Genomic DNA, 57,671 nt, shown 5'->3' with positions numbered 1-57,671 from the left:
CCATTGATAAGAGTAATCCCCTTCTAAAGTGAATAATTTCCCACTTTCGAAGGCTATAAATGGAGTGGGTAAGGTTTTTATCGATACCGCAGCAGCTTCTGTAGGAATTGGATCACAGATATTTGAGTCAATGATCGCCCTAACAAAGGCTGAAGACTCAAGATTTTCCACTGTAATTTTACTCAATTCTGCAGATCCCTCGATCAATGACCAAGAAGTACCTTCATCTATAGAAATCTCCCAACCAATGATGCTATCGAATCTTCCTCCAAGCAATTCAAAATCAACACTGTTGGATCCAGCGCAAACTTGAGTTTCTGAGGCAACAACTTGAGCTGACTCAAGGTCACATCTGAAAATAAACCTACTCTCTACCGGAAGGTGATCCGAAGTACTGTTGTCATAGTTGGGAATCAATCCGTAAGGAGCTACAATTCTTTCAGAATTGACCACCCAGTTCTCAATCAATTCTGTAGAAATAATTTGATGATCAATCACATTTTCAAAAGTAGGGAAGGTTCTCAAACCTGCATTACTCAAGCTGATTGTGATTGGGTTGTAATTTTCCGTGTCGTTGATATAGTTGATGAATGAAGTTTCTGTGGTGTTAACCGTAGCTGCAGTTTGATCCGCCACAGTTTCATCAAGGTCATCATTGAAGTCACCCAAAAGGATCAAATTGACATCATTGTAATAAGCATCCAAAGAATCTTTCAATACATTGACATCATACTTTCTCATCGAATATCTAGGGTTCGCACTGCTTTCACCACCACCATTTGATCTTGTGTGAACATTGACCAAAGTAACATTTTCCTGAACTCCGTTGATATTAGTCTTGATATCCATCAGATAAGGCAGTCTTCCAGAAGCCCAGAATCTATCTGGTGTGGATGGATAGCCTACTAAATCAGAAGGATTTACACCTGTTAATAGAACCTTTGTCTGAATTGTATCCACTGTGGCCAACTTAAATAGATACGTGAGTTTTTGAGCTTCTTCTGCAAATTCTCCACCAGCAGAAGTTGCAGGAGAAACTGCCATTCCATAGCCTGGAAGTGCATCTGCCAATTCCGTGAATTTAGCTAAGGAAGTGATTTCTTGGAAGGCATACACATCAGCGTCCAAATCTTCTATCACTCTTTTTACATTTTCAAGCTGCAAATCAACATTTGCTGGTCCCTGACCTGAATTGGTAGAACCAAACCATTCAATGTTCCAATTGACTACATCAAAAGTCTCCTCTTTATTGATTGTAGCACCAGTTAAGTATCCTCTTGAAATATTGATCGCTCCACTTTCAAAAGTAATTGGACCTGCAAAAGCACCTTCCGATGTAGGAGCAAACCTTATCGTTACAGTTTTCTGTCCTGTCAATTCTGACATTGAATAAATTAAAGTAGGACTAAATGTTTCACCATCTTTGGAGAATTCGAAACCTTCTCCTCCTGTAATTGTCAAATCAGCTACAGCATTGGATAATCCGAAATTGAATGTTCTTGTCTCTGTGGAAGTCTCCCCAACAGGGACTACACCAAAGTGGAAATAATCTACATTTCCAATATTGTTAGAGAAGAATGGCTCGGCAGGTACATCAGAACTAAACAAAGCAAAATCATCCAAAGTCCACCTTGCTGCACCTGTTTTAGGAGAAGAATTATAAACAAAGGCAATTCTCACAGTTTCATTCAAATAAGCACTCAGATCAACTTGTCCAGAGAATGTCCATACATCTGAGGTGGCAAACCTATCACTCAATTCTGTCCATGTAGCGTCATTAGGATTACCATCTACATAGTCAGTAGAAATCAAGAGTTGTAATCTAGGTCCTCCAAAAGCTACTCTGCTCCAGAAAGTCATCAAAGGAATATTGAACCCTGTCAAATCATAAGGTGCTGAGATCAGCCAATCTTCATTCAATACTGCACCTCCAGCAAAACCATTAATTTGAACACCAAAAGGTGTTGAGGCTGTAGGATTAGTTCCAGCTCTTCCAAACCTTGTACAAGCCCAAACTTGGTCGCCTGATACACTTACTGTTGACCAAGAGCTTCCTATTGGACCATTATCTGTCTGACAAATACTATTGAAGTCCTCTGAAATATTGAATGGATCAAATACAGAAGCTGAAACAGCCACAGATACAGGTGTAGCACCATCTGTTGTGTTTGAAATAGTCCCATTGAAGTTGCCCTCTGCACTATTATCCAGTTGCACAAATACGGTTTGTTCAGTTGCCATTTCATCTACTGTAAATTCAATAGAAGGAGAGAAGCTGTTTCCGTCTTTAGAAACTGAATAAGGAGCAGTTGCAGAAACCGTTACACCACTTTCTAGATTCACAGCCGAAAGTGTGTAAGAAAGTACTGGAGTATCATCATTTTTGCTTACAGAACCAAACTCTAAAGAAGTAGGATCAGTTGTCAAACCTGGGATGATTACACCACTAGCATTTTTAACAACTCCAGTGAAGGAAACAGGTAAAGGGCCAGGGAAGAAGTTGGTGATTCTATAAGTGCCACCAGATCCAATTGTTCCTCCGCTTGCTGATACATCACTTGTTGTAATAATTCTAAATTCAACAGCACCTGATAAATTTTGAAGATTTGAAAGATCAAAGTCTAAATTGATGAATGCATTTGCTGGCTGAGTCCAGGTAGCTAGATTTGAAGAAAAGTCATCTCCACTGTAAACTAGAGCCATTTCTGCAGGTCCAGTGCCCGAAGATCTAGCACCAAATTTCACTGAATTTAAGTCTATCAGTTTATCAGCTGCCACATTGAATCCGAATGTAAAATACCTATCATCGCCAGCATTCCAACCTGATGAACTTATGGAGTTTGAAGCGCTAGAAGAATTAATCCCCGAACCTCTGCCAAAATCTCTTGCTTCCACACCTGATACAAGTGCTGTTCCTACTGTAAATTCTTGGCTTCCAGTAGTACCAGTAAAGTCCCAGTTCACAAATTCTATAGGTTCGGGAGCTGGAATTTCAGAAACACTTCCTAAGAATCTAACAGGTGAAAATACTCCACCTCCTTCAGAAAAATTCGCAACTCTTAAAGTTCCACCAGATGCAATTGGAGAACCTCCATCTGCTCTGACATCTTCATTTGCATAAATTCTAAATTCTATTGTCCCTGTGAGATTATCAAGTGAAGTAAGCTCAAAATTTTGATTTGAGAATGTTGTACCTACATTGTCCCATACAGTGATGTTGGACGAAAAATTATCTAAACTAGAACGTAAAGCTAATTTTCCAGGTCCAGTATTAGAAGCTCTAGTAGCTAAGATTAATTGATTTAGAGTTACTTGAAATCCTTCTTCAACTTCAAGTCCAAACGAAAAATAATCATTTTCATCAGATATAGACCAACCGGATGAACTAATTGAATTAGCTGCGTTTGTAGGTGCAATTCCGGATCCTCTTGTAAAATTTATTGCATTTACATTTGTAGAACCAATTCCTGAATTGAATGCTTGATTACCAGGTTGTCCTGTGAAATCCCAAAGAGCCAATGTTGTCAACTCTTGATCAGGCTCTTCTTCTATGGCTATTCCTTGTAATAGAATATCATCTATTCTATTAGTTCCCGTAGAAGCTACTGTTCCTCCACCTATACTATTGTTCGAAGTGGCGATCCATCTAAAAAAAACCTCATTCTTATTAGATGCTTCAGCTGGTATTGCTAAACCATCAACCGTAGCGGAACCGAAGGTAGTTCCTACAGTAATTTCACTTCCTGGAATTGCTACCCAAGTCAATCCATCCAAGCTATAATCAATTTTAAAATCCCTTGGCCCTGTACTTGACCCTTGTTGTCTGCTAGATAGATTGAGGTTGTCAAAACCAAGAGTATTAACTTTTATTTGCCAATACTTTTCAGAAGTTGCAGCATCTTGCCATGCGTTTGTATTTTTTGAAAATGTACCAGAGCCTCCTGTCCCTTGAACATAGGTCGTAAAATTAATATTTACAGGACTGATAATTTGAGCATTATCTCCAGTATTCAAAGAGTTACCTAGATCAGCGATTATTCGATCCTCAACTATTGATGATTCAAAAGTCCAGCCTGCTATAACTTCTGTCTGTGCTTGAAGCGATATCATGCTCCAGCACATCAACATAGCAAACATTAATGTCTTGCGTAAATAGTGTTTCATTTAGTCTAGTTTTTATGTTTATATATCTGCACTTTATTATCAACAAATTGCTTCTAAAATTAAGAGTTCTTAAACGTTTAAACCAAATTTTCTTGTTATCAAATGATTAGAAAATAATATCTGTAAAATTATATTATGTGTTTTTTTGGATTTGTTAATATGAATATACGTAATTCTGCCAGTAGCCAAATTATATACTGACAGTTGGTGACAATCGATTGGTAATCAAGCTAAAGAGAGGTTACTTGGTCAAAACAAAGGTTCTGACCATGAATATTTTGAAGTTTGAAGAGCGCTTTCCAGATGAAGAATCCTGTATTAGCTTTTTCAAAGCTAAACGAGAGCAGGAAGGCGTGGTTTGCAAAAAGTGCGAGGAAAAGAGCACTATTGGCTCCACAGTAAAAGTATGTTTCAATGCAAAAGTTGTGGATTCCGTACCAGTTTGAAAAGTGGAACTGTGATGGAAAATAGCAATCTGTCACTTCGTAAGTGGTTGATGGCCATGACCTTCTTTAGTGCCACTAAGCAGGGGTTTACCGCTCTTGAACTCCAGCGACAAATGGGGTTTACTCGCTACCAAACCGTCTTTGATTTATGCCATAAGATTCGTGTCATAATGGGTAAGCGGGATGATGAATATAAACTGGAAGACATGGTAGAATATGATGAAGCTTACATCACCAAGTCAACCTCAGCCCAGAAAAAGAAGAATCTCAATCGGGGCCGAGGAACTCAGCAGAAGTCCACAGTGGCTGTGATGGCTGAATCAACCATTCTTGAGGATCCTAAGACAAAGAAGTTAACCAAAAGCTGCCGCTACTTCAAGATGAAGAAGATTGAGGACTTAAAGGCTAAAACGGCTGAGAAACTTATTAAAGACTTCATCAATAAAGATGCTGTTCTTCAAACCGATGACAGTACCACTTACGCTAAGTTTGAAGACTTCGTGGATGTTCATGTCACTGAATTATCCTCAACAAAAGAGGGTAGATTCAACCTTAAATGGGCTCATACAGCAATCAGTAACCTCAAAAGTGATCTTAGAAAGTACAAAATGATATCAGAAAGAAGGCTTCAGAACTACATCGACGAGTTTTGCTACAAACTAAACCGAAGATACTTTGGAGAAAGACTCTTTGACCGACTTATTATTGCTTCTATCCAACCCTACTGGCAAAGTAGCGGATAATCATATTTGTTAAAATTAAAATGATTCGTTGATTATCAATAATCAGGTGTTTGTTTCGGAAAAAAATCTGATAATCATCTATTTACTGCCAATTCAATCTCTTAGAATTCGATGCCTACTTTCTTATTTTGAGCCATTATAAATTTTGCTTTTCTAAACTAGCTCACTCTAGTTCAACAATCCTTAGTCGCAAAGATTATTTGTAATAAACTACATACTGATTTCATCGCTGATCATTAAATATTTCAATAATCCTTTTTTGAAAATTCATAATGACTTACTTTAGCAAACACAAACTTTAGGGGTGCCATTGGCTGAGATTATACCCTTTGAACTTGAACCGGATAATGCCGGCGAAAGAAAAAGTGCCGCTTTTCATTTGCCTCGTGAAAGCATTTTTCTTTGTCTATTATGGACTCCTAAAGTTTTTCATCTAATAAATATTTTCTTATGAAAGAGTTAATAAGTAATACGTTTCGACAATTTAAGTCTAATCCAACTTTGGTTCAAAACATCACAAACTATGTGGTCATGAACAATACAGCAAATGCTTTGCTCGCTGTTGGCGCTTCACCAATTATGTCGCATGCACATCCTGAGCAAGCTGATATGGTTCGCATTATCAGTTCTCTTGTAATCAATATAGGTACACTTGATGAATATTGGGCTGAAAGTATGCTTTTGGCAGCAGAACAAGCTAATTTACAAAGCAAGCCTTGGGTCTTGGATCCGGTCGGTGCTGGGGCTACACCTTACAGAAATGAAATCCTTTCACAACTTCTCTTAAAAAAGCCGACTGTCATTAGAGGCAATGCATCTGAAATTATGTCTTTGGCTAGTGTGAATGTTCAAAGCAAAGGAGTGGATAGCAGTAATTCTTCTGATGAAGCCTTGCAAGCTGGAATTCAACTTTCTAAAGAAACTGAGGCCGTTGTCTGCATCTCTGGAGCAAAAGATTATATTATCCATAATGACAAAATAGCCACAATCACCAATGGCAGCCCTCTGATGGCGAAAGTTACCGGAATGGGATGTACAGCCTCGGCAATAGTTGGAGCATTTGTTGGTCTTGGAAAAGATCCATTTTTAGAAACCCTCACCGCAATGGCAGTTATGGGAGTTGCGGGAGATTTAGCCGCTGATATGGCAATTGGTCCAGGTACGCTTCAATTATATTTTTACGATGCACTTTATAATTTGACAGAAGAAGAACTAGAGAAAAGGGTACAAGCCTCTGTGATATGAAGTATGATTTTCCTTACCGGTTGTATTTAGTGACGGATCAGCTTGCCTGCCTCGGAAGAGATTTCTTTTGGGTAGTGGAAGAAGCTTTAAAAGGCGGTGCGGAAATTGTACAGCTTAGAGAAAAAGAATTAAGTGAACCTGATTTTATTCGAAAAGCAGAGCGACTCAAAATAATTTGTGATCAATATCAAGTTCCCTTAATCATCAATGACAATGCTCAAGTGGCAAAACATGTTGGAGCCTATGGACTTCATGTTGGTCAATCGGATTTGGCTATTACAGATGCTAAGCAAGTTTTGGGAAAAGATTATCCAATTGGTTTGTCGATAGAACAATTGGAGGATATTCAATCTTCAGAATCTGAAATGGCATGGTATTATGGGGTCAGTCCAATTTACTCAACACCAACAAAAATAGATACGCGAAGAGAATGGGGATTGAATGGACTTCGAGAACTTCAAAAAATAAGTAGGAAGAAACTTGTAGCCATCGGGAATATCAAAATTCAGAATGCAGCGGATGTGATTGAGGCAGGGGCGGATTGTTTAGCAGTAGTATCAGGTATTTGTAGTGCAGATTATCCAGCGAAGGCTGCTGAGGCATTTAGAATAGAAATTGAAAAAGGACTTAAATTTAAATAAGAGATGAAAACTTACATTTCTGTATTGAGCATAGCAGGTTCTGACAGTAGTGGAGGAGCAGGAATACAAGCAGACTTGAAAACTTTCTCAGCTTTAGGCTGCTATGGAATGACGGTAATTACAGCCACTACTGCGCAGAATACACAGGGAGTAAAAGCTATTCACAGCATTCCTGTAAATCATATAGCAGATCAGTTAGATTCGGTTTTGCAGGATATTACACCCAAAGCAATCAAAATTGGGATGATCGATAGACCAGATGTGGTGGATTGTTTGGTTGATAAATTAGAAGGTTCAGATATTCCTATAGTTTATGATCCTGTAATGGTAGCTACCTCAGGTGACCGACTAATTCAAGAAGAAACAATTGATGTGATCAAAGAAAAGTTGTTTCCAATTACAACACTTTTAACTCCAAATTTAGATGAAACTGAAATTCTTTGTGGATTTAAAGTTTACAATCTAACGGATATGCGAAAAGCCGCATCTTATCTTCAACATTTTGTTCCAAATGCTGTCCTTATCAAGGGGGGGCATTTGCAAACTCCTGTCATTCAGGATTTGCTCGTTTTCGCTGATGGAAAGGAAAGGGTTTTTGAAAGTGAAAAAATCCAATCCTCAAATTTACATGGAACAGGTTGCTCACTTTCTTCTGCCATTGCAGCAGAATTAGCTAAAGGAAAAGAATTAGAAGAGGCTGTAAATATTGCAAGAAACTACATCTATGAAGCAATTTTGCATGGAAAATCAATCAAAACTGGAAAGGGATCTGGGCCATTGAATCACTTTTATCACCCTCAAAAACAAATTATCCATGAAATGGAGTGAACAAACATGGGAAAGAGTTAATCTCATTTATAATCAAATCTTAGAATTACCTTTCAATCAAGAGCTGAGTAATGGAACTTTAGACCAGGAAAAATTTAAATTTTATATGGCTCAAGATGCTTATTACTTGGGTGAATTTGGCAAAGCATTGAGCACGATTTCTGGAAGGTTAAAGGATTTAGATCAAGTTCTGGCCTTTTCTCAATTTGCTTCAGGAGCTATCGTTGTTGAGCGAGCCCTGCATGAAGGATATTTCAAAACTTTGGGGATTCCTGAAGAAGTTCAGCCATCTCCGACCTGTCTGCTATACACTAATTATTTACTTTCTCAAGCCGCATATTCCAATATAGAAGTTGCCGTAGCCGCAGTTTTACCCTGTTTTTGGATTTACAAAAAAGTAGGGGATTATATTTATTCTCAACAGGAAGCTGAAAATCTAAATCCATACAAAAATTGGATCGATACTTATGCCGGGGAAGATTTTGCCAATTCTGTAAATCAAGCAATCAACATTGCAGATGATTTGGCAGCGAAAGCAAGTGATTCATTGAAGTCTCAAATGCATGATGCTTTCGAGATGGCGACGAAGTTAGAATGGATGTTTTGGGATTCAGCTTACAAACAAGAGAAGTGGGCAATCTGATAACTTGATTACCCACTTCCTATATTTCACTGTACGCTCAATTCACTTCCTTGAATTCATAAATGGAGTACTTAGTAAATTCTTCTTCTATTTCTGTACTTGCATTTTCTTGAATCAGGATTTTGTTGTTCCCTAGTGAAAACAGCATGACTCCTTCGGGAACGCTTAATTCTGATGAAACTTGCTCACCATTTTTGATTACAAGAAGCTTGATTTTATCTGTTGCATCTGCATATCGAAATGGCTCTTCTTCTGAATCTCTAGCTTCAAATTCAGCATTTGTAACTCCCTTGGTGATATCTAATCAACCATAAATCATTGTTAATATTATCAATAAGGCATACAAGTTTTTCATAGCATAGATTTTTTTTGAAATTTCTTAATAAAATAGTTTTAAAAAAAGTTTAATCCTGTGTTTTTCCGTTAAGTTTTAAAAAGGGTATTTGATTATCCATTAATTTTAGACAGGGATAGGAAATAGATTTTTCATTTATTTTTTAAAATGTATATTTAACACTTAATGAATGAAATACTTGCTATTCTAATGCATTTCATTTGGAAATCTAACAAATCTCATTTAAACCAAAGTAACCTATGAATTCAAGAAGAAAATTTTTGCAAAACAGCCTCTTAGCAACAGCAGGAATTACAATGTCCAATGTGGTAACGGCCGAACAGTTTTTTAGAACCACACAAAAAATAGGAGCAAATGATCAGATAAATGTTGGAGTGATCGGTTGTAAAGGTATGGGCTGGTCAAATATGAATTCAATGTTAAAAATGCCTCAAGTCAACTGTATCGCACTTGCAGACATAGATCAAAACATTTTGAATCAGCGTGCGGCAGATGTTCTCAAGCAAAGAAATAGAAAACCTACTTTATACACTGATTATAGAAAAATGTTGGAAAATAAGGACATTGATGTAGTCATTATTGGCACTCCAGATCACTGGCATTGTTTGAACATGGTAGATAGTCTCTCTGCTGGAAAGCATGTCTATGTAGAAAAGCCATTGGCTAACTCAATAGAAGAATGTAAAGTGATGGTAGACGCAACAGCTCGCTATGGTAAATTAGTCCAAGTAGGACAATGGCAAAGAAGTGGTTCGCAGTATAGTGAGGCAATTGAATTTGTGAAATCTGGTCAATTAGGTAATATTCGTTTGGTGAAATGTTGGGCATATCAAGGTTGGATGAAGCCTGTGCCAGTGAAGCCTGACTCTTCTGTACCTCAAGGAGTGGATTATGACATGTGGCTAGGTCCAGCACCGAAGCGTTCTTTTAATGAAAATCGTTTCCATTTTAATTTCAGATGGTTCTGGGATTATGCAGGTGGATTGATGACGGATTGGGGAGTACATGAAATAGATATAGCACTTTTTGCAATGGGAGTGTCGGCGCCAAAATCAATCATGGCTTCTGGAGGGAAACTCGCTTACCCCGATGATGCCTCAGAAACACCAGATACCTTACAGACTGTTTATGAATATGAAGGATTCAATATGCTGTGGGAACATGCTACAGGAATAGATAGTGGAAATTATGGCTACACTGAAGGCATTGCATTCATAGGTAATAATGCGACGCTTGTTGTAAATAGAGGCGGTTGGGAAATAATTTCTGGAAAGGAGGGGGATAAGCCGAAATTAGAAGCCATGTCAAGAGTAAAACCGAAAGGAAATGCTTTGGATTTGCATACGATGAATTTTGTGGAATCAATTTCAAAAAATGATGCTTCGTTATTGAATTGTGGTGTGGAAACAGGCAGTGTTGCGGCAATCAATGCACACATGGGTAATATCGCCTATAAGACAGGTGAAAAAATTTACTGGGATCAGGATAAAGGAGTTTTTAATAAAGCTGAAGCCAATGACTTATTATATGCCACCTATCACAATGGATGGAAATTGCCAAAAGTTTAACTGATAATAAAAACAAAAATCCCAAACCGAAATAATCAGTTTGGGATTTTTAAAGTTGGCCGACCAGGGCTCGAACCTGGACTCTTCTGGACCAAAACCAGACGTGTTGCCAGTTACACCATCGGCCAATTTCGCTTTCAGTTGATTGCTCTTCTTTAAGGTGTCACAAATGTAGGAGGACTTTCTATTTTATGCAAGCCTATAGATAAAGATTTTATATACTTTTTCTTAATTACCTAGATTTCAAAGAGAAAAAAATCATGTAAAAATTTCAAATACTTCAGGCTTCTTGAATTAGAAACATAATTGCAATAAAATGCAAGATAGTTCCTCCCAATACAAACAAATGCCAAATGGTATGCGCAAATTTCATACTTGGTCTTGTATAGAAAATGGTTCCAAGGGTATAGCTTAAACCTCCTGCAGCAATAAGAAAAAGAATTGGATTGCTTAAATTATCTAAAAGAGGACGGATTATGAAAATTGCCAACCAGCCCATCGATAAGTATAAAATCAATGAAGCTCTTTTGAATCTATTGGTATAGAAAATTTTGAAGATTATTCCGAAAGCTGTCAGCCCCCAAATGATTCCAAAAAATATCCAGCCTATTAGCCCTTGAATGGAAAGTAGAAGAAAAGGTGTGTATGTTCCTGCAATCAATATGTAAATCCCGATATGATCCAAAGTTCTCAGCCAAGCTTTGACAGTAGTATCTTGCACGGCATGGTAAAGTGTAGAAAATGTATAAAGTAGTAGGATGGAGGCTCCGAAAATGCTGCAACTGACAATATGAATAGCTGTACCATTCAAGACAGAAAAAGTAACCAATAGAGCAATTGCAACCACACTAAATAAAACACCAATTCCATGACTGATACTATTTGCAAATTCTTCTTGAAGGGTTTGCTTTCTCTCCATTTTGATTTTTTTGATAAAGATAACTTACTTGTTTTGAAACTCAATCGTTCTTAGACTTTCTTCGAATGAGTTAAAACAAATGTGGATATTTGATTAGGCTAATCTTATTGATTAAAATATTCTCTATTAAATTATTGTTACTATATAGAAGTAAATTTTGCTATTTTAAAAAATAATATTCTATTTTGTTGTCAAAAATATTTCTTAACCCTATTAAATTTATGAAAATGGCAGTTAAAAATCTTGAAAAGACAGTGGTCAGTACTTTAGAAAAGCTGGAAAAATTAAAACTTGATGAAAAGCTATATGCTGAGTTGAGTTGGTGTTTAAAAAGTTATGAATATGATAACAACCCAATTGGTGTGATTGAAAAAAGTCAAAAAGCATTGGAGCTTTTTAAAGCTAAGCGTGAAGAAAATTCAAGAGCAATTTCTAAGAAGCTCATTGAAGATTTGGAGAAAATCACATTGAATTAAACATAAAAAAGCTTTCTCGAAGGAGAAAGCTTTTTTTATTTGTTATTGCTAGTTTTTATTCAGCTACTACTACGAATTTCACTGAACTTTTTACTTCTCTGTGAAGATCTACTTCAGCTTCAAATTCACCAGCAGATTGAACAGGTACGTTGATAGAGATTTTCTTTCTATCAATTTCTATTCCTTGGTTAGCCAAAGCATCAGAAATCTGAAGTGTAGTTACTTTACCGAAGATTTTTCCTGATTCACCTATTTTAGCTTTGATTTCCAAAGTTAGATTTCCAAGTTTAGCAGAGATTCCTTCAGCTTCAGTTTTGATTTTTTCAGCTTTGTGAGCTGCTTGCTTGATGTTTTCAGCAAGTATTTTTTTATTGGATTGGGTAGCCAATACAGCAAATCCCTGTGGGATAAGGTAGTTTCTGCCATATCCAGGCTTAACTGCTACAAGATCATTCTTGTAACCTAAACCTTTTATGTCTGTTTTTAAGATAACTTCCATTGTGATAAATTTTTAATTTGTAAATAATCGATCAGGCTTGGATTATTTCAATCCATCAGCTACGAATGGCAATAAAGCCAAGTGTCTTGCTTTTTTGATAGCGTTAGCCACTTTTCTTTGGAACTTCGCAGAGTTACCGGTCAATCTTCTTGGAAGGATTTTACCTTGCTCGTTCACAAACTTCAAAAGGAAGTTAGGATCTTTGTAGTCAATATACTTGATGCCATTCTTTTTGAATCGGCAATATTTCTTTCTATTCTCTACTCTATTGATTGGTTCGTTTCTTAATGTCATGAGGCTTGCTCCTCCTTAGCTTCAACTTTTTTGTTAAATTCACCTTTTCTTCTTTTCTCAGCATAAGCCAAAGAATGCTTGTCAAATACTGTAGTCAAGAATCTTAAAATTTTCTCGTCTCTTCTGATTTCAAGCTCAAACTTTTTGATCAAAGTTGGCTCTGCTTTGAATTCGATCAATACGTAGAAACCGGTGCTTTTCTTCTGAATAGCATAAGCCATTTTCTTAAGACCCCAATTTTCAACATTTACGATTTCTGCCCCCTGCTCTTTTAACAAGTTTACAAACTTGTCTACGGTATCCTTCATCTGAACATCAGACAAAACGGGAGTTAGTATGAATACCGTTTCATAATTTTTTTGGAACATTTTTTTAATTGTTTAATGTAATTTTATTTAAACAGACCGCAAAAGTAGTGTAATAATCTGTTTTATACAATTATTACCTCAAATTAAAATGTGTTACCTAAAAATTGGAAAAGCATTTTTCAATTCGAAAGGATATCTACTTTCTCACTATTTTTGATTATCTGAATGATTACGTCAGAAAATCTCAAATAATCATGTTGTTTCAAAAATCTGCACACATCATTTTACCTCAAAACTACCATTTCCAATTTGATAATTGTCAGCATAAATTCTTACTTGATAGGTTCCAGCCACATATTTACTTCCTTTTTCATAGAAATAAGTTAGAACCTGCTTTGTATTATCAAACATGATGTCTTGTTGGACGGTGTAAAATTCTTCTCTTCCATCAATGAGGAATGTTCCTGAACCTCTAGCAATATCAAAAATAGGCTGATTGTTTGGTGCAATGATTTGAACAAAAATATCTCTAGGGCCTTTTTCTGCAACTTTATTATCAGCGATATTAAATGTGATTTTTAACCTCTCCAATTGTCGGTTTCTAAAACCATCTTCTCTTTCTCTTCCTCTTGAATTTACCGCTGCTATCACGACATTTTCAGCTTTCAGCCTTGCCGCAATATTTACTTTTTCTTCAAGTTCTTCTTTTTTGAGGTTCAGCTGCACTACAGTTTCCTCTATCTCCGCTTGTGATGATTTCAAATCTTCATTTTCAGCATAAAGTTGCTGATTGATTTCTCTTAGCCTAACTATCTCTTGATCTTTTTCCTGTAATACAGCTGTGTAGGAATTGATTTTTGTGTTCAAGGATGCTATTTCTTCTGCTGATCTTTTTTTATCCAGGTTTCTTTCAATGATCAATTGGTCTCTAATTTCCTCCAAAGAACTTACATCACCACCTAATTTTTCGATTTCTTGAATTCTAAGATCTAGTTGATAAGTGATCGAATCTAACCTTTGATTGATTTCGTTGTTCTCTTCAGAAAGTAGTAGAATCTCTTCGGTTTTCTTATTTCTATCTACAGAATCAGAGTAGAGCTTGATACCACTTATGATGACAAGAATAATTAAAACAATAATTAAAATGTTTTTACCTTTCTCGGTGCTGGTAGGTTTTTCCTTTTCAAAATTGGTATTCATGGTGTATATCCTTGTATTTTTACCAAATTAATAAATAATAATGACTCTTTCACTGAACGAACAATACTGGACCTCGCGATACAAGCAAAATTTAATCGGTTGGGATGTAGGGCAAGTTACTTTCCCCATTAAGCAATTTTTAGACCAACTTGTAAACAAAGACTTGAGGGTTTTGATCCCAGGTGCAGGCAATGCTTATGAGGCAGCTTATGCTTATGCATCAGGATTCAAAAATTTGCATATTTTAGATATTTCCAAAGTTCCATTGGATAATTTTCTAGAGAAATATCCTGATTTCCCTAAAAGTCAGGTTCATCATGAAAACTTTTTTGACCATCAAGGTAAATATGACTTGATATTGGAACAGACTTTTTTCTGTGCGCTTCCTGTAGAGTTAAGAAAAGATTATGCAGATAAAATTCACGAACTCCTAGTTCAAGACGGTCAACTTGCTGGTGTACTTTTCAATAGGGAATTTGGAAATGATAACCCTCCATTTGGCGGAAGTGTAGAAGAGTATCGATCCTATTTCTCTAATTTATTTGAGATCAAAAAAATGGAGCCATGTTACAATTCTATTCCTCCACGTTTAGGCTCAGAGGTGTTTATAAAAATAATTAAGAAATAAAGCTTTTAGATTTTTAAAATATACTCTCCTGAAGTGATTTTTTCATCGAAAAACAAGACTCCACACTCATAGAAATCAAGACTTAATCGAACCTTAGGATGTTTTTTGATTTCATTCCATGCTAGATCCATTTCTTTGGACCAATGAATATCTGCAATTGCGACTATGCTTGATTGATGAAGGAAAGGTAGTATTTGATTGAAGTATGTCGTTGTTCCTGTATAATTATGTGTTGCATCAATCAGTATAAAATCAACTTTTTCAATCTTACTTAAAATAATGGGCAAGGAATTTCTAATATCTCCCAGAATATATTGAGTATTCTCTTCAATAGAGAATGCTTGCGCTTTTTGATATAAAGCTTCTGACCCTTCAAAAGTATAAAGTGTTCCCGCTGTTACTCTACTTAAATATCTAGTGTTAATTCCTACACATGTCCCAAGTTCCAAGACTTTTTCTGCTGGTGTAAGTGAACAGAAATATTGATAAAGTTGTGAGAACTTCCTGCCTGTAGTACTGTATTTTGTTACTTTAGCAGTTTTCCGAAATTGACTTTCTAGTTTTTTTGAACCCGCACCGTGATCAGAAATTTTTAAAATTTCTTTATCTCTCAAGAGAAATTTCCTGATTTCTTCCAAGTCAAGATCAGCTGCTTTTTTTTCTAAAAAATTGGAGATCAGGTCAGTATAAATGCGATAGATGAAAGGCGATTGCAGCGAATAGTGATCTTCCTGTAGAAACCAATATCGGAGGTAAGAAAAGAATGGATAAATACTTTTCTTCAAATTAATTATCGAAAATTTGAGAGATCATTTGAAATTCTGGAATGTTGACCTGAAAAATCTTACCATCTTTGATTTTTTCCATTATGTATGATCCACGCATTTTTCCTAAACCTGATTTAAGATTACAACCTGAGATGTACTGATGAGATTGTCCAGGCTCCAAAATTGGCTGCTGTCCGACTACGCCATCACCTTCTACAATTTTGAATTCATCCCCTGCGTCAAAAATTTCCCACTTTCTTCGCATCAATTGTATCGTATGCGCACTGTTATTTTCTATATTTACTTTGTAAGTAAAAACAAAATGTTGCTGATGTGGACTGGAAAATTCAGGTTGATAGGTAACTTCCACACTCACTTTGACGCCTTCTGTAATCGCACTGACCATATTTGAATTCAATTTGAATTTATACCAAACAAATCTAAAATATTCTAATCAAATCACAACGGAAAATTGACATAATGGATGTAAAAATAGAAGATAGCTGGAAATCAGTTTTAAAAGATGAATTTGATAAGCCTTATTTTGCTCAACTCACCCAGTTTATAAAAGATGAATATGCTACGCAGGAAATATTTCCCAAAGGCAAAGAGATTTTCAATGCTTTCGCTCACTGTCCTTTTGATAAGGGCAAAGTGGTGATTTTAGGGCAAGATCCCTATCATGGTCCAGGACAAGCACATGGTTTGTCTTTTTCTGTTAGGGAAGGTATCCCATTTCCTCCGAGTTTGCTCAATATTTTCAAAGAAATCAACAGAGATTTAGATCAATCCATGCCAGCAAATGGGAATCTTACCCGATGGGCAGATCAGGGTGTTTTGCTTTTAAATGCAACACTAACTGTACGCGCTTCACAAGCAGGATCGCATCAGAAAAAAGGCTGGGAGGAATTTACAGATGCTGTGATTCAAAATCTAGCTACTCAAAAATCCAACATTGTATTTATGCTCTGGGGAGCTTATGCTCAGAAAAAAGCTGCATTTATCGACGAATCCAAACATTTGAAACTTCATGCACCACATCCAAGTCCACTTTCTGCACATCGAGGGTTTATAGGTTGTGGGCATTTCACTCAAGCCAATGACTATTTAGAGAAACATGGACTCAGTAAAATTATTTGGTAGATTTTATTCCTTGCGTAAATAATGTCTTCTAATATTTAGTTTCCATTTGAGAAAAGTATATTTCAAATTATCGTAGATCAGGGCAAACGCTAAAAGTATAGCCATTAGATACAATGATTTAAAATGTAAAACAGGGAAAATGAAACCAGCAAAAATACCACCGAGGAAAAAGAAAACAATGATCGTTAGCCTTAACAAAATGGTGGATTTCAGTTTTGACCTATTTTCTAAACTTTTCACAAAAAACAACTGTGACAATTCAATACCTAAGTCGGTAAATAACCCGGTCAAGTGAGTCGTCCTTACAACTGCTTTTGAAATTTTGGTTACCAAAGAGTTTTGCATTCCCATAGCAAATAGTAAAATTATCGCAATCCATGTTTGGAACCCAAATTCAATATCGTGTCCGAAAAAAGCAACTATAGAAATAAGTAAGATTTCCAGTCCTAGCGGAACACTATAAATAAATCTTTCATTTTTGATGAACATCAACTCCACAAGGAGATTCGCACTGAATGCCCCGAGGAAAAAGCTAATTACATAAAAGCCATAAATTAAGCCTTCTGAGAAGTGACTTTCAACCACGTCATTTACCATAAATGCAAAATGTCCCGTGACATTGGTTGTCAACACACCAACGGAAATAAAGCCAGCTACATTAATAAAGCCAGCTACCAAAGAAAGCAGCATAGCAATTTGCATGTTATGTTTGTGGGTTCTGGTTTTATCTCTGTTTCGAAACATGATCTTATAATCTTTGGTATTTCAATTTTTCTCGGAAATATGGAAAGAAAAATTGAAGCTAACTTATCTATGTCAAACTCCTGGTATAGTCTTGAAAGCTAGAAACCTTTTTCGAAATAATAGTTTTTTGTATCCTCAATTAATGAATTGTGGCCACTTTCCAATTCCACAATTTTAATATGTGGAATTTTGGTAGTGAATTTCTTCAGATTTTCTGTTGTGACCATTTTGTCAAATTTACCAGTTACTAAGGTTATGGGAGTTTGATTTTCTCTGAGAGATTGGATGATTTTTCCCAAAGAGGGCTGTAGCGGTTTGAAAACTATCCAAGTAAAATAGACCTGTGCACGCATCGTGCGGGTTTTCATTTGAGATTTTACGAACTTGATCAAGCTTTTCTGTAAAATCCCCACCTTCTTAAGCATTTTCATTGTTTTGAAAAATCGTTCTGGATGAAATACCACATGCCTAAAAACCCGATTGAGTATTCCAGGAAAAGTCGCCATATTATACCAAAATCCTGTTTTGATTCCATCAGGAGCCATGAGGAGGAGAGATTGAACTTGCTTTGGAAAGAGTTCATAAGTGGCAAGAGAAAACTTCCCACCCATACTATAGCCAATTAGGTGAAACTTTTCAAATCCTTCCTCCAGCATCAGCTGAATTATGATTTCCTTCCAAATATCTTTGGTTAGTTTATAGTTGATGGACTTCCAACTGCTCTGTCCATGATAAAAAATATCAAATATTAAATAAGTTTGAGTTTCTTTCCTTAGAGTTAAAAAAGTATCAAATGCTTTCATGTTTTGACCAAACCCATGAAATAGGAGGTACACGTCGTTGCCCTTACCATGTTTTTGATAAGCTAATTTCCCGAAGCTGGTATTTAAAAAGTCCATTGTTTTATTTTTTGATGCGAAATGAGTTGAATGTCTTTTGCCTTTATAATTCTCAAAAGATAATTTTTATAAAGTGTATTAAAAACGAATAATATAAATTTTATAGATCTTATTTTACGCTTTACATGAATAAAGTTTTTGTAAAAAACCTGAGAAACTTTGAGCTTTCAAATAGTTTCCTGAGTTTTGTCACAAATTTAGAAGAATTTGGATACAAGAGAAAAAATTATCGTTACCGCAATTGATCAATTTATGCATTATGGCATAAGGTCAGTTACGATGGATGATATCGCTCGCTTGGCAGGAGTTTCAAAGAAAACCATCTATCAAGAATTCACAGATAAGAATCACTTGGTTTTGGATACTTTTCAATCAGCACTTCATGAAGATGAATTGATGATGAAGCGTTTACCTCAGCTCAATGATGGGATCATTGAGCATCTAATTGGCTTATCGAATTACATTCGGAAGCGTTTTAGCGAAATGAATCCTTTGGTTATGAATGAGATTCAGCGTTATTATCCCCAATGTTGGCAATTGTTTGAGGATTTCAAAAGCAAGTGTATATATCAAGATATCGTCACTTTATTGGAGAAGGGAATCCAAGAGGGCTATTTCAGACCAGAAATCGATCCTGAAATAATTGCCTTGATGCGAATGGAGCAAATGATAAGTTTATTTGATCCGATCAAATTTCCTGCGTCAAAGTACAATATGGGAGATTTACATTTAGAAATGTTCGAGCATTTCCTTTATGGGATTTTTACAGAAAAAGGAAAAGAAACTTATTTAAATAAGAAAAACAGCCAAAATTAATACAATGAAGAAATCAATAATGAAAATGGTTTTCTTGATGCTATTCAGCTTTCCACTGTACCAATATTCATTTGGGCAGGAGGTTGTTCAGCTGACTTTAGATGAAAGCATAAAGTATGCTTTAGAGAATAATGTGGATGCAAAAAATGCACAGCTTGAAATACTAATTTCAAAAGGTATTATTGGAGAAAATAGAGCTACTGGACTTCCTCAAATCAACAGTACAGTTGAAATGACTAAGAACTTACAGCTACCATTAATCATATTGCCAGCAGAAGCAGGAGGTGCCCTTGGAGGTGGAAACGGAGATGATGGTCCAGGTACAGGAGTTAATAGTCCTGATGATATTACTGTAATTCCTTTTGCAGTAAACTATCAATCATCTTTGTCAATTTCTGTTGAACAAATGATTTTCAATGGGTCTTACTTTGTTGGTTTGAAAGCAGCGAAGACTTTAAAGTCGCTTACTGAATTTGACAAAGAAAAAACAGAAAATGATATCATTGAGTCTATCAAAAAGGCATTTTTTACTGTTCTAATCAATAAGGAGAGAAAAGAACTAGTTTCGGCGAATCTTGACAGAATTAAGCAATTGTTGGAAGAGACAGAAGCTTTATATGCGGAGGGGTTTGTAGAAAAACTGGATGTCAGTAGAGTTAAAGTTCAGCTCAATAATCTTCAATCAGAATTTGATAAAGTGCAGGCAGCTGAGGAAATCAGTAAGCAACTTTTAAAAGTTCAGATGGGAATGCCTATCGAAATGGAGATTTCACTTAATCAGGAAATATCCGATATTAATTCTGTAGAAGAGCTAGAGTCACTTTTAAGCAATAATGGCTACAAAAGGGTAGAGGTTGACCAATTGGAAACCAATCTTGAATTGGCAAAATTGGATTTAAAAAACAATCAGGTTCAGTATATGCCCAACATTTCTGCTTTTGGGACTTTTCAGCGAGTTACCGGTGCCCAAAGGTTTGAAACAGTTTTAGATTCTGATAGATGGTTTTCATCTTCTTTTGCGGGCGTAAGACTAAATATCCCAATTTTTGATGGATTGAGAAAAAGTTATAAAGTTCAACAAAACAGGGTTCAGATTATGCAACTTGAAAACCAAAAATATTTCTTAGAAGAGAATATTGAATTGGAAAGATATCAAGCGAATATCACGCTTCGAAATGCCATCAGAACTCTAAATGTACAAGAAGAAAATAGAGAATTAGCTTTGGAAGTATTCGAAATGACCAAAATTAAATATCAAGAAGGAGTAGGCTCAAACCTAGAAGTAGTAGAAGCAGATTCTGCATTGAAAGAAGCAGAAACCAATTACTTCTCTGCTTTGTATGATGCTTTGATTGCTAAAGTTGATTTAGAAAAAGCACTTGGAATCTTATAATAATTCGAACTAGAAAATTGTATAAAAAATCTATATGAAATCATATTCAAAATTTTTGATCCTTCCTTTAGCAGCCTTGATGTTTTCTTGTGCTAAAGAAGATGAATTGTCAGTTAAAAAAGCTGAATTAGATGAACTAAAAACTCAAGCATCTGAGCTCAGAGTTTCTATTGAGACGCTTGAAAAGGAAATTTCAGCTCTTGACCCAGAATTTGGGAAATTGAACAGGAAGTCTGTTTTGATTTCCACTACAACACCTAAAAAAGAGGTTTTCCAACATTTTGTGGAAGTTACAGGTGCTGTTTTATCTAAGAAGAATGTCAATATCTCTGGGGAGGTTTCTGGCAGAATTCAAGAAATCACAGCAGTAGAAGGAATGCGAGTTTCAAAAGGCGATATCCTTGCTGTTATAGATGCAGAATCCATTCAAAGGAACATTGAGGAGCTAGAAAAGCAGTTGGAACTTGCCGTGATTGTTTTTGAAAAACAGGAGCGATTATGGAAACAGCAAATCGGAACAGAGATTCAATATCTAGAGACCAAAAATAGAAAAGAGTCTCTTGAAAAATCCATGGCAGGTTTGAAAACACAACTTAGCAGAACGAAAGTTAGAGCACCATTTAATGGTACTGTGGAAACAGTAAATGTTCGTTTGGGAGAGTTGGTTCAGCCAGGAACGCCCATGTTCCAATTTGTGGGAGAAAGTGATTTATTTATTGAATCTGATGTTTCTGAAAGGTATGTGGGAATTGTAAATAGAGGCGATTCTGTTGTAGTTTCTTTTCCTTCAATAAATAAAACTTTGAAAACAAAAGTTTCTGCTATTGGAGCGATTATCAACCCAAACAACAGGACATTTAAAGTTGAGGTTGTTCTTCCTAATCTCGAATATGTAAAGCCAAATATGATATCGGTGATGAAGATCAAAGATTATGAAAATAAGAATGCCATCACAGTTCCAAACTACCTTATCCTACAAGACAGTAAAGGGGATTATATTTTTGTTGTAGAAAATGGTCTTAGCAAGAAAAAATACATTACCAGAGGAAAAGTTTACCAAGAAATCACAGAAGTGCTGGAAGGTCTCGATGGTTCTGAAATATTGGTAGATAAAGGTTTCCGTGAGATAGGAGATAATTTTAGTGTAAACATTGCCCAATAATTTTCTTATGTCAAATCAAGAAGAAAAGAAAAAAGGAATCATCAGGCAGTTTGGGATCAGTTCCCTATCTGTCGATAATCAGACTTCGATAGTAATATTGGTATTTATCATTACAGCTTTGGGAATCTTGGCATATAAAACTATGCCTAAAGAAAGTTTTCCAGAGATTGTAATTCCTACAGTCTATGTAGGAACTGCCTATCCAGGGAATTCACCTGTGGATATGGAGAATTTGATTACTAGGCCAATCGAAAAAGAGCTAAAAGGAATTAATAATATCAAAGATATCAAATCTACTTCAGTGCAGGATTTTTCCTCCATTGTAGTAGAATTCAATCCAGGTATAGAAATTTCCAAAGCTATCCAAGATGTCAAGGATGCGGTAGATAAATCAAAAAGTGAATTGCCTAATGACCTTGATCAAGATCCAGATGTGATAGAAGTGAACACTTCTGATTTCCCTATCATGAATGTGAACATTTCTGGGAATTATACAGAAGAAGAATTAAAAAAGTATGGAGAGTATTTAGAAGATGAAATTGAAAAGCTTCCTGAAATTTCCAAAGCTGAATTAAGAGGGGTGATTGAAAGAGAAATTAGAGTTGATGCAGATATTTTCAAGATGGAAGCATTAGGAGTCTCTTTCTCCGATATTTCAGAAGCAATTGGTCAGGAAAATGTGACAATATCAGGCGGAAATGTTCTTGCAGGAGATTTTAGAAGAGCTCTAAGGGTTACGGGTGAATTTAAAAAAGCAGAAGAAATCCTAGACATCATCATCAAAACAGAAAATAATAGGATTGTTTACCTTCGAGACGTCGCTGATGTAAAAGATACTTACGAGGAACGAACAAGTTACGCAAGAAGTAACAAGCTTCCAGTAGTTACTGTCAATGTGATCAAACGAAGTGGTGAAAACTTGCTTGATGCATCTGATAAGATCAAAGTTTTGTTAGAAAATGCAAAAGCTAACCGATTTCCAGCAGATTTAGAAATCAGCATTACAAACGATCAGTCTAAACAAACAAGGTCTCAGGTAAATGATCTAGAAAATAGTATCATTTTTGGAGTTATTCTTGTGATTTTAGTCCTAATGTTTTTCTTAGGTTTTAGAAATGCACTTTTTGTGGGGATTGCCATTCCACTATCGATGTTTATTTCTTTTCTAATACTAAATGCATTTGGGATTACCTTGAACTTGATGGTTCTGTTTGCCTTGATTTTGGCTTTGGGTATGTTAGTTGACAATGGCATTGTGGTGGTAGAGAATATCTACCGTCTGATGCAAGAGGGTAAGTCACCAATAATCGCTGCGAAAGAAGGTGTAGGAGAAGTAGCTTGGCCTATTATCACTTCTACGGCGACTACGCTCGCAGCATTTCTTCCTTTAGCATTTTGGGACGATCTGATTGGGGAGTTTATGAAATACCTGCCAATCACGCTAATAATTGTGTTATCATCATCACTTTTTGTTGCATTGGTTGTGAATCCTGTATTGACTTCTTTGTATATGAAAGTTCAAGATGTTGATACAGTCAAATCTAGAAAAAAACCATTGTTAATCGCTCTTTTCCTAATGGTGATTGGAATTCTGTCTTATATGTTTGGATGGATAGCAATGGGGAATTTATCTATGATAGCAGCTATTTTGACTATTTTCAATGTTTTTGTTTTAAGAAAAGCTATCAGATGGTTTCAGAATGTGTTTCTTGTTAAACTAGAAAATGCCTATGAAGCAACACTATCGTATGCCTTGAAAGGCTGGAAACCCTATCTGTTTTTTGGAGGGATAAATTTAGTTTTAATCCTCTCTATTGGGTTGTTATTTGTGAGATCTCCAAAAATCTTGTTTTTTCCAGACAATGAACCAGCATTGGTCAATGTCTTCGTGGAGAATCCTATTGGAACAGATACAGAAGCGACCAACGATTTTGTAAAATCAATGGAAGATGATTTGATGAATGTATTGGAACCTTATTCTGATATCATAGAGTCAGTCATCACTCAAGTTGGTGAAGGCACAGGTGATGAGTCTGAAGGTCCAAGTATTGCAAATACGCCGCATAAAGCAAAAATCACCATCAGTTTTGTGGAAATTCAATATCGTAATGGAATCAATACCAATCAAGTCATGGAAGATATCAGAGACTTGGTGGAGAAATATCCTGGCGTGTTATTTACCGTAGATAAACAAAGAAATGGTCCTCCGGTGGGCAAAGCAGTGAATATCGAAGTCAGTGGAGAGAATTTTGAGGAGTTGATCGCTTATGTTGGTAAGTATAGGGAATATTTGATATCTGCTAATATTCCAGGTATCGAAGAATTGAAGACTGATTTGGAACTAGGAAGTCCTGAAGTTGTCTTGAATATTGACAGAGAAAAAGCAAGAAGATTTGGCCTTTCTACCTCTTCTATTGCCAATGAATTGAGAACAGCGCTCTTCGGTCTTGAAGTTTCTAAATTTAAAGATGGAGAAGAGGATTATCCGATTCAATTGAGATTGAAAGATGAATACCGTTACGATTTGTCTTCATTGATCAATAAGAAAATCAACTTTAGAGATAAATTCGGTAATCAAAAAGAAGTACCAATTTCTGCAGTGGCTACATTAGAATATGGATCGACTTATGGTTCTGTAAAGAGAAAAGATTTGAATAAAGTGATTTCAATTTTCTCCAATGTAACAGACGGATATAATCCTACAGAGATCAATGATAAACTCAAAGAATTGACAGCAAACTATGAAACGAGTGAAGGTATCACAGTGAAATTTACAGGAGAACAGGAAGAGCAAGCCAAATCGACGGCTTTCTTGATGCGCGCTTTGTTTATCGCAATATCTGTGATATTCTTGATCATAGTGGCACAGTTTAACTCCGTGACGACTCCTTTTATTATCATGGCATCCGTAGTCTTGAGTACTATTGGGGTATTCCTAGGGCTTGTGATTTTTAATATGGATTTTGTTGTGATTATGACTGGTATTGGGATTATTTCTTTGGCGGGTGTCGTAGTGAACAATGCCATTGTTTTGATAGATTATACCAATCTGGTTAGAGAAAGAAGAAGGGAAGAATTGAATTTGAAAGAGGACGAATTTTTGTCAATGGAGGAATTATTGGACAGTATAATTCAAGGAGGAAAAACAAGGTTAAGACCAGTGTTGCTTACAGCGATCACAACAGTTCTTGGATTGATACCATTGGCAATAGGAATGAATATCAATTTTGCGACCATGTTGACAGATTTTGATCCACAGTTTTACATTGGAGGAGACAATGCGACCTTTTGGGGACCAATGGCTTGGACAGTAATATTTGGGTTAACCTTTGCGACCTTCTTGACGTTAGTAATCGTGCCTGTCATGTATTTGTTGGCAGACAAATTAAACATGTTGATTCGTAGATTGAAATAGCATGATTAATGAAGGTTGATGGTTTTAAATGTTTAAACCCTTGGGATATTATCTCAAGGGTTTTTAATTTTACATTTTTGTATTAAATACGCATTATGGGAGAATTAAATTGGTTTGTACTCTACACCACATCACGAGCAGAAAAAAAAGTAGCTCAAAGATTAGAAGAAAAAGGATTAGAAGTTTTTCTTCCTATGGTAGAAGAATTGAGACAATGGAGTGACAGAAAAAAGAAAGTTCAAAAAGCCCTTTTTAATGGTTACCTTTTTGTAAAAACTACTAAATCAGAGCTTTGGAATACTCTACAAGTTCCAGGAGCAGTTAAGTTTGTTCATTTTGCTGGAGAACATGCAACTGTAAGACAGGAAGAAATCAATACTATAAAAAGAATTCTTGAAACAGGTGTAGCTGTCGAAACTGATAATTCTGAAATAGAACCCGGGGAACAAGTTAAGATCGTCGGTGGTGCATTGGAAGGTATGGTAGGTGAATGTGTCAATAAAGGAAACAAAGACTACTTTATCATAAGAGTTCCAGGTATCAATCAAAACTTAATGGTTAGTATTGAAAGGAAATTTTTGATGCTGCATTCTTCATAAAAAATTTGAGAAAGTGCTTTTGAAGATTATTTCTATTTGCTTTCATTGCCACTAGCCAAGGAAACATGATTGATTTATTTCATTTAAAGCACTGATAATAAATGGACTAATAATGATTGTCCGCATGCACACCAAGATCTATATTGATCACAAATGAGCCTGCGGATAGTCATTTAAAACTAATCTTCAAAAGCTTCTTTGATTTCAGCTTCAGTCATTCGAAGTTTATTTCTGCAAAAACTAACAAGTTTTGCAGCTTCCTTGACCATTTCTGATAATTGATCGATGCCTTCTTCGCCGGCTTCTAGTTTATTTACGATTTCTTCTATTCTTGCCAGAGCTTTATCGTAACTCAAATTTTCATTTTCCATATTCTGAAATTTCTTGAATTGTACTTTTGATTTTTCTATTCTTTGATATAGTGACCATTTCCATTCCTACATTTACTTTAGTCGAATGAATTGGTTTCCCATCTATTTCAGATCTTGAATATCCTTTTTCAAAAATTGATAGAGGGTCAAGGTTCTTGATGGCTTTTTCCAAAGAATCTAAATTTTGATTTTCCTTCTGAATTGTACTTTTGAGATCTTTTTGCAAGCTTTCAGAAAGCTTCTCTAATTGAAAATGCTCCAACTTCACCTTATTCAAAGCTAAATTTTGAATTTGTTTTTCTTTTGTAGCAAATGACTGCTTTTCCAAACTGATTTTTTGAGAACTAAAATTCTTTAGTTTGGAGGTGAAATCACTTAGTATTCTATCTTCCCATAGTATTTTTTGGGAAACTTGTTTTTCGATTTTTTTGATAGAAGTTAAGAGTCCTTCTTCAAAACTCAAAAATCCAGAAAGTATAAATTCAGCCGCTGCAGTTGGAGTTTTGACCTTGGTATGTGCTACCAAATCCGCAATAGTTTCATCTCTTTCATGACCTATTCCTGTGAGAATTGCAATAGGAAATTTTGCAATGGCTAATGATAAATCATAATCATCAAAACAGTCCAAGTCCATTTGTGCCCCACCACCACGGATGATGATGACCATATCATATCCTGTTTTTTGGGCATCATCTTCTATTTGCTCAAGAGCTTTTATCATTGTTTTAGCAGCTTCAGAGCCTTGCAATGTCGCTGGGAAAAGTTTGAAATGCACTTGATAACCATATCGGTTGGATTGTAATTGTTCGACAAAATCTCCATATCCAGCAGCAGTTTGACTGCTTATAACCGCAACACGCTGCGGGACTGAAGGCAACTCAAAGCGCTTGTTGAGATCCATCATTCCTTCTTGTCTGAGTCTATCGATAATTTCCTGACGAATCCTTGCTCTTTCTCCTAAAGTATAATTTGGATCAATGTCTTTGATAGTCAAGCTGATTCCATAAAGTTCATGAAATGTTACTGTTGCAAGTGCCAGCACCTTCATGCCGGCTCTCAATTCTTTTCCAGTAATTGCTTGAAATCTTCCTGCAATAGTTCTAAAAGAATATTGCCAAATGTTTGCTCTGATTTTTGCTTTTACTTGATTACCATTCTTTTCTACCAACTCCAAATATGCATGGCCAGCAGCAGCCAGCTTTAGTTCTCCAATTTCTGCTATTACCCAATAACTTGGTGATAAGTTATTCTCAAGAGAATCTCGAATGATTTGATTGAGTTCTAAAAGTGAAATTGCCTGCTGCATGATAGAAATTTACTTAAAAAGAGTTTTTCTGCAATTCTAGAAGAATCAAGATATTCTATCTCGAATTTCAGAAGATTTTAATCTAGCGAATTGATTAAATCATTGCTGCTTTTATTTTTTTACTGAGATTTTCTGAAGCCTTTACTAATGGAAGCCTTACGGCATCACCACAAATATTCATTTCCTTTAACAAATATTTCAAACCAACTGGATTGCTTTCTTCATACATCAAAGGATTGATATCGAGTAAGCTAAAGGTTGCATTTCGGGATTCTTCTAAGCTACCATGGCAAATCGTTTTGAAAACTGAAGGATAGGCATTAGCTAAAACAGAAATCACACCTGATCCACCTATAGCGCGCAAAGCAGTGGTCAACATATCATCTCCAGAGATCAAGAGGAAATCTTTTGTCATTTGAGCTGCTATAGTCATGCACTGCTCTAAATTCCCGCTCGCTTCCTTCATCGCAATGATATTTGGATGATCCGCTAAGGTCAAAGTTGTAGCAGCTGTCATATTGGTCACCGTTCTCCCAGGAACATTGTATAACACTACTGGAACAGGACTTGCATCAGCGATGGCATAGTAGTGCGCAATGATTCCAGCTTGGGAAGGTTTGTTGTAATAAGGACAAACAGAAAGGATTGCATCGACACCACTGAAATCTGTTTGCTTGATTTCTCCCAATACTGCAGTCGTGTTGTTTCCTCCAAGTCCATAGACGATTGGCAATCTATTGGAATTGATTTTGATCGCAGCAGCCAAGACTTGTTTTTTCTCTTCTTTGGTCATCGTGGCTGATTCTCCAGTGGTGCCTTGCACTACCAAATAATCAGCACCACCTTCAATCACATGATTGATCAACTTTTCTAAACCAATGAAATCAATGCTGAAATCTTCATTCATTGGGGTGATCAACGCTACTCCTGTACCAAATAAGTTTAACATGCTGCTTTTATTTTTATCAAGTAATCCAATAAATTTTGGATATTTTCTTTAAGACTATTTTCTTTTTGATCTAACATCAAATCTAGAAATTCTTTGTTTTCAAGTGACCAAAATCCAACTCTCAATCCAGTTTTTGAATGGAGCAACAAATAAAGTAAATAAGGATTAAGGTTTAAAGAAGGTGTCAAAATAAAATCTACTTTTTTTTCTAAAAACCTTTTAATTCTTTCTTTTGGTTGACCAAATAGGTTGAAATCCTTGGAGGATATTCCAAATTCTTCGTCTTTTTTTGAGAAGTAATAAATGGAGATTTCTACCGATTCACCGAAGTTCACTGCAAGGCTTTCCTCACAGCTTTTTAATTCTTCTTCAGTATTTGCAATGATGGCAATAGATGAAATCTCATTTGGTATGATGATTTTATCCTGTTTTGTTTTTGAAATCTTTTGAAGGTGATTTTTGATAAAGTAACTTTTTATTAACTCCATATTTAGATTTCTTTTCCTACCATAATCATAAACTCTTCTTCTGAAATCAACTTCACACCAAGTTTCACTGCTTTTTCCTTTTTACTTGGCCCCATATCTTCACCTTCAATGATAAAGTCGATATTTTTAGATACAGATTTGATGTATTGACCTCCATTGCTTTCAATAAAATCTATAATTTCATCTCGTTTGAAATGGTTCAATTTTCCAGAAGCTAGAATTTTCATCCCTTCAAGTTTATTGCTTTCCAAAACTCGCTCTACTTCTTCGATTTCAAAATTTAAACCATGTGCTTTTAGCCTATCTATGATTGTGAGATTCTCTTTGTCTGCAAAGAATTCATGAAGACTATTCACCAAGGTCTCTCCAATTCCATTGATCTCAAGTAATTTTTCACTATTTGCATTCTTCAGAGTTTCTATATTTTTGAAAGCTTTTGCTAAAATTTGAGCTGTATTTTCTCCAATATTTCGAATTCCCAAAGCAAATAAAACCTTTTCAAAAGGCTGAGATTTAGAAACTTTGATTCCTTCCAGCATATTGCTAATCACGCCTTCCTGGAAAGTGTTGGATTTGAGTTTTTTGATTTTATCTTCTTGATCTTGAGTTAAATCAATATTTAATTCAAGCATGATACCATGAAGGGTACTTTTCCGAGAAGCTACTTCTTTCAATTTACTCATTCCTACCTGCTTTCCAATTAGAAGTGAAAGTACAATTGGAACAGGTAAATAATCTTCTATTTTGGGAAAAGGGTAGGATAGAAGCAAGTTCTCTAGAAGCTGAATGGTGCCTATATTTTGTGCAACTTTCTTTTTGCTTTCTCTGACAAAATCCTTGAAGCTTTTAAGGATTTCTCCAAGAGCTTTAGATTTGTTTTCATCGAGAAATTTGACAATTGAAGAAAGAGGAATTCCTTCTGTTAATGAAAACAATGCTTTATGAAGTGCAATGTATAGCATGCCTTCATCTGTTTTTTGATACTGATCTTGATTCAGTTCCAATCCCAACAGTGCATCTTTCTTCAATTCTAGTTCATATATATCTGCAAAGTCAATGATATACCCCTGATCGATCAGCGCACGAATTCTCTCTGTACCCAAAGAGTCTATATCCATTGCTCTTTTATGGACAAAATGCTCGATCCTTCCAAGAAGTTGTGGAGGGCAGCTCTGTGAATTTGGACAATAATGCTTGGCTTCGCTTTCTTTTCTTTCTAATAATGATCCGCATTCAGGACATGTAGAAATATATTGTATAGCTTTTGCATTACTTTTTCGCTTTTCAATTGCAACAGCAGTAATCTTTGGAATAATTTCTCCACCCTTTTCTACAAATACCGTGTCTCCTTCATGTAATCCTAATCGCTCAATCTCGTTTGCATTGTGGAGAGAGGCTCTTTTTACTGTAGTGCCTGCAAGTTGGACAGGTGTTAAATTTGCAACCGGAGTTATGGCACCAGTTCGACCAACTTGATAGGTAATAGAAAGTAGCTGACTTTCTGCACTCTCCGCTTGGTATTTGTAAGCGATAGCCCAACGAGGAATTTTAGCTGTAAACCCCAATTCAATTCTTTGTTCATAGCTATTGACTTTCAAAACCACACCATCTGTATCTAGCGGTAATTGGTGTCTTTTTTCTCTCCATTTTTCGATGAAAACCAAAACATCTTGAATCGATTTACATTTTTCATAAGTAGGAGAGACATTGAAGCCCCAATTTTCTAAAATAGTCATTGCCTGATCATGATGCTGAATCCCCTCATCATCTGTGATCAATTGATAGAAATAGCAGTTCAATCTCCTTTTGGCTACAACAGCACTATCTTGCATTTTAACTGTCCCAGAAGCAGCATTTCTAGGGTTTGCAAGAAGTGCTTCTCCATTGGCTAACCTTTCGGTATTGATTTTTTCGAATTCTTTTCTTGGGAGAAAAATTTCACCACGAACTTCAAATCTCTCAGGAATATTACTACCTAAAACGGACAAAGGTATATTCCTTATTGTTCTAATATTTTCTGTAACCACATCACCTCTTGTGCCATCACCTCTTGTTACAGCTCTTGATAACTTTCCATTTTCATAAACAAGACTGATGGCAACACCGTCAAATTTCAATTCACAGAAATACTCAAAATTTCTATGCTCAAGACCTTTGGCGACACGTTCATCAAATGCCAAAAGTTCTTCCTCTGAGTAGGTGTTGCCCAAGGAAAGCATGCGAGTTTCATGAACTGCAGTTTCAAACTCCTTAGTAATCGTACCACCGACACGCTGACTAGGACTATCTTCCTTCAAAAATTGAGGAAATTCAGTTTCCAAATGAATCAATTCTTCTAACAATTTATCAAATTCAAAATCTGATATTTCTGATTTATCTTCTTGATAATAGAGGTAATTATAATGATTGATTTGCTGAGTCAGTTCAGCGATCCTTGCTTCGGCCTGCGTTGGGGTCATTGCTTTTTGTTTAAAGGAAATCTTTGATGAAGTAATTTTAGCAAAAATTATTTTTGTGTTATTTCAATTTAATTTTTTTTGTCAAAGGGTCGTATTCGTAATGCACAATATTTTCATTTAAAATCAATTGGATTGTTTCTTCGATTATGTCAAAAGGAACAACAAACCATTCTCTCGGATTTAGTCTTTGTCCTTTTTCATTAAATAAATCAATATCTAAACAAGCATTGGCAAAAAATCTATGTAAAAGGCTTTCTAATTTGTCGGCGTTTCTGTTATAAACTTTATATGTCGCTACTTTCTGAACGTCTGCAAACAAATAGGTAGCTTCGTGCTTAGCATTTTTTATTCTTTCATCTACGGAATTACTTGCAAAACCAACTTTGTATAAGTCTTGAATATTTACAATTTGTGAGTTAGTTGATTTTGATTTTAATACATAAATCCAACCTGATTGTATATCTTCTTCCTTTACAAGCCCAGTATTCACAAACAAATCTTGTTCGATTTTCTCATAAGTATTGGTAATTAATTTTCCGTTTTTTTGAATTTGTTTGCCTAAAGAGCGATAGAGCATATTACTGTAAGTGCCATTTTCGAAAATGGTTCTTGTTCTACCTTCAACTCTTACTCTATTTCCTGATTTTTGCTCCCATTCTTCTTTTTTCAAATTCGCTGATTCCAAATAAAGTAGTATGCCATCCATTATATAAAAGTCACCAACATGCAAGTTTTTTTCAATGTTCGTAAATGGCAAAATCTTTCTTTTCCCTTCTTTAATTTCTTTATGAACTTTTTGAAACATCAATTCATATTTCTCAAACTCTTTTTCTTTTAATGGTTTACGTTGGGCAACAAAATCAGCCTCGGCTCTTTCCTCTGGCCTTGGTGTGTGATTGAATTTGAATATATCTAAATCACTCGATTCGTTTAGCTCTTTAAAATCTTTATCATCAAAAATATCTTCAATAGATGGCTTAGTTATTTTTACGTGACCTAATAAATTATGCCTGTCATAAGGCTTAAGGATTTGTTTTTGTTCTTCATTTTCTCTGAAATTTTTCAATGTACCAACCAATTGATATTCAGACATACTCGAACGTGATGGTTCTCTGCCATTCTTATCGATAAAAATGTTGATTTCTTCAAATTTATCAATTAATCTTTCCTTATCAGTTTTAACTAATGAAGTCTTTTTATTGTATTCAATTGAATTGAATTCAGGATCGTTAAAAACGTCATTTATGTTAAATTTACTGCTCATTTAAACTTCTTTTTCTTTGTAACTCTTTCAAAAATAGTATCGCTTCAGCCATTCGTTTCTCTTTTTGATCAAACGAATTAATATTTGGGAAATCTCCTGTTCGCTGTTTCCATTCTTTAGCTTTAGACCATTGAATTACAGCTTCTTCTTCGGTCATTTCAATTTTGGTTGATTGAATATGTTCGTCAATTAGTTTTAATACTTGAGTTGTAACCGATTTTGATAAGATTTCAAATGCTTTTTGAAATGGATTTATTCTATCTATAAGGTCAATATGGATGTTATCAATATTTACAAAACTGCCTGCCATTCTTATAAACTTCATGTCACCTTGTTCTTCAATGGTACTGTTTTTTATTACAGAATCGACTACTACATGTTGTCTAACAGCTTCTACATCATCATCACTTAAATCGGGATATATTTCTCGGATGATTTTAGGAATTAAAACTGTATTTATGACTTCTGGCTCAACATTGCCTGGCATAGCTTTAAGCATTTGAGGGTCTTGCAACAATTTTGCTTTTAAATCATTCAAATCTGTTTCAATGATGTCTTTAGCTCTTTGAGAAGTAGGTAATTTAAAACCTCTAATTTTAATTGTATTATCATCTTCTTCGTCTTCATCCTCTTCGTCTTTTTTTAATTTGAATTTGAAGTTTGGAGCCAAAACTTGTTCCATTAGTAAAGAAGCGGTTATGGCTTTTAGCATATTATTTACAGAAAGTTTTACATCATCATCTTGTGCATCCGGTTGAGCAATTAGGTTTGTGAATTGTGCGTGAATTTTATTATTGCTGTCTCGTGTAGCCCTACCGATTATCTGAATAATTTCCGTTAGCGAACCTCTGTAGCCAATGGTTAAAGCGTGTTGACAATAAGGCCAATCAAAGCCTTCTTTCGCCATTCCTAATGCAATGATTATATCAATATCGTCTACTGATTTTACTTCACGTAAATATGCACTTATTTTATCTCTTGATCTTGGGTTGTCGTTTACTAAATCTGCTACTTTCAAAATCTTGCCTGTTTTGTGGCTTTTAATATGCAAAACGCCTGTTTTTTCATCTTGGAACTCTAGCTCCCCCAAAACATCAATGATATGATTGACTTCTTCGTATTTTTCTTTTGAAGATTCAGCTGAGTTGACACTGGGTATGTGAATGATCGTTTTTTGGTTTTCATCTATGATTTCTGCCAATGCAGATATTCCTGTTTCAGGATTCTTTTTAAAATACCTACCTGTATAAAAATGATAGCCAATGCCCAATGATTTTAAATACTCGTAGCCGTTTAATTGTTGGTAATAAGAATAAGTTACTTTTGTAAATTTTGCTTCATCTTCCGGCATCAAAACAGGCACGTTATCTCCTCTAAAATAAGAGCCCGTCATAGCTACAATATGCGCGGTTGAGTTCTTCATAATGCTTTTTAGCACTTGCCCTAATATATTGTCGCCTTCTGCTGATACGTGGTGAAATTCATCAATAGCTACCAAAGTATCGTCCAACTTTTTTACACCCAAACCATCAAAAGCAAAACGTAATGTAGCGTGTGTACAAACCAAAATTTGTTCGTCAGATTCCAAAAAGTTTAAAAATGCCGTTACTTTACTCTTCTCTTCGCCTGGTGTACAGAGATTATATTTTGGATTTGGATTCCAATCGGCAAAAAAGCCATATTCCTTAAGTTCCGTTGCCCCAAAAGATGCTCCAATAGATTTTTCAGGAACGGCAACTATTACTTTTTTAATGCCTTGGTTTTTTAACTTATCTAAAGCAATAAACATTAATGCCCTTGATTTACCAGATGCTGGAGGTGCTTTTAGCAATAAATATTGTGCAGACCTGCCTTCATATGCCTTTTCTTGCATTTCCCGCATTCCTAAGGCATTTGTGCTTTTGCTTTTTCCTGTTTGTTTGTATGTTACGTGTACTAAATTTGGCATCTTTTAGTCTTTTTTAGGCGGAAGTTGATTTTTGATGATTTTATCAAAATCACTTTCAAATAATCTATCTTGTATAATTCTATACTTTTCAAATTCACTTTCTGAGTGAGCTTTGGCAATTTCAGCAGTTACTTTGCCTGCATTTTGTAATATCTCTCTGTCGGTAGCTGCTATAAATTTGTTTAAACGATTTTCCCAATCTTCCATAGTCATTGGGATTTGACGAATGGCCATATCTTCTGCAATATCTAAATATGCAGATACTAAACGTTGAAGCTGTTGCATTTCATTTTCGGACAAATAGTTTTTAGCTACGCTCACATCAAATTTTTGAATTTTACCTTTCGGAGCATCTTGCCAAGAGGTTAAGCCCATGTTGTCTTTTTGGTGGTCAGCTCTATTTACAATTATTTCTGCCGCTGTTTGTCCGTGTATTGCCCAATGCAGTTTATTTTGTACGGTTGCAAAAAAACGTTTGGTTGCATTTGCCGTAACATCATAATCAATGGCTGTACTGTAAATATCAGTGATTTTTTGATAAAATTTTCGTTCACTTAAGCGAATTTCCCTAATTCGTTGAAGTTGCTCATCAAAGTATTTTTTACCGAGAATAGTGCCGTCATTTTTTAGACGCTCATCATCCATAGCAAACCCTTTTATGGTAAACTCCTGTACAATTTGTGTTGCCCATTTTCTGAATTGTACGGCTCGTTCAGAATTTACTTTGTAACCTACCGCAATAATAGCTGATAGATTATAATGCTGTGTGTTGTAGTTTTTCCCATCAGAGGCAGTTATCCGGAATTTCCGGATAACTGAATCTTCTTGTAATTCATTGTCGTTAAATATTTTTTTAAGATGTTCGTTAACAGTTCTTACATTCACGCTGTAGAGCGTTCCCATCATTTTTTGCGATAGCCAAATGTTTTCATCAGCATAAATGGCTTCTACACCGCCTTCTCCTGTTGCTGCAATAAAGGTTAAATACTCGGCTGTGGAAGATCGAATAATTGATACATTATCTTTATTAACTTTCTTTTTACTCATTTCTTCTTCGTTTTTTTAACTTTTGCAAACAGCGTGTCCTTCTGCAACATCTCTTCATATTGCTTAAACAAATACTCCAAGCGTTCGGTATCGTTTTTAAAAGGTTGCAAGCGGTAACATTGCTCTATGGCAGTATCTAACTCTTGATGGGCTTGTAGCAAACCTTTGGGCATTGTGGTTGGATTGTATAATTGTGCCATTGTTTTGCTGGGGTGTTTGGCTCGCTCATCTAAAATGGCAAAAACATAGAGGTTTAAATTTTCCTTTTGTTTGGTGTTGATGTCTGGAAAGGGGAAAGTGTTATAGCAGAGTTTTGCCGAATAGCGATAATCTGTTTTTAATTTACCACCCACATTTCTAACCCAAACCATATGCATACGAGAGGTTACTACTCCGAATAGCCAAGGTTGAGCGTGGTAGATTGCCATTGCAGAGTCCGCAATAATTGTTTCTGAATCAAAAAAACCAATTGGGATATAATCTCTTGTTTCGGAAGTGTGTCTTGGTATCAATAAAGAATCTGAATTTTGATGCCTTATTTCTCCAAAAAGATTAGGGTTTTCCGCTAATATTTGAGTTGCTTTTCGATTACTATTAAGTCTGTGAATTTCAACTTTATCAATTCTTTTTGCAATTTCAGGTATTTTGTATGCTTCTTTTAATTGATCATTTTTAATCCAAAGACAAAACCTTTTATTACCTCTTATATATTCTGAACTTCCAAAAAATGGTTTAATGAATTTTTCTGAAGTTTGATTTTGATTTATTAGCTCTTCTTTTTCTTCTTCACTTAATAAAAGATAACCTCCATCATTAGCCATATTTCCAAAACTTATTTCAGGAAATTTTGAAAGTGGTTTACTTCTTCCTGTTACTATAATATTGGTTGCGTCTGTTAAATAAGGATTAATGTTTTTTGCTAATTTTTTAAAATTATCAATAAACAGATATTTTGGTTCATCACTTACATTTCTCAAAGCAAGAATAATTACCGTCACACCTGCATTACCTTTGGCGTTGTTAGTCCATTTAAATGATTGATAAGCAAAATCAATTTCAATCTTATCAGAAAGAATAGTAGGCCACATTAAAGCCACTTGTTCGCCTTGGCAGATTGAGTTAGTGGTAACAAAAGCACATTTAGCATTAAATTCTTTTATATAGTCCTTTGCTTTGAAGAACCAACAAGAGATATAATCCATATTGTTGTATCCATTCTTTCCATTGAATACAATTTTCATATCTTTTTTCTGTTCAGCATCTTGCAAACGAGCTCCTAAATAAGGTGGATTACCAATTACATACACTTCGTCCTTTTCGGTAATGGGGCATACTTCATTCCAATTTCTTCTCGTGGCATTCCCTTGTGTTATTTGTCCCGCTTCTTTTAAAGGCAGTATGGGTTTTGATTTTCCGTAATCAAACAAGCGTTCTTCAAATACTTTGTTCATTTGGTGTTCTGCCAACCAAAGCGAGAGTATTGCCATTTCGTGGGCAAAATCATCTATCTCAATACCGTAAAATTGAGAGAGTTGTATAGAAGTCCATTTGATGGTTGGGGCATTGCCTTCTAAATCGGTGATTTTTTCTAAAATCTTAATTTCTAATAAACGAATTTCCTTGTAAGTGATAATTAAGAAATTGCCACTACCACAAGCAGGGTCAAAGAATTTGATTTTTGAAATTCTTTTGATAAGTGATCTTAATTGGCTTATTGTGTTAGCATTTTCATAGGCTTCATATAATTCATCCAAAAACAAAGGCTTTATCAGTTTTTTTATGTTTTCTACAGAAGTGTAGTGCATTCCTAAATCACTTCTGTATTCAGGAATTACTACCGCCTGTATCATTGACCCAAAAATATCCGGGTTGATGTCTTTCCAATTTAAATCGCCAAGTTCAAGTAATGTCTTTCTTGCTTTGAAATTAAATACAGGTGAATTTATTTTTTGACCGAACAAGCCACCATTTACATAAGGGAATTTGGCTAAAAAGTCAGGCACTTCGGCAAGCTCAGTGTCCGCCTTATTTAGTCGGTCAAATAATTCATCTAAAAAAGTATGCGTATCTTTTCCGTTTTCTGCTGTATGTTGGGCTAAAGTGTTTGTAAAAATACTGTCTTGCTCAAATATCTCAGTATCCTCAGCAAAGAAGCAAAATAACAAACGAGATAGGAAAATATTAAGATTGTGTATGCTGGACTTTGAATTGTAAATCGTTGGGTTTTCTTCAATCAATAAATCATACAAAGAAGCCATTTTGTACGAAGCATTTCTGTCGGCTTCATTGTTGTTGGAGGCATTGTAAACTTCGCTACCTGCCAGTGGCAAAAAGAAATCAAAATAGTTAGGTAACTCAGTTAGTTTTATGTCTAAAGGAAGTTTATTTACTTTTAAATCCTTAGCCACTAATTGCTTATAATCAGTAACAATAATAAATCTAGGCTGATGCTTTAAAATCCTCTCTTCATTAGAAATTTTTTCAATACTACTTAACAGTTTGTCAGACTTTTCAACTTTAAAGAAAATTTTCTTTTTATAAAGTAGCTCTCCATCAACCTTTGATAAATTGTAATCCCCTTTTTTAAGTCGTGTTACAGATGTTTTAGAAATGCCGTAGGCAACCAATAATTCAAAGACAAATTCTTCTTTCGAGAAGTTATCAATTAGGTGCTGTACATTATATTTTATTTCGGTTGATTTCATTGAGTTTTTTTGTATTAAATTAACAAACTATTCTTTAGTTATAATTTTTAAAGCAATTTAGTATAAGTCCTCAAAATAAATTTGTTCAAGTAAAATAAAAGAATTTTTAATATTAAGGTCAATCGATAAATTTTTAATCTTTAAAATTGATTACTTATTCCTAGATGTTTTACGAAGCCTAAACAAATTAAGCTTTGCTTATGAAAGCACAAAGCTTTTGTGATAGACTAAGTTTGGAATTTGGGAAGGTAAATAAATCGGAATGTATATCTTTGCTCCCTATTCAAGAAAAATGAGTAAAAAAACCGATATAGAGTCAAAAATTTTAGATGTTTCTTATAAGCTGTTTTTGAAGCAAGGCTATAAGAATACTACTATGGATGATATTTCTCAAGAATTGGCGATGAGCAAAAAAACGCTCTACAAATATTTTCCGGGAAAATTAGAACTTCTAGCTGCTTCTTTTGAATTGCTTAAAAACAAGCTCTCTATTAAAGTGGAGTCTCTTTTCAAAAATAGACATATCTCTTTTACTGCAAAATTAAAATCCTTTTTATCCATTGTTGCTGCTGACTTAGCTCCAATCAATCCAGAATTGTTGGAAGATTTAAGAGATCATGCACCAGAAATTTGGATTGGTTTACAAGATTATGTAAGGGATTCGGCCTATTTGAGATTTCAAAAATTGATTGAAGAGGGGATTGAAAAGGGACAGGTGGCACCTAATATCAATAAAACAATGATTGTACTTGTATATGCCTCTGCCATTCAAAGCTTAATTGACCCTAAATTTCTCGCTCAATTCCCTTTGGAAATGCGTGAAAGAATGAATTTAAACACCTCTGAAATATTTGATCAAACGATTCAAATAATCTATCAAGGGATCTTGACGGAAGAGGCTAGAGAAGAATTCCAAAGGTCCTGATTATAGTTTCTTTTCTCCCAAATACTTTCCATAATTTCTATCTTTACAAATATGAATAACAAAGAATTTAAAAGATATACAGTTACTTCTGCACTTCCTTACGCCAATGGGCCACTTCATATTGGACATTTGGCGGGTTGCTATATACCATCTGATATTTATGTGAGATACCTTCGTTCACTTGGAAAAGATGTGGCCTACGTTTGTGGCTCAGATGAGCATGGCGTAGCGATTACAATCAAAGCTAAAAAGGAAGGAATTACTCCTCAAGAAGTCGTGGATAGATATCACGAGATGATGAAAGAGAGCTTTAAATCTTTTGGGATTAATTTTGATCACTATTCTAGAACTTCGGCACCGATACATCATGAGACTGCCTCGGGATTTTTCAAAGACCTGTATGACAAAGGCGAGTTTTTGGAGCAATCTACAGAGCAGTATTTCGATGAAGAAGCAGGACAATTTTTGGCAGACAGATATATAGAAGGAACATGTCCAAAATGTGGTCATGATGGTGCATATGGCGATCAATGTGAAAAATGTGGAAGCTCACTAAGCCCTACAGAATTGATTAATCCAAAATCAAAATTGAGTGGAAATACACCTGTATTAAAAGAGACTAAACATTGGTTTTTGGATTTGGCTAGATACACAAAGTTTCTGCAAAAATGGATTTTAGAAGATCATAAAGAAGATTGGAAAAATAATGTTTTGGGTCAATGTCGCTCTTGGCTAGAAGCAGGAGATGGCTTGCAAGCGCGATCGATGACTAGGGATTTGGACTGGGGAATCCCTGTGCCTGTGGAAGGAGCCGACGGGAAAGTGCTTTATGTTTGGTTTGATGCACCAATTGGCTACATTTCCACGACTAAAGAATGGGCAAATGAGAAAGGCATAGATTGGCAACCTTATTGGAAAGATAAGGATACCAAATTGGTTCATTTTATTGGAAAAGATAACATTGTGTTTCATTGTATCATTTTTCCAGCTATTCTTAAAACTCACGGAGAATACATTTTACCAGATAATGTTCCTGCCAATGAATTCTTGAATTTGGAGGGTGATAAAATTTCCACCTCTAGAAATTGGGCAGTTTGGCTACACGAATATTTAGAGGAATTTCCTGGCAAGCAAGATGTTTTGCGTTACGTATTGACTGCTAATGCACCAGAAACTAAGGATAATGACTTTACTTGGAAGGATTTCCAAGGAAGAAATAATTCAGAGTTGGTTGCTGTTTATGGTAATTTTGTGAATAGAGCGGTGGTCTTGACACATAAGTTTTTTGATGGAGTTGTTCCAGCGAAAAGTACACTTTCTCCTTACGATCAGGAGGTCTTGGATGCACTGAAGGCTTTTCCTGACAAAATCGCAGCTTCGATTGAGCGCTATAGATTCAGAGAAGCACTTTCGTATGTGATGGATTTCGCTAGATTGGGAAATAAATACTTAGCTGATACAGAACCTTGGAAAACTATCAAGGAAAATAAAGAACGCACGGGAACGATTTTGAATATTGCTTTAAATATTGGTTCAAATCTAGCAATAGTTGCGGAGCCATTCTTGCCATTTACTTCTGAGAAAATATTCGATATGTTCAATTTAAAAGGCTTAACATGGCGAAATTCAGGAGAGTTTGATCTGCTAATAGCAGGTGATCAGATCAATCCAGCTTCTTTGCTATTTGAGAAAATTGAAGATGATGTAGTAGAAGCGCAAGTAAATAAACTTTTGGAAGCCAAGAAGAAAAATGAAATGGATAATGCGGCAGTTGTACCCATGAAAGATATCATATCCTATGATGATTTTGCAAAATTAGACATGCGTGTGGTTAAAGTATTGACTGCTGAACCAATGCCCAAATCAAAGAAGCTTTTGAAGTTGACAGTTGATACTGGTTTAGGGATTAGAACTGTTTTGAGTGGTGTTGCTGAATATTTTAAACCTGAGGATTTGCTAGGAAAACAAGTGACTATGCTAATCAATCTGGCTCCTAGAAAAATGATGGGGATTGATTCGGAAGGGATGATTTTGATGGCAGAAGATAAAGATGGTAGTCTAAGACTTCTTGAACCAGGCGCCAGCACTGCCAATGGTTCTACAATTAGTTAAATGCTAGATTCACCTGGAAACAAAAAAAGATTGCTGAGAGATCAGCAATCTTTTTTTTTGATAGTAAAATGACTTTAGAAATTATTAGTCAATTCCATTGAAGAATCGGTTCCAGCGGATTTTGCTAAACATAGATTTATGCTTATCCAAAGAGAGCCATAAGAACCAAGCTTTTCCTACAACATGATCTTCTGGAACAAAACCCCAATACCTTGAGTCCAAGGAATCATGTCTATTGTCTCCCATCATGAAATAATAATTTTGCTTGAAGGTGTAACTATTCACTTGCTGACCATCTATGAACAACTTATTGTCTCGTACTTCCATATTGTCTAAGCCTTCATACTTTTCAATAGTAAAGGCATATTTAGCCATAGTTTCTTCATTGATTTGAATGGTAGTTCCTTCTCCAGGTATTTCCATAGGGCCCCAATTATCTCTGTTCCAACCAAAGTAAGCGCCATCGGGAAATATTTTTGATTCCCCCATGTCTTCTCTTTCTAATCTTTTTGTTACATTTTTTATAGCAGGAGATTTTTTCAGGTTTTCAACCATTTCGTCTGTAGCTGATACCATGTACCCAACACCATTGCTAAATGGATAAAAGCTGTCCCTATCTATTCCGTAGTCTTCAAAAAATTCAATGGAAAGATTTTTATCAGTTAAAACATCATAGGTAAATTGCATTTTTTCAGGATTATCTCCCAATTCTCCATTGATGTACACTTGTCCTTTTTTGATTTCTAATATATCTCCTGGAACTGCAACAGCTCTTTTGATATAGTTAGTTTTTAGATCCACTGGATATTCGTATTCAGCGGGATAATTAAATACGACAACATCATTTCTTTTGATAGAAGTGAATCCTGGGAGTCTAAAATATGGAAGTTCAATTGCGTCTGAGTAAGATTTTAAATCTGTGCCCCAGATTTTTTGATGTGTCAGCGGCACTTGAAGAGGAGTTTTAGGAATTCTAGTTCCATAATGCATCTTGCTTACAAAAAGGAAATCACCTACGAGAAGTGATTTTTCCATAGAGCCAGTAGGAATCGTAAATGGCTCGAGTAATAGCCATCTAATCAAACTCGCTGCAATAACAGCAAACACTAAGGCATCTACCCATTCTCTTGTTGCTGATTTTTTCTTTTTTTCTTTAGTCATGTTGGTCAAAAATTTTAGAAAGATAGGAAATCGTCCATTGATAGCACACCTTTTTTGTCAATAATCCACTCAGATACTAAAACTGAGCCAAGGGCAAAACCCTTTCTGCTGTGCGCAGTATGACTTATTTCAATATCATCGATTTCTGAACGGTAGCGTACAATATGGGTACCTGGAGCAGGGTCAATTCTCTTTGCAGTGATAGGGAGTGCGTGTTCGTTTCCGTTCATATTTTCGGACAATTCCCACTTATTAAGCTTTGGAATATTTTTGATAATTCCTTCAGCTAAAGTTATTGCAGTACCACTAGGAGCATCTTTCTTCTCGGTATGATGCACTTCTTCCATACTAACTTGATAGTCTAATTGCTCTCCCATCAATTTGGCAAGAAATTCATTTACCTTGAAAAAGACATTAACTCCTATGCTATAGTTAGAAGCGTAGAAGAATGTACCGTTATTTTCAAGTGTTAGCTTTTCGATAGCTGGCTTTTGGTCAAGCCAACCTGTGGTACCTGACACAATGGGAATCCCTTTTGAAATGGCCCATTTAATGTTTTCCACTGCAGCTTCAGGTTGAGAAAACTCTATTGCAACATCAATATTCTTTGGATCTATATTATCCAATTCATTTCGATTATCAATATTGATTTTTCCTGCAATGCTATGGCCTCTGGATTCAGCTATTTCGCTGATGATTTTACCCATTTTCCCGTAGCCTAATATTAAGATATTCATGATTTAAAATTTTAATTTTAAAGAAACACCGACAAGTTGCCCACCTGCAGTCAATGTTTCATAGGAAGGTTCGTATATCAAACTGATATCATCACTGATATCGAATCCAGACAAATGTGCGTCTACCTGTGCATCTACAATATTTAAGGCATAAATAAGCCCAAATACAACGAAGTTTAAATCTCTATTTCTCCTCCAAAAGTCTACATTTCTTACCAAAGCTTCTCTATTAAGGTTAGGAAAGCTTAATGCAGGGTCATCATTATCAAATTTTCGCAATTCTTCTCTGAATAGCTGATATCTTCGATTATTGAATTCGATAAAATAGAGGTTGGTTGCAATTCCTCCATAAATAATTGGAAGTTTCCAGACCTTTTCATTGTACACTTGCCCAGCACCTGGAAATACGGCAGACAATATTGTTGCTATTCTAGGGTCTTTTGGTAGCTTTTCGTTGATTTCTACTGTAATCGTATCACCTTTAATCTGAGAATAAGCTTGGCTAAAAGAAATAGCTAATAAAACAAAAACAGTAAGGGCTCCTTTAAGAACCATTGCTAAGATTGATTTATTCAAGCGAAGATGAATTTGTTGTGGACTCACAATTATATGATCTCCAATATTTCTAGAATTCTATTCAAGTCTGAAGCAGAACCAAAAGGGATTTTTATTTCACCTTTATTCTTTTCATTTGCCTTTAGTTGAACTTTAGATCCAAAATGATTGGCTAACCTTTGCTGGATTTTTCCAATTTCATATTTCCTTACAGGATCTAAAGCAGGTGCTTTTTTGTTCTCTGATTCTTCGTCCTCGTTATTAAGCGCTTTGACAAGAGCTTCAACCTTTCTTACGCTGAGTTCCTCAGTCACAGTTTTTTTGAAAATAGCCAGCTGCTTATCGATGTCTTCAATATTGATCAAAGCACGCGCATGTCCCATTGAAATCACTTGATCTCTGATTCCTGCTTGAATATCTGGCGGAAGTTTGAGTAACCTCAAATAGTTATTGACAGTCGTTCTGTTTTTTCCTACTCTATCACCAAGTTCTTCTTGCTTCAGATTACACTCTGCAAGTAATCTTTGATAAGAATGGGCTATTTCAAGTGCATTTAGATTTTCCCTCTGAATGTTTTCTATCAATGCCATTTCTAGCATTTGCTGGTCATTGGCAGTTCTAACATAAGCAGGGATTTTCTCCAATCCTGCAAGTTTGGAAGCTTGGAAACGACGCTCTCCAGAAATCAACTGATATTCATCATCAGCAAGCTTACGAACAGTGATTGGCTGAATGATTCCTTGAACAAGGATTGACTCTGATAGCTCTTGTAACGCATCTTTGTCAAAATGTGTCCTTGGTTGATAAGGATTGACTTGAATGGTTGATAAAGGAATTTCATAAATTCCAGCTGAGGAGGCTGCTGGAATTAAGTCTTGTTTTTGTTTTTTTTCCGGCGAATCTTGCAATAAAGCACCCAGTCCTCTTCCTAATGCATTCTTCTTTTGTGTAGGTTTTTTATCAGCCATATCGCTTTATCAATTTACTTTTTCCATTCCATTTTTTGCAGCAATCTCGTGAGCCAAATTCAAATAGGCAACAGCTCCTTTACCATCTGCATCAAAGGCAATTACTGGTAAACCAAAACTTGGTGACTCACTTAATCTGACGTTTCTCGGGATGATGGTCTTAAAAACTAAATCTTTGAAATGCATTCTTACCTCGTCCACTACTTGGTTAGATAATCTCAGTCTAACATCATACATGGTCAGCAAAATACCTTCGATTTCCAAGTCAGGATTCAATCGAGTTTGAATGATTTTAATTGTGTTCAATAATTTCCCCAAACCTTCCAAAGCGAAATATTCGCATTGAACAGGAATGATAATTGAATTTGCCGCTGTGAGGGCATTGATCGTGATCAAACCCAATGATGGAGAACAATCAATGATGATGAAGTCATATTTTTCTTTAACAACAGAAATGACGGACTTCATTTTTTCCTCTCGGTTATCTAAATTGATCATTTCTACTTCAGCACCCACCAAGTCGATATGTGAAGGAACCAAATCTAGGTATTCCATATCAGTTTTGTGAATGATCGTCTCAATATCAATTCCGTCAACCATGCATTCGTAAATACTGGTATCAACTTCTTTTGGGTCTTGTCCTAGACCAGAAGTTGTATTGGCCTGAGGATCTGCGTCAATGACCAGAGTTTTATATTCCAAGACTGCCAAACTTGCAGCTAGGTTCATGGCAGTAGTAGTTTTACCAACTCCGCCTTTTTGGTTTGCAATAGCAATTACTTTTCCCATTCTCTAGATTCAAAGGGTAATAGATTCTCCAATATTAAGCAAAATCAATTCTTTTTTGGCTTCTGATGCAGCTTTTTTTGCAGCATCAAGGTCAATTTCTATATATGGAAAAGTATCATAGTGCATACCTATGATTCTATCTGTTCCTACAAAATCAGCTGCACGGATAGCATCATCAATTCCCATAGTGAAATTATCACCTATTGGTAAGATTGCAAAATCAAGATTGAACTCTGCATCTAATAACTTCATATCGAAAGTTAGAGCAGTATCACCAGCAAAATAAAAACAACCTTCCTCGTGTTGAACTACAAAACCGCCAGCCTGTCCTCCTGAACTCCCGTCAGGCAGTGTACTACTGTGAATCGCGTTCACATATTTGAGTTTTCCAAAATCAAATACCTTAGAACCTCCTTGATTCATTGGATGATATTTTTCTACTCCTTTTTTCGCAAACCAAGAAGCAATTTCAAAATTAGAAATCAACATAGCATTTGAATTTTTGGTGATTTCTTCTGCATCAGCAACATGGTCTTCATGTCCGTGAGAGATTAAAACATAATCTGCTTTAATTTCTGCAATTGATATATCTGATGCTTTTTCATTAGGTCTGATAAAGGGATCAAAAAGAAGTTTCTTCCCGTTGATTTCTACTAAAAAGGACGAATGTCCATAATAAGTAAGTTGAATCATCTTAATGGTGTTTAATTTTCAGGTTAGTACAAATATATCATTTATATTTTTACTCAAAATGATTTGTTTTCCACAGTGCCCTGTGGATAGTGCTAACCTTTTGGAAATTAAAGCTTAATGTCATTACCTTTCATAGATAAAGAAAAAAGGAGCTGGTTTGACCAACTCCTTTTTTTACATTTTAATAATTCTCCCTTTGTAGATTACCTATCATTTTTTCTTTTTATTGGCTTCTGCAGCTTTCATTGCATCTTCCAATTTTTGCTGAAATTTTGATTTTTTCTTATTCGCATTTTTTACTTTGCTCGCTTCTACTTTTTCTCTGATTTTTTTGTCATCAACAAAGAGTTTGATCAATGCTTGTTGACCGAAAGTCACCATGTTAGATACAAAGTAGTAGAAACTCAATGCAGCAGGGTAGGAGTTTAGGATAAACATAAAGCCGATTGGCATGATGTATCCCAAATTTTTCATTGGTCCTTGTGCAGCTGTAAGTTGGTTGTTGAAATGAGTATAAGCAATTTGAGAGACGGTCATCAATAAGGTGAACAAACTAACGTGAGACCCATAGAATGGGATAGTGAATGGAAGTTTGAAGAAAGTGTCATAAGTAGATAAATCATGTGCCCAAAGGAATGACTCTTGTCTCATTTCGATAGAGTTCGGGAAAAAGAAGAACATCGCAAACAAGAATGGCATTTGCAAGAGCATTGGAAGACAACCTGAAATCGGGCTTACTCCCAGTTGGCCAAACAGTTTCATTTGTTCTTGTTGCTGCTTGGTTGGATCGTCTTTGTATTTCTCTTTTAATTCATCAATTTCTGGCTTGATTACCCTCATTTTAGCCATGCCTACGTAAGATTTGTAGGTCAATGGGAAAAGAGCAGCTTTAATAATTAAGACTATGATAATAATGATAATCCCGTAATTGCTAAAGAACTTTTCAAGAAATACAAATAAGTTGACGATAATGTATTTGTTCACCCAACTCACAAAGAAATATCCCATGTCCACGTTATTTTCAAAACCTGGTGTGATTTTCTTAAGAGTTTTGTATTTGTTTGGACCAAAATAATAACTCAAATCGGCTTTTCCTTCAGTAAGTGGTAAAGCAATCGTTGCCTTCATATTCTTTACTGAAAGTGTGTCTTTAGGAGTAATTTGCTCCAGACTTGCAGAGTTGAATTGATTTTCTGCAATGATACCAGCAGTGAAAAAACGCTGACTGAATGAAATCCATTTTAGTGGTTCAGAAACTTGCTCGGAAGCTTCATCAGATGTCAAACTTAGATAATCGTAATCCTGTGCAGAAGTGTAGAAGTTGATGTTTGATTTTCTTCTTGATTCTTCTATATCTTCTTCTTGTTTGATAAGCTTGGCATCCCAAAGAACATTGATATTAGAATCTACCAATTGTGAAGTCAAACCGGAGATTTCCAAGTTATTTGCTAAAACATAAGAATCTTCTGGAAGAGAGTATGACCTTGTTATTTTTCCTGATGCAGTTTGCGCAGTGAACTCTACTTTGGAGATAGATATGCCATCCACTTCAGTTGCGCTAGAACTTGCTTCAAAGAAAAATTCATTTAAGCTTAGGGGACCTTTTGTGGTGTTTAATTGATAGGAAAGGTTTGAACTTTCATCATCCATCAATACCAATGGTCTTTGATCCCAAGAATTGTATTCTTTAAGAACAACTTTTTTTATTTCTGCACCTTTGGTTGAAAAGGTGACAATCATTTTGTCGTTTTCTAAAGTTACTTCAGCTTCATTGCCTTTCACCAAAGGTGCAAAAACACCATATTGGATTTGGGCTTTTAGATCTTGAAGACTATCTACTTCTTCTACTTCTGTGGCAATTGCCTGTGTAGAATTTTCCTGAACGGAACTTATGACTTCTCCTGTTGGCTCTTGAGTCGGCAATTCAGGAGAACTGGCAAAGAAAATCGAATATACCAGTATCACTGCGGCGAAAAGGATCAGTCCTGTCGCTTGGTTTTTATCCATAATTTTAAATTAAACTTTCTAATTAAAAGCAAAGGTAACACAAAGGATAAAATCGAAAACTTATTCCGAAATATTCCTTTGGGTTACCACGCAATTTTGACAAATATAGAAGGATTTATTTTGTCTTTTTGTTTTCTATGGTCGCTTTAATAAATCTAACGAAAAGCGGATGGGGTGTTAAGACTGTACTTTTGTATTCAGGATGGAATTGTGCACCTACGAACCAAGGATGATCTTTGATTTCTATAATCTCAACAAGCTGTGTCTCAGGATTGATTCCGGATGCGACCATACCGGCTGCCTCCATTTTTGAAAGGTAGGCGTTGTTGAACTCGTATCTATGTCTGTGCCTTTCTTGAATTTTGCTTTTTCCATAAGCTTGATAGGCTTTTGTCCCTTTTTTTAGTTCACAAGTATAAGAACCTAGACGCATGGTTCCTCCCATTATCTGTATGTTTTTTTGGTCTTCCATGAGACCAATTACAGGATCTGAAGTGTTCAGATCCATCTCTGTACTATTGGCATTTTTCAATCCCAATACGTTTCTAGCAAACTCGATTACAGCAACTTGCATTCCCAAACAAATTCCGAAAAATGGAATATTATTTTCTCTTACAAACCTTACCGCCTCTATTTTTCCTTCTAAACCACGCTCTCCAAAACCTGGAGCAACGACTACACCGTCAAGATTTTCTAGTTTTTTCGGAATTGAGTCTGCTGATAGTTCTTCCGAGGAGATTAATGTAAGATTTACTTTGCATTCTAAAACTGCACCAGCATGAATGAAAGCTTCAATTATAGATTTATAAGCATCTGGTAATGAGACATATTTTCCTACAAGACCAATATTTACTTCTTGTGTTGGATTTTTTAATTTGCCAAGAAAATCTTTCCATTGCTCAAGGTCTGTGTTGCTTTTTGAAGTTAACTTCAGTTTGCTCATTACCCTTTCGTCCAACTTCTCTTTTTTCATCAAAAGCGGAACATCGTAGATAGTATCCGCATCCATGGCTTCTATCACACAATTCAATTGAACATTGCAAAATAGCGCCAGTTTCTTTTTGACCTCTTGAGGCAAAGAATATTCTGTTCTGCAAACCAAAATATCAGGTTGGATACCAGCTTCTAATAGTTGCTTTACAGAATGCTGCGTTGGCTTTGTTTTTAATTCTTTTGCAGCAGCGAGGTATGGAATTAGCGTAAGGTGGATCACTAAGAAATTATTCTGACCCAAATCCCATTTCGCTTGTCTTACTGCCTCAATAAATGGTAAAGATTCAATGTCACCTACGCATCCGCCTATTTCTGTGATGACTACATCGTAATTACCTTCTTCACCTAGTTTGAAAAAATTTCTTTTGATTTCATCCGTGATATGTGGAATTACTTGGACTGTCTTTCCAAGGTATTCTCCTTTTCTTTCTTTGGTGATTACATTGTTGTAAATTCTACCGGTTGTGATATTATTAGCTTGAGAGGTAGGAGTATCAAGAAATCTTTCATAATGACCGAGGTCTAGATCTGTCTCTGCTCCATCTTCTGTGACGTAACACTCTCCATGTTCATAAGGATTGAGTGTTCCTGGATCAATATTAAGATAAGGATCGAATTTTTGGATGGTAACAGAGAAGCCCTTTGCTTGTAATAATTTAGCCAATGATGCTGCAATGATGCCTTTTCCCAAAGAAGAGGTTACACCTCCTGTAATAAAGATAAATTTGGTGGATGATGCCATAAGAATAGTGCGGATGTATATTTATTGTGATTCCTATGGGATACAAAGGTAGGGAAATAATCCACTTGGAAGGTGATCTTTTGAAAAAAGCTTTAAGTAGAATTTTTGGTAGAGTGTTTTCAAATCGCTTGATTCAAAGATATTCGATCGATAATATTGAATTCATGTAAAACCGCTTTTTTGGATTTGGTGAAGAATATGAATCTCAAAAGTATATTACATGATCATTTTATTTTTAGGTGTGTTTTGTCACTTAAATATTTGGAGAAAATCACGAAATTCATTTTTATGAAAACACTCGGTATGATAGGTGGTACCTCTTGGCATTCCACAATAGAATATTACAGGTTGATCAATGAATTGGTAGGTGAGGTTATTGGCGAAGATCAAAACCCTCCTCTGATCTTGCACAGTATCAATATCCAACTGATGCGAGAGCAAAATAAAAATAAAATCATAGCCAAATATTTAGATGTAGCACAAAAGCTCGAGCAAGCAGGCGCAGAGGCGATCATTATTTGCGCAAATACTCCTCACATGGTATATGAAATTGTGCAGCCACAAATCAACATTCCAATCTTACACATCGCTGAAGCAATAGGCAAGGAGGCTCAAAAGCTTGGATTAAATACTCTTGGATTGCTTGGAAATAAACCTACTATGACTGGAGATTTTATTCCAGGATTTTTGAAAAAGCATTACGGAATCAAAATCATCATACCTGAATCAGATTACTTGGATCAATCACATTATTATGTTTCCAAAGAGCTGACTTTAGGGAAATTTACAAAAGAGGCTAAGAGTTTTTATGAAAAACAGATGTCCTTATTGGCTCATAAAGGCGCCGAGGGAATGATTATGGGTTGCACAGAATTACCTCTTTTGATCAAGCAAGAGGAAACAGTATTCCCTTTGATTACTACAACTCAGTTGCATGCACAACTAGCTGTTGATTTTATTTTGGGCTTGAATAATGAAGATTAATTGAGCTCGTTCTCATATTTTCTTAAATTCCACCCCATTTCTTGATAATCTCCCGTATTTTTGGAGAAATTTTGATAAAAGTGGAAAATACAGAGGTAGCCAAATATATTAAATCTAATGGTCGGGTGTCGATCAAAGAGGGAAATGGAAAGATTTTAGAATTGATTACGCCATCAAGGTGGAATGAAGAAGTTGATTCTTCAAATGGAATATTTTTACTTTTCGATTTATTTCAAATCAGATCTGTAACCGAACAATTCTCCGAGGTTTCTTTAGATATTGTTGAATACGCTACAAAGGCGACAATTTACCATAGTCCCGTCAATCGAGTGCTTCAAAAATGCCCAAAAGTAGATGGGAATATTAAATTTGCCATGATTAGAAATGACTTTTGGAATAAGGTGCTTTTTGCTTTTGGTCAGCCTGTTATTTATCAAGAAAAAGAAGATGGAAATGCGGATTTTGAAACAAAGGAAAGATTTCCTCTTTTTGGCCCAGATGTCAAAGAGATGTTTTTGAGTCCTGATGGAGATGTGAAAATTATTAAAGCATGAACTTCAAAGTACAGTTAGATACACTTCCTATTTTTCGTCAAGTTGGAAAAATTGCTGATACAATGGGTTTAGAGACCTATGTTGTAGGTGGTTATGTCCGAGATTTGATAATGGGAAGACCTTGTAAGGATCTGGATTTTGTTTGTGTAGGTTCAGGAATAGCATTAGCGACTCAAGTTTCGGAGAGCTTTGGAAAGCATGTTCCACTTTCGGTTTTTAAGAACTTTGGAACAGCGATGATTAAGCTAGATGATTACGAATTAGAATTTGTAGGAGCAAGAAAAGAATCTTATCGAACTGATTCCAGAAAACCACTTGTGGAAGATGGTACTTTACAGGAAGATCAAGAAAGAAGAGATTTTACCATCAATGCAATGGCGATCTGCCTCAATGAATCTCGATTTGGAGAATTAATTGATCCTTTTAATGGTCTGAAAGATATCAAAAGAAAAATTATCAAAACTCCAACGGATTCAAATATTACTTTTTCTGACGATCCTTTGAGAATGATGCGAGCTATTCGATTTGCTACACAATTGAATTTTGATATTGATGCTGATACATTTGACGGATTGATTCAAAATGCAGAGAGACTGCGCATCATTTCTGGTGAAAGAATTATTGACGAATTGAATAAAATAATCTTGGCAGAAAAACCATCTTATGGTTTTAAGCTTCTTTTCGCTAGTAAATTGTTACATCAATTTTTTCCAGAAATGGTTGAACTGCAAGGTGTAGATTCTGTAGGAGATAAATCACATAAAGATAATTTTTATCACACGCTTCAAGTGTTGGATAATATAACTGTTTTTACAGATGACCTTTGGTTACGTTGGGCAGCAATCATGCATGATATTGCCAAGCCTGTCACCAAACGTTTCAATCAAAAAGTAGGATGGACTTTTCATGGACATGAAGATAAAGGCGCTAGGATGACTCCTTCGATTTTCAGAAGGCTGAAATTGCCCATGGACGAGCGTATGAAGTATGTTCAAAAATTAGTTCGCCTTCATCTAAGGCCAATTGCACTTGTAAGTGATAAGGTAACAGATTCAGCTGTGAGAAGATTGCTTTTTGACGCCGGAGATGATGTTGATGATTTGATGAAGCTCTGTAGAGCAGATGTCACATCCAAAAACAACAACAAGGTTCAGAAGTATCTGGCCAATTTTGATAAGGTTGAGCAGAGAATTTTGGAGGTAGAAGAAAAAGATCATGTAAGAAATTTTCAGCCGCCTGTTTCAGGAGAAGAAATTATGTCTATTTTTGATCTCGAACCTTCAAAAATCATTGGTGAGCTCAAAGAAGATATAAAAGAAGCAATTCTTGAGGGACAAATTCAAAACAATAAAGAAGAAGCTTTACAGTTATTATACCGTTTAGCAGAAAAAAGAGGGCTGAAAAGCAAATAAATCACATTATGAACAAAATTAAATTACTCCTAGTCATCTTGACTTTATCGATTTCATCATCTTTCGCGCAAGATGCGGCTACTCCTGGGGTGGAAACACTTCGTGAAAAAAATGAAAGAGATCAACGCGTTTATCAATTGGCATTAAGATATAATGACCTTGCTGTAGCAAGAATGACCTTAATTGGATTGATTGAAAGAAATCCGACTAATTCTAGGTACGGCGAACTTTTGGCAACGCTTTATTTTGAAAGTAATCAGTTCAGTGGGGCTGCTTTGGCAGCGCTAGATGTGTTACAGGTAAATGATAGAAGTATTGAAGCTTTGGAAGTTGCTGCATATTCTTTGGAACAAATTGGTGCATTGGATAGGGCTTTGACTCAATTTGAAAGGTTACACCTTTTGACAGATGATATTTTTTCGCTTTATAAAACTGCCTACTTACAGTATTCTCTTAAAAAGCATGAAGAAGCCTTGAATTCTATCAATATGATTGTGAAAAATACCAAATCTGCTGAGCAAAAATTAGGTTTCCCTATTGAAAATAATGAAACGCAAGAAGTAAGCATGAAAGCAGCAGCATTCAATTTGAAAGGCTTAGTTTATATTGAGCAAGGAAGTAAGGAGGATGCAAGAAAAGCTTTTGAGGAAGCATTGGCTTTAGAGCCGAATTTCAATTTGGCAAAAGAAGGTCTTAAAGGATTATAAAATTTATATTCTGAAAAATTGAAACCCTCAGTTCACAAGAGCTGAGGGTTTTTTATTCAGTTTTGAATTTGAATTAGTACGTTTTTTGCCTGATCCAAATGTCTTTTTTCATGCGCTATGATGATTTCAAATGCTTTATCCAATGCGTATACAATTAGTTTATTAGCTGGAGAGTGAATGATTGTTTTCTTTTCAATGAATGGGTTTAACTCCTTTATCCATTCCGCTAACTCTATTTGATGTTGGGAAAATTTCTCTAAAATTTCAGACTCTTTCTCAGAATTAAGCTGTGGTTCCCAAAGTGGGAAAGTTTTTACTTTTCTTTTTCCTCCATCAGAAACAGATTTAAAAATCATGTCTCCAATAACTCTTGAGAAAAACGAAATTTTTGAGACAAAAGCATTGTTTAGGTTTCCATTTTTAAGTCTCTGGAATATGGGGAAATAGCTGCTATTCAAAACAATGATATGTTCTAGATTTTCTGCGATGCTCCATTTTTTTGGATCAGGTTTTTGATAAAGTACTTCCTTTGAAAGACTTGAAAAACTACTTTTCACCTCCTTGGAAATTTGTTCTAATTCTGAAATATATCTTTGTGAAACACTCATGATGGATCAATTTTTCTTGATCTAGTAAAGTTACCATTTCATCTATAAAAATTATGCAAGATTCCTGACTAATGAAATTAACAGATTTGGATTTAGAATAATTATCTTTGTCTTATGGAAAAAATCCCCAACTGCCCATCATGCAATTCTCCTTACGGATATGAAACAGAAAATGGACTAACTTGTCCTGAATGTGGTTTTGAATGGAAAATTGAGCAACCTGAAGAAGCTTTTGTTGTGAAAGATGCAAATGGAGCAGTTTTACAAGATGGCGATGCTGTAGTTGTTGTAAAAGATTTGCCTGTCAAAGGAGCGCCAAAATCGATTAAAGCAGGGACAAAAGTGAAAAACATCCGATTAGTCGAAGGTGACCATAATATTGATTGTAAGATTGAAGGCTTCGGCTCTATGGCATTGAAAAGCGAATTTGTGAAGAAAGCGTAATATGTTTAGGAATGCTTAGCTGCCCTAATATAAAAGATGCATTTTAGCTCTATTTAGCCATCCAGCTTGATTTTGGTATTTTACAAAAAAGACTTTTATATCTGCTTGATTTTGATATTTCACGAAGAACACTTTCTTTTTGGCTTGATTTGGATAATTTGTAAAAAACCATTTTCCTTCGTTTCCATCAGCTTGATTTTCATAATTTACTTTGAATACTTTTAGGTCTGCTTGATTTTCATATTGGACGACAAACACCTTGATATCTGCCTGATTTTCATATTCTACCGCATGGACTTTTTGTCCATAATTAAAATGAACTGAAAAGGTAAAAAGGAAAAGAAGAATCAAAAGGTTTTTCATTTGCTGATGATTTTGATACATATTTGAATCTAACGGAAGATTTAAAGATGATGCTGTAAAATTCACAATTAATGTAAAAACCATTTTTTCTACTAGGAAAAGGATTTTTATAAATTCAAAATGAATCGTTATTTTTACCAATAAAAAAGTTATAAAATTTTGATAATTAATGATTTACAAATTTTTATTTTTCGATTAAATTATTTTATCTTGCAATCAAATACTTGAAGAAAGTAGAAAAATATTTGTTTACTCCAACATTTGGTAAGACCAAAGATATTCAAATGAGTCCTGTAATTGACAAAATGATTCCCGATTATTTGATCAACTCTACACAGCTTTATGTGGTGGGATTGGATGTGAATGGACAGGTCAATTTTATTGGAAAGAAATTTGAAATGGAGTTTCCGCTTTTTAAGAAAGAATTTTACATTCATAATTTTTCAAACTTTTTGGACAAAGAAGACCATGGACTTTTTGAATTTTTATTATCTGATTTATTAGAGACTCCAAATAAAAGCAAACAGGTTTTTTTGAATCTGTCTAATCAAAAGAAGCTGAATTGGGAATTTTCAATTCTGAAGTCTGATGAAGGGGATATAGAAGGGGTATTAGGTATCGGTTATGAATTTAGCAATGATGCGACAGGAAAGAGTGAGATTGAAGAGATTTATAAAAAGTCAGGTTTTGATTTAAGCATTATTGAGAATATTTACTTCAAGTTAAATGAACAATGGGAGATCACTTTTGTAAACGATGCTGCCCAGAAGTTTTTTGGTAAGTGTAGCAATTCACTTTTGAAAAAGACAATTTGGCATGTCTATCCAAATAACAAATTGCATCAATCGGCCTTACAGTTTAAAAAGGCTAGAGAAGAGAACGAAATTATTGTTTTTGAAGAGAGAAGAGTAGATTTGGAGAGGTGGTTTAAGGTATTTATCGTTTGTCAGCATGAAGAAATGCATGTGATAATGAAAGATATTACAAAAGATAAAATGAATGAATTGGCTGTTTTCGAAGCACAGATGAATTTAAAATCTATCTTAGAACACGCAGACGAAAGTTATTTTTTGGTAGATTTAGAGTTAAATATTCTTTCATTTAATGAAAATGCTAAAAAACTGGTCAAATCACATTTTAAGAAGGAATTAAAAGAAAAAGATGATTTTTTACCCTATCTCTTATCTGGTTTGGAGGAGCAATTTTTAAAAGATTTAGAAACTGTATTTTCTGGTAAGTCTATCACATACGAAAAAGAGGTGATAAACAGTAGAACAGGCAAAGAACTTTGGTTTGAACATAAATTTTTCCCATTATTCAATTCAGATAAAAAAGTAATTGGTTTTGTTTATGCGAATAAAAACATTGAGGAAAAGAAATTAGAATTCAAAAGAGTTGAAGAAAAAAATAAAGTGCTAAGAGAAGTTGCTTATATCCAATCCCATCTTTTAAGGTCACCACTTTCATCCATGTTGGGCTTGTTGGACCTAATAGATAAAAAACAATTGGATGCAGAAAACACCAAGTACTTCTCGTATTTAAAGCCATTAGCTCAAGAACTTGATATGGTGATTCGTGAAAATGCCAGAAAAGTTAACGAGTTTGATTAAGACAGTTTTTCATAATGTTATCGTGATATTTTAAACCCAGGTGAAATTTTTCGCCTGGTTTTTTTATTTCTAATTTCGTAACTACTCAGGTTGTAAATTAGCTATATGATTTAGATTTTCTAAGATATTTCCCGAACGTTTGATCAGGGTATCCACGACGGATCTTATAACACAGAAGTTTTCAGCTCCATTGTTGGATTTGAACTGTCCTGATATTTTTTGTTTCACCTTGATGTTGCGTATGGCTCTTTCAGAGGCATTGTTATCCGGTGGTACTTTTTGGTGATAGAGAAAAGTAAAAAGTGACTTTCTGTATTTCAGGAGTCTTTTTTGTAGGGATACTGCTTCTTTATGTTTTGACTCTACAGGTTGGGCGAGTAGGTTATCCATCTTCTCTTCAATGGAAGCAATACTCCTGCTATTCTCTGGATCTGGTAGTTTTTTGAGTTTTCTCTTCAGTGAGATAGCTTCCCTGAACAGGGCCCTAAGGCTGTCAGCCCATTTAGATTTATAGCGTTCAACAATGTAGTTGAGCTCCCTAAGCAGATGTGCACAACAGAGCTGGTGCAGGTTTTCCGAATAGTTGAAGTATGCCCTCCATGCATCGTGGCACAATACTGCCTTTCCGAACCCATCGGGAAAATGTGTATTCATCGCCTTAAGTCCACGTGATTCAGATATAGCTAACAGGGTGAGTTCCTCGGTCTGATAAGTCCAGACCCACTGTTTGTTTCCATCCACTTTAGCCCCAGTCTCGTCAGCTCCTATCACAGGACTTTTAGAGACTGCCGTCTTTATCTTTGCATATATTGGTGCAGACTTGCGGGCAAACCTACCGATAATGTTATCGATACTCCCCTCGCTGAGATTAATAC

General features: G+C 35.4%; 51 protein-coding genes, 1 tRNA gene, 1 pseudogene and 1 riboswitch (2 of these 54 cut by a window edge). Of the genes and pseudogenes, 22 read left to right on the top strand and 31 right to left on the bottom strand.

Features of this window, described 5'->3' with window-relative positions; translation table 11 throughout:
- Positions 1 to 4,164, bottom strand: partial view of a T9SS-dependent choice-of-anchor J family protein gene (locus BELBA_RS15465; protein ID WP_014773619.1) — the 5' portion only. 381 nt of this gene lie to the left of the window's left edge; the window shows 4,164 of its 4,545 coding nt (coding positions 1-4,164); it begins with the start codon at positions 4,162 to 4,164; its stop codon lies beyond the left edge, outside the window.
- Positions 4,165 to 4,433: 269 nt separating this feature from the next.
- Here BELBA_RS15465 and BELBA_RS15460 point away from each other — a divergent pair.
- From BELBA_RS15460 to BELBA_RS15435, 6 genes and pseudogenes are all read left to right on the top strand, one after another.
- Positions 4,434 to 5,353 (top strand): annotated as a pseudogene (locus BELBA_RS15460) (IS1595 family transposase).
- 290 nt (positions 5,354 to 5,643) lie between these two features.
- Positions 5,644 to 5,732: riboswitch (TPP riboswitch) on the top strand.
- Between the two features lie 71 nt (positions 5,733 to 5,803).
- The gene (gene thiM / locus BELBA_RS15455) at positions 5,804 to 6,598 is read left to right on the top strand and encodes a hydroxyethylthiazole kinase (RefSeq protein ID WP_014773618.1); all 795 of its coding nucleotides are present in this window, start codon (positions 5,804 to 5,806) and stop codon (positions 6,596 to 6,598) included.
- Complete coding sequence (thiE, locus tag BELBA_RS15450; protein ID WP_014773617.1) at positions 6,595 to 7,239, top strand: thiamine phosphate synthase; 645 nt, start codon at positions 6,595 to 6,597, stop codon at positions 7,237 to 7,239. The genes thiM and thiE overlap by 4 nt, the downstream gene beginning before the upstream one ends.
- A gap of 3 nt (positions 7,240 to 7,242) precedes the next feature.
- Complete coding sequence (thiD, locus tag BELBA_RS15445; protein WP_014773616.1) at positions 7,243 to 8,067, top strand: bifunctional hydroxymethylpyrimidine kinase/phosphomethylpyrimidine kinase; 825 nt, start codon at positions 7,243 to 7,245, stop codon at positions 8,065 to 8,067.
- Positions 8,054 to 8,710, top strand: a complete 657-nt coding sequence (tenA, locus tag BELBA_RS15440) for a thiaminase II (RefSeq protein ID WP_014773615.1) — start codon at positions 8,054 to 8,056, stop codon at positions 8,708 to 8,710. The genes thiD and tenA overlap by 14 nt, the downstream gene beginning before the upstream one ends.
- Positions 8,711 to 9,304: 594 nt before the next feature.
- Positions 9,305 to 10,633 (top strand): Gfo/Idh/MocA family protein, encoded by a 1,329-nt coding sequence (locus BELBA_RS15435; protein ID WP_014773614.1) that lies wholly within the window; start codon positions 9,305 to 9,307, stop codon positions 10,631 to 10,633.
- Positions 10,634 to 10,688: 55 nt separating this feature from the next.
- Here the strand turns inward: BELBA_RS15435 and BELBA_RS15430 are convergent.
- Together BELBA_RS15430 and trhA are read right to left on the bottom strand one after the other, a co-directional pair.
- A tRNA-Gln gene (locus tag BELBA_RS15430) sits at positions 10,689 to 10,761 on the bottom strand.
- 152 nt (positions 10,762 to 10,913) lie between these two features.
- Positions 10,914 to 11,552 carry a PAQR family membrane homeostasis protein TrhA gene (gene trhA, locus BELBA_RS15425; protein WP_014773613.1) on the bottom strand — a complete coding sequence of 213 codons (639 nt, stop codon included), beginning with the start codon at positions 11,550 to 11,552 and terminating at the stop codon, positions 10,914 to 10,916.
- 227 nt (positions 11,553 to 11,779) lie between these two features.
- Here trhA and BELBA_RS15420 point away from each other — a divergent pair, with 227 nt between their 5' ends.
- Positions 11,780 to 12,028: a hypothetical protein gene (locus BELBA_RS15420; protein ID WP_041779714.1), complete on the top strand. Its 249-nt coding sequence runs from the start codon at positions 11,780 to 11,782 to the stop codon at positions 12,026 to 12,028.
- 55 nt (positions 12,029 to 12,083) lie between these two features.
- On the opposite strand, the gene rplI is transcribed toward BELBA_RS15420, so the two are convergent.
- The 4 genes from rplI to BELBA_RS15400 all read right to left on the bottom strand — a co-directional run bounded on the left by rplI (position 12,084) and on the right by BELBA_RS15400 (position 14,329).
- Complete coding sequence (gene rplI, locus BELBA_RS15415; protein WP_014773611.1) at positions 12,084 to 12,527, bottom strand: 50S ribosomal protein L9; 444 nt, start codon at positions 12,525 to 12,527, stop codon at positions 12,084 to 12,086.
- Between the two features lie 42 nt (positions 12,528 to 12,569).
- Positions 12,570 to 12,821, bottom strand: coding sequence for a 30S ribosomal protein S18 (gene rpsR, locus BELBA_RS15410; protein ID WP_014773610.1), 252 nt, complete (start codon positions 12,819 to 12,821; stop codon positions 12,570 to 12,572).
- The gene (rpsF, locus tag BELBA_RS15405) at positions 12,818 to 13,189 is read right to left on the bottom strand and encodes a 30S ribosomal protein S6 (RefSeq protein WP_014773609.1); all 372 of its coding nucleotides are present in this window, start codon (positions 13,187 to 13,189) and stop codon (positions 12,818 to 12,820) included. The genes rpsR and rpsF overlap by 4 nt, the downstream gene beginning before the upstream one ends.
- Positions 13,190 to 13,408: 219 nt before the next feature.
- On the bottom strand, positions 13,409 to 14,329 hold the full coding sequence (locus BELBA_RS15400) for a hypothetical protein (RefSeq protein ID WP_014773608.1): 921 nt from the start codon (positions 14,327 to 14,329) through the stop codon (positions 13,409 to 13,411).
- Positions 14,330 to 14,369: 40 nt separating this feature from the next.
- On the opposite strand from BELBA_RS15400, the gene BELBA_RS15395 reads away from it, so the two are divergent.
- Positions 14,370 to 14,957 (top strand): class I SAM-dependent methyltransferase, encoded by a 588-nt coding sequence (locus BELBA_RS15395; protein ID WP_014773607.1) that lies wholly within the window; start codon positions 14,370 to 14,372, stop codon positions 14,955 to 14,957.
- Between the two features lie 5 nt (positions 14,958 to 14,962).
- On the opposite strand, the gene BELBA_RS15390 is transcribed toward BELBA_RS15395, so the two are convergent.
- Complete coding sequence (locus BELBA_RS15390; RefSeq protein ID WP_014773606.1) at positions 14,963 to 15,742, bottom strand: O-methyltransferase; 780 nt, start codon at positions 15,740 to 15,742, stop codon at positions 14,963 to 14,965.
- Position 15,743: 1 nt separating this feature from the next.
- Positions 15,744 to 16,130 carry a Co2+/Mg2+ efflux protein ApaG gene (gene apaG / locus BELBA_RS15385; protein ID WP_014773605.1) on the bottom strand — a complete coding sequence of 129 codons (387 nt, stop codon included), beginning with the start codon at positions 16,128 to 16,130 and terminating at the stop codon, positions 15,744 to 15,746.
- A gap of 74 nt (positions 16,131 to 16,204) precedes the next feature.
- Between apaG and ung the strand changes: the two genes are divergently transcribed.
- Entirely contained in the window at positions 16,205 to 16,867 is a 663-nt protein-coding gene (gene ung / locus BELBA_RS15380) for a uracil-DNA glycosylase (protein WP_014773604.1), read from the top strand.
- A 3-nt stretch (positions 16,868 to 16,870) separates the two neighbouring features.
- On the opposite strand, the gene BELBA_RS15375 is transcribed toward ung, so the two are convergent.
- The gene (locus BELBA_RS15375; protein WP_014773603.1) at positions 16,871 to 17,611 is read right to left on the bottom strand and encodes a YoaK family protein; all 741 of its coding nucleotides are present in this window, start codon (positions 17,609 to 17,611) and stop codon (positions 16,871 to 16,873) included.
- 98 nt (positions 17,612 to 17,709) lie between these two features.
- Positions 17,710 to 18,510 carry an alpha/beta fold hydrolase gene (locus BELBA_RS15370; protein WP_014773602.1) on the bottom strand — a complete coding sequence of 267 codons (801 nt, stop codon included), beginning with the start codon at positions 18,508 to 18,510 and terminating at the stop codon, positions 17,710 to 17,712.
- Positions 18,511 to 18,717: 207 nt separating this feature from the next.
- Between BELBA_RS15370 and BELBA_RS15365 the strand changes: the two genes are divergently transcribed.
- The 5 genes from BELBA_RS15365 (at position 18,718) to BELBA_RS15345 (ending at position 25,895) form a co-directional block, all read left to right on the top strand.
- Positions 18,718 to 19,326: a TetR/AcrR family transcriptional regulator gene (locus BELBA_RS15365; protein WP_014773601.1), complete on the top strand. Its 609-nt coding sequence runs from the start codon at positions 18,718 to 18,720 to the stop codon at positions 19,324 to 19,326.
- 25 nt (positions 19,327 to 19,351) lie between these two features.
- Positions 19,352 to 20,719 (top strand): TolC family protein, encoded by a 1,368-nt coding sequence (locus BELBA_RS15360; RefSeq protein WP_014773600.1) that lies wholly within the window; start codon positions 19,352 to 19,354, stop codon positions 20,717 to 20,719.
- A 34-nt stretch (positions 20,720 to 20,753) separates the two neighbouring features.
- Positions 20,754 to 21,881, top strand: coding sequence for an efflux RND transporter periplasmic adaptor subunit (locus BELBA_RS15355; protein ID WP_014773599.1), 1,128 nt, complete (start codon positions 20,754 to 20,756; stop codon positions 21,879 to 21,881).
- Between the two features lie 7 nt (positions 21,882 to 21,888).
- Positions 21,889 to 25,296: an efflux RND transporter permease subunit gene (locus BELBA_RS15350; protein WP_014773598.1), complete on the top strand. Its 3,408-nt coding sequence runs from the start codon at positions 21,889 to 21,891 to the stop codon at positions 25,294 to 25,296.
- A gap of 95 nt (positions 25,297 to 25,391) precedes the next feature.
- Positions 25,392 to 25,895: a UpxY family transcription antiterminator gene (locus tag BELBA_RS15345; RefSeq protein ID WP_014773597.1), complete on the top strand. Its 504-nt coding sequence runs from the start codon at positions 25,392 to 25,394 to the stop codon at positions 25,893 to 25,895.
- Positions 25,896 to 26,074: 179 nt separating this feature from the next.
- Here the strand turns inward: BELBA_RS15345 and xseB are convergent, their stop codons facing one another.
- From xseB to BELBA_RS15300, 9 genes are all read right to left on the bottom strand, one after another.
- Entirely contained in the window at positions 26,075 to 26,266 is a 192-nt protein-coding gene (gene xseB / locus BELBA_RS15340) for an exodeoxyribonuclease VII small subunit (RefSeq protein ID WP_014773596.1), read from the bottom strand.
- The gene (xseA, locus tag BELBA_RS15335) at positions 26,256 to 27,572 is read right to left on the bottom strand and encodes an exodeoxyribonuclease VII large subunit (RefSeq protein ID WP_014773595.1); all 1,317 of its coding nucleotides are present in this window, start codon (positions 27,570 to 27,572) and stop codon (positions 26,256 to 26,258) included. The genes xseB and xseA overlap by 11 nt, the downstream gene beginning before the upstream one ends.
- A 94-nt stretch (positions 27,573 to 27,666) precedes the next feature.
- Positions 27,667 to 28,521, bottom strand: a complete 855-nt coding sequence (gene dapA / locus BELBA_RS15330; RefSeq protein ID WP_014773594.1) for a 4-hydroxy-tetrahydrodipicolinate synthase — start codon at positions 28,519 to 28,521, stop codon at positions 27,667 to 27,669.
- Positions 28,515 to 29,009, bottom strand: a complete 495-nt coding sequence (locus tag BELBA_RS15325; protein ID WP_014773593.1) for a DUF6913 domain-containing protein — start codon at positions 29,007 to 29,009, stop codon at positions 28,515 to 28,517. Before BELBA_RS15325 ends, dapA begins: the two co-directional genes overlap by 7 nt.
- A 2-nt stretch (positions 29,010 to 29,011) precedes the next feature.
- Positions 29,012 to 31,468: an NAD-dependent DNA ligase LigA gene (ligA, locus tag BELBA_RS15320; protein WP_014773592.1), complete on the bottom strand. Its 2,457-nt coding sequence runs from the start codon at positions 31,466 to 31,468 to the stop codon at positions 29,012 to 29,014.
- Between the two features lie 58 nt (positions 31,469 to 31,526).
- On the bottom strand, positions 31,527 to 32,732 hold the full coding sequence (locus BELBA_RS15315) for a GIY-YIG nuclease family protein (protein ID WP_014773591.1): 1,206 nt from the start codon (positions 32,730 to 32,732) through the stop codon (positions 31,527 to 31,529).
- On the bottom strand, positions 32,722 to 34,680 hold the full coding sequence (locus tag BELBA_RS15310) for a DEAD/DEAH box helicase (RefSeq protein ID WP_014773590.1): 1,959 nt from the start codon (positions 34,678 to 34,680) through the stop codon (positions 32,722 to 32,724). The genes BELBA_RS15315 and BELBA_RS15310 overlap by 11 nt, the downstream gene beginning before the upstream one ends.
- Positions 34,681 to 34,683: 3 nt before the next feature.
- Positions 34,684 to 35,727, bottom strand: coding sequence for a virulence RhuM family protein (locus BELBA_RS15305; protein WP_014773589.1), 1,044 nt, complete (start codon positions 35,725 to 35,727; stop codon positions 34,684 to 34,686).
- Entirely contained in the window at positions 35,724 to 38,432 is a 2,709-nt protein-coding gene (locus BELBA_RS15300; RefSeq protein ID WP_014773588.1) for a class I SAM-dependent DNA methyltransferase, read from the bottom strand. Before BELBA_RS15300 ends, BELBA_RS15305 begins: the two co-directional genes overlap by 4 nt.
- A gap of 292 nt (positions 38,433 to 38,724) precedes the next feature.
- Between BELBA_RS15300 and BELBA_RS15295 the strand changes: the two genes are divergently transcribed.
- Together BELBA_RS15295 and metG are read left to right on the top strand one after the other, a co-directional pair.
- Complete coding sequence (locus tag BELBA_RS15295; RefSeq protein WP_041779713.1) at positions 38,725 to 39,357, top strand: TetR/AcrR family transcriptional regulator; 633 nt, start codon at positions 38,725 to 38,727, stop codon at positions 39,355 to 39,357.
- Between the two features lie 51 nt (positions 39,358 to 39,408).
- A complete protein-coding gene (gene metG, locus BELBA_RS15290; RefSeq protein WP_014773586.1) occupies positions 39,409 to 41,469 on the top strand; it encodes a methionine--tRNA ligase in 2,061 nt (686 codons plus the stop codon).
- A gap of 84 nt (positions 41,470 to 41,553) precedes the next feature.
- Here metG and lepB read toward each other — a convergent pair whose 3' ends face one another.
- The 8 genes from lepB to BELBA_RS15250 all read right to left on the bottom strand — a co-directional run bounded on the left by lepB (position 41,554) and on the right by BELBA_RS15250 (position 50,114).
- Positions 41,554 to 42,630: a signal peptidase I gene (lepB, locus tag BELBA_RS15285; RefSeq protein WP_014773585.1), complete on the bottom strand. Its 1,077-nt coding sequence runs from the start codon at positions 42,628 to 42,630 to the stop codon at positions 41,554 to 41,556.
- A gap of 14 nt (positions 42,631 to 42,644) precedes the next feature.
- The gene (dapB, locus tag BELBA_RS15280; protein WP_014773584.1) at positions 42,645 to 43,367 is read right to left on the bottom strand and encodes a 4-hydroxy-tetrahydrodipicolinate reductase; all 723 of its coding nucleotides are present in this window, start codon (positions 43,365 to 43,367) and stop codon (positions 42,645 to 42,647) included.
- A 3-nt stretch (positions 43,368 to 43,370) separates the two neighbouring features.
- Positions 43,371 to 43,943: a DUF5683 domain-containing protein gene (locus tag BELBA_RS15275; RefSeq protein WP_245531086.1), complete on the bottom strand. Its 573-nt coding sequence runs from the start codon at positions 43,941 to 43,943 to the stop codon at positions 43,371 to 43,373.
- Between the two features lie 29 nt (positions 43,944 to 43,972).
- Positions 43,973 to 44,890 (bottom strand): ParB/RepB/Spo0J family partition protein, encoded by a 918-nt coding sequence (locus tag BELBA_RS15270; protein WP_014773582.1) that lies wholly within the window; start codon positions 44,888 to 44,890, stop codon positions 43,973 to 43,975.
- 9 nt (positions 44,891 to 44,899) lie between these two features.
- Positions 44,900 to 45,679, bottom strand: a complete 780-nt coding sequence (locus BELBA_RS15265; protein ID WP_014773581.1) for a ParA family protein — start codon at positions 45,677 to 45,679, stop codon at positions 44,900 to 44,902.
- A gap of 9 nt (positions 45,680 to 45,688) precedes the next feature.
- Positions 45,689 to 46,372, bottom strand: a complete 684-nt coding sequence (locus tag BELBA_RS15260) for a metal-dependent hydrolase (protein ID WP_014773580.1) — start codon at positions 46,370 to 46,372, stop codon at positions 45,689 to 45,691.
- Positions 46,373 to 46,582: 210 nt separating this feature from the next.
- Complete coding sequence (gene yidC, locus BELBA_RS15255) at positions 46,583 to 48,379, bottom strand: membrane protein insertase YidC (RefSeq protein ID WP_014773579.1); 1,797 nt, start codon at positions 48,377 to 48,379, stop codon at positions 46,583 to 46,585.
- A gap of 115 nt (positions 48,380 to 48,494) precedes the next feature.
- On the bottom strand, positions 48,495 to 50,114 hold the full coding sequence (locus tag BELBA_RS15250) for a CTP synthase (protein ID WP_014773578.1): 1,620 nt from the start codon (positions 50,112 to 50,114) through the stop codon (positions 48,495 to 48,497).
- A 288-nt stretch (positions 50,115 to 50,402) separates the two neighbouring features.
- On the opposite strand from BELBA_RS15250, the gene BELBA_RS15245 reads away from it, so the two are divergent.
- The 4 genes from BELBA_RS15245 (at position 50,403) to BELBA_RS15230 (ending at position 53,771) form a co-directional block, all read left to right on the top strand.
- The gene (locus BELBA_RS15245) at positions 50,403 to 51,098 is read left to right on the top strand and encodes an aspartate/glutamate racemase family protein (RefSeq protein ID WP_041779712.1); all 696 of its coding nucleotides are present in this window, start codon (positions 50,403 to 50,405) and stop codon (positions 51,096 to 51,098) included.
- An 80-nt stretch (positions 51,099 to 51,178) separates the two neighbouring features.
- Complete coding sequence (locus BELBA_RS15240; RefSeq protein WP_041779711.1) at positions 51,179 to 51,652, top strand: hypothetical protein; 474 nt, start codon at positions 51,179 to 51,181, stop codon at positions 51,650 to 51,652.
- Entirely contained in the window at positions 51,649 to 53,064 is a 1,416-nt protein-coding gene (locus BELBA_RS15235) for a CCA tRNA nucleotidyltransferase (RefSeq protein ID WP_014773575.1), read from the top strand. Before BELBA_RS15240 ends, BELBA_RS15235 begins: the two co-directional genes overlap by 4 nt.
- 8 nt (positions 53,065 to 53,072) lie before the next feature.
- Complete coding sequence (locus BELBA_RS15230) at positions 53,073 to 53,771, top strand: tetratricopeptide repeat protein (RefSeq protein ID WP_014773574.1); 699 nt, start codon at positions 53,073 to 53,075, stop codon at positions 53,769 to 53,771.
- A 56-nt stretch (positions 53,772 to 53,827) separates the two neighbouring features.
- Here BELBA_RS15230 and BELBA_RS15225 read toward each other — a convergent pair whose 3' ends face one another.
- Positions 53,828 to 54,379: a DinB family protein gene (locus BELBA_RS15225; protein WP_014773573.1), complete on the bottom strand. Its 552-nt coding sequence runs from the start codon at positions 54,377 to 54,379 to the stop codon at positions 53,828 to 53,830.
- A gap of 114 nt (positions 54,380 to 54,493) precedes the next feature.
- Between BELBA_RS15225 and BELBA_RS15220 the strand changes: the two genes are divergently transcribed.
- Entirely contained in the window at positions 54,494 to 54,823 is a 330-nt protein-coding gene (locus BELBA_RS15220) for a zinc ribbon domain-containing protein YjdM (protein ID WP_014773572.1), read from the top strand.
- Between the two features lie 24 nt (positions 54,824 to 54,847).
- Here the strand turns inward: BELBA_RS15220 and BELBA_RS15215 are convergent, their stop codons facing one another.
- Positions 54,848 to 55,186: a 7(1) septoil knot domain-containing protein gene (locus BELBA_RS15215; RefSeq protein WP_041779710.1), complete on the bottom strand. Its 339-nt coding sequence runs from the start codon at positions 55,184 to 55,186 to the stop codon at positions 54,848 to 54,850.
- A 224-nt stretch (positions 55,187 to 55,410) separates the two neighbouring features.
- On the opposite strand from BELBA_RS15215, the gene BELBA_RS15210 reads away from it, so the two are divergent.
- Positions 55,411 to 56,796, top strand: a complete 1,386-nt coding sequence (locus tag BELBA_RS15210; RefSeq protein ID WP_014773570.1) for a PAS domain-containing protein — start codon at positions 55,411 to 55,413, stop codon at positions 56,794 to 56,796.
- 81 nt (positions 56,797 to 56,877) lie between these two features.
- Here the strand turns inward: BELBA_RS15210 and tnpC are convergent, their stop codons facing one another.
- Positions 56,878 to 57,671, bottom strand: the 3' portion of a protein-coding gene (gene tnpC, locus BELBA_RS15205; RefSeq protein WP_245531063.1) for an IS66 family transposase. 649 nt of this gene lie beyond the right edge of the window; 794 of the gene's 1,443 nt are visible here — the last part of the coding sequence; its start codon lies off the right edge, out of view; its stop codon occupies positions 56,878 to 56,880.

Source organism: Belliella baltica DSM 15883 (assembly GCF_000265405.1).
GTDB classification, from domain to species: domain Bacteria; phylum Bacteroidota; class Bacteroidia; order Cytophagales; family Cyclobacteriaceae; genus Belliella; species Belliella baltica.
The sequence above is the reverse complement of the archived record's forward strand: the minus strand, read 5'-3'. Positions and strand labels throughout refer to the sequence as shown.

What these genes read in the sequence shown, in the direction of transcription:
- thiM (WP_014773618.1), top strand. Translation starts at nt 5,804, where the DNA reads ATGAAAGAGTTAATAAGTAATACGTTTCGACAATTTAAGTCTAATCCA.
- thiE (WP_014773617.1), top strand. Translation starts at nt 6,595, where the DNA reads ATGAAGTATGATTTTCCTTACCGGTTGTATTTAGTGACGGATCAGCTT.
- thiD (WP_014773616.1), top strand. Translation starts at nt 7,243, where the DNA reads ATGAAAACTTACATTTCTGTATTGAGCATAGCAGGTTCTGACAGTAGT.
- tenA (WP_014773615.1), top strand. Translation starts at nt 8,054, where the DNA reads ATGAAATGGAGTGAACAAACATGGGAAAGAGTTAATCTCATTTATAAT.
- BELBA_RS15435 (WP_014773614.1), top strand. Translation starts at nt 9,305, where the DNA reads ATGAATTCAAGAAGAAAATTTTTGCAAAACAGCCTCTTAGCAACAGCA.
- trhA (WP_014773613.1), bottom strand. Translation starts at nt 11,552, where the DNA reads ATGGAGAGAAAGCAAACCCTTCAAGAAGAATTTGCAAATAGTATCAGT.
- BELBA_RS15420 (WP_041779714.1), top strand. Translation starts at nt 11,780, where the DNA reads ATGGCAGTTAAAAATCTTGAAAAGACAGTGGTCAGTACTTTAGAAAAG.
- rplI (WP_014773611.1), bottom strand. Translation starts at nt 12,527, where the DNA reads ATGGAAGTTATCTTAAAAACAGACATAAAAGGTTTAGGTTACAAGAAT.
- rpsR (WP_014773610.1), bottom strand. Translation starts at nt 12,821, where the DNA reads ATGACATTAAGAAACGAACCAATCAATAGAGTAGAGAATAGAAAGAAA.
- rpsF (WP_014773609.1), bottom strand. Translation starts at nt 13,189, where the DNA reads ATGTTCCAAAAAAATTATGAAACGGTATTCATACTAACTCCCGTTTTG.
- BELBA_RS15400 (WP_014773608.1), bottom strand. Translation starts at nt 14,329, where the DNA reads ATGAATACCAATTTTGAAAAGGAAAAACCTACCAGCACCGAGAAAGGT.
- BELBA_RS15395 (WP_014773607.1), top strand. Translation starts at nt 14,370, where the DNA reads ATGACTCTTTCACTGAACGAACAATACTGGACCTCGCGATACAAGCAA.
- apaG (WP_014773605.1), bottom strand. Translation starts at nt 16,130, where the DNA reads ATGGTCAGTGCGATTACAGAAGGCGTCAAAGTGAGTGTGGAAGTTACC.
- ung (WP_014773604.1), top strand. Translation starts at nt 16,205, where the DNA reads ATGGATGTAAAAATAGAAGATAGCTGGAAATCAGTTTTAAAAGATGAA.
- BELBA_RS15375 (WP_014773603.1), bottom strand. Translation starts at nt 17,611, where the DNA reads ATGTTTCGAAACAGAGATAAAACCAGAACCCACAAACATAACATGCAA.
- BELBA_RS15370 (WP_014773602.1), bottom strand. Translation starts at nt 18,510, where the DNA reads ATGGACTTTTTAAATACCAGCTTCGGGAAATTAGCTTATCAAAAACAT.
- BELBA_RS15360 (WP_014773600.1), top strand. Translation starts at nt 19,352, where the DNA reads ATGGTTTTCTTGATGCTATTCAGCTTTCCACTGTACCAATATTCATTT.
- BELBA_RS15355 (WP_014773599.1), top strand. Translation starts at nt 20,754, where the DNA reads ATGAAATCATATTCAAAATTTTTGATCCTTCCTTTAGCAGCCTTGATG.
- BELBA_RS15350 (WP_014773598.1), top strand. Translation starts at nt 21,889, where the DNA reads ATGTCAAATCAAGAAGAAAAGAAAAAAGGAATCATCAGGCAGTTTGGG.
- BELBA_RS15345 (WP_014773597.1), top strand. Translation starts at nt 25,392, where the DNA reads ATGGGAGAATTAAATTGGTTTGTACTCTACACCACATCACGAGCAGAA.
- xseB (WP_014773596.1), bottom strand. Translation starts at nt 26,266, where the DNA reads ATGGAAAATGAAAATTTGAGTTACGATAAAGCTCTGGCAAGAATAGAA.
- xseA (WP_014773595.1), bottom strand. Translation starts at nt 27,572, where the DNA reads ATGCAGCAGGCAATTTCACTTTTAGAACTCAATCAAATCATTCGAGAT.
- dapA (WP_014773594.1), bottom strand. Translation starts at nt 28,521, where the DNA reads ATGTTAAACTTATTTGGTACAGGAGTAGCGTTGATCACCCCAATGAAT.
- BELBA_RS15325 (WP_014773593.1), bottom strand. Translation starts at nt 29,009, where the DNA reads ATGGAGTTAATAAAAAGTTACTTTATCAAAAATCACCTTCAAAAGATT.
- ligA (WP_014773592.1), bottom strand. Translation starts at nt 31,468, where the DNA reads ATGACCCCAACGCAGGCCGAAGCAAGGATCGCTGAACTGACTCAGCAA.
- BELBA_RS15315 (WP_014773591.1), bottom strand. Translation starts at nt 32,732, where the DNA reads ATGAGCAGTAAATTTAACATAAATGACGTTTTTAACGATCCTGAATTC.
- BELBA_RS15310 (WP_014773590.1), bottom strand. Translation starts at nt 34,680, where the DNA reads ATGCCAAATTTAGTACACGTAACATACAAACAAACAGGAAAAAGCAAA.
- BELBA_RS15305 (WP_014773589.1), bottom strand. Translation starts at nt 35,727, where the DNA reads ATGAGTAAAAAGAAAGTTAATAAAGATAATGTATCAATTATTCGATCT.
- BELBA_RS15300 (WP_014773588.1), bottom strand. Translation starts at nt 38,432, where the DNA reads ATGAAATCAACCGAAATAAAATATAATGTACAGCACCTAATTGATAAC.
- BELBA_RS15295 (WP_041779713.1), top strand. Translation starts at nt 38,725, where the DNA reads ATGAGTAAAAAAACCGATATAGAGTCAAAAATTTTAGATGTTTCTTAT.
- metG (WP_014773586.1), top strand. Translation starts at nt 39,409, where the DNA reads ATGAATAACAAAGAATTTAAAAGATATACAGTTACTTCTGCACTTCCT.
- lepB (WP_014773585.1), bottom strand. Translation starts at nt 42,630, where the DNA reads ATGACTAAAGAAAAAAAGAAAAAATCAGCAACAAGAGAATGGGTAGAT.
- dapB (WP_014773584.1), bottom strand. Translation starts at nt 43,367, where the DNA reads ATGAATATCTTAATATTAGGCTACGGGAAAATGGGTAAAATCATCAGC.
- BELBA_RS15270 (WP_014773582.1), bottom strand. Translation starts at nt 44,890, where the DNA reads ATGGCTGATAAAAAACCTACACAAAAGAAGAATGCATTAGGAAGAGGA.
- BELBA_RS15265 (WP_014773581.1), bottom strand. Translation starts at nt 45,679, where the DNA reads ATGGGAAAAGTAATTGCTATTGCAAACCAAAAAGGCGGAGTTGGTAAA.
- BELBA_RS15260 (WP_014773580.1), bottom strand. Translation starts at nt 46,372, where the DNA reads ATGATTCAACTTACTTATTATGGACATTCGTCCTTTTTAGTAGAAATC.
- yidC (WP_014773579.1), bottom strand. Translation starts at nt 48,379, where the DNA reads ATGGATAAAAACCAAGCGACAGGACTGATCCTTTTCGCCGCAGTGATA.
- BELBA_RS15250 (WP_014773578.1), bottom strand. Translation starts at nt 50,114, where the DNA reads ATGGCATCATCCACCAAATTTATCTTTATTACAGGAGGTGTAACCTCT.
- BELBA_RS15245 (WP_041779712.1), top strand. Translation starts at nt 50,403, where the DNA reads ATGAAAACACTCGGTATGATAGGTGGTACCTCTTGGCATTCCACAATA.
- BELBA_RS15235 (WP_014773575.1), top strand. Translation starts at nt 51,649, where the DNA reads ATGAACTTCAAAGTACAGTTAGATACACTTCCTATTTTTCGTCAAGTT.
- BELBA_RS15230 (WP_014773574.1), top strand. Translation starts at nt 53,073, where the DNA reads ATGAACAAAATTAAATTACTCCTAGTCATCTTGACTTTATCGATTTCA.
- BELBA_RS15225 (WP_014773573.1), bottom strand. Translation starts at nt 54,379, where the DNA reads ATGAGTGTTTCACAAAGATATATTTCAGAATTAGAACAAATTTCCAAG.
- BELBA_RS15220 (WP_014773572.1), top strand. Translation starts at nt 54,494, where the DNA reads ATGGAAAAAATCCCCAACTGCCCATCATGCAATTCTCCTTACGGATAT.
- BELBA_RS15215 (WP_041779710.1), bottom strand. Translation starts at nt 55,186, where the DNA reads ATGAAAAACCTTTTGATTCTTCTTTTCCTTTTTACCTTTTCAGTTCAT.